The organism is Arthrobacter sp. ES3-54 (assembly GCF_029504395.1).
Lineage (GTDB): Bacteria > Actinomycetota > Actinomycetes > Actinomycetales > Micrococcaceae > Arthrobacter.
The window spans coordinates 283411-341081 of record NZ_JAQFIF010000001.1 but is presented as its reverse complement, the minus strand read 5'-3'; the positions used below and the strand labels follow the sequence as shown (position 1 = coordinate 341081).

At 65.9% G+C, this 57671-nt stretch carries 45 protein-coding genes and 1 other RNA gene (2 of these 46 only partly in view); 10 read left to right on the top strand and 36 right to left on the bottom strand.

Annotation, left to right across the window (positions count from 1 at the left end):
• Positions 1-82, top strand: partial view of an SHOCT domain-containing protein gene (locus M2428_RS01640; protein ID WP_277522981.1) — the 3' portion only. 269 nt of this gene lie to the left of the window's left edge; 82 of the gene's 351 nt are visible here — the last part of the coding sequence; the start codon falls outside the window, past its left edge; it ends in the stop codon at positions 80-82.
• Positions 83-194: 112 nt separating this feature from the next.
• On the opposite strand, the gene M2428_RS01635 is transcribed toward M2428_RS01640, so the two are convergent.
• From M2428_RS01635 to M2428_RS01570, 14 genes are all read right to left on the bottom strand, one after another.
• On the bottom strand, positions 195-2057 hold the full coding sequence (locus tag M2428_RS01635; protein ID WP_277522980.1) for an alpha-amylase family glycosyl hydrolase: 1863 nt from the start codon (positions 2055-2057) through the stop codon (positions 195-197).
• A 200-nt stretch (positions 2058-2257) separates the two neighbouring features.
• Positions 2258-2626: a transfer-messenger RNA gene (gene ssrA, locus M2428_RS01630) on the bottom strand.
• Positions 2627-2726: 100 nt separating this feature from the next.
• On the bottom strand, positions 2727-3197 hold the full coding sequence (gene smpB / locus M2428_RS01625; RefSeq protein ID WP_277522979.1) for an SsrA-binding protein SmpB: 471 nt from the start codon (positions 3195-3197) through the stop codon (positions 2727-2729).
• Positions 3198-3301: 104 nt separating this feature from the next.
• Positions 3302-4705 carry a peptidoglycan DD-metalloendopeptidase family protein gene (locus M2428_RS01620; protein ID WP_277522976.1) on the bottom strand — a complete coding sequence of 468 codons (1404 nt, stop codon included), beginning with the start codon at positions 4703-4705 and terminating at the stop codon, positions 3302-3304.
• Between the two features lie 26 nt (positions 4706-4731).
• The gene (ftsX, locus tag M2428_RS01615; protein WP_277522975.1) at positions 4732-5646 is read right to left on the bottom strand and encodes a permease-like cell division protein FtsX; all 915 of its coding nucleotides are present in this window, start codon (positions 5644-5646) and stop codon (positions 4732-4734) included.
• Positions 5643-6461, bottom strand: coding sequence for a cell division ATP-binding protein FtsE (gene ftsE, locus M2428_RS01610; protein WP_277522973.1), 819 nt, complete (start codon positions 6459-6461; stop codon positions 5643-5645). Before ftsE ends, ftsX begins: the two co-directional genes overlap by 4 nt.
• A gap of 194 nt (positions 6462-6655) precedes the next feature.
• Positions 6656-7771: a peptide chain release factor 2 gene (prfB, locus tag M2428_RS01605; protein WP_277522971.1), complete on the bottom strand. Its 1116-nt coding sequence runs from the start codon at positions 7769-7771 to the stop codon at positions 6656-6658.
• Between the two features lie 140 nt (positions 7772-7911).
• Positions 7912-8325: a pilus assembly protein TadG-related protein gene (locus M2428_RS01600; protein WP_277522969.1), complete on the bottom strand. Its 414-nt coding sequence runs from the start codon at positions 8323-8325 to the stop codon at positions 7912-7914.
• Positions 8326-8411: 86 nt separating this feature from the next.
• Entirely contained in the window at positions 8412-8804 is a 393-nt protein-coding gene (locus M2428_RS01595) for a hypothetical protein (protein ID WP_277522967.1), read from the bottom strand.
• A gap of 88 nt (positions 8805-8892) precedes the next feature.
• Positions 8893-9276, bottom strand: a complete 384-nt coding sequence (locus M2428_RS01590; RefSeq protein ID WP_277523575.1) for a TadE/TadG family type IV pilus assembly protein — start codon at positions 9274-9276, stop codon at positions 8893-8895.
• 45 nt (positions 9277-9321) lie between these two features.
• Complete coding sequence (locus M2428_RS01585) at positions 9322-9573, bottom strand: hypothetical protein (RefSeq protein WP_277522965.1); 252 nt, start codon at positions 9571-9573, stop codon at positions 9322-9324.
• Between the two features lie 95 nt (positions 9574-9668).
• Entirely contained in the window at positions 9669-10610 is a 942-nt protein-coding gene (locus tag M2428_RS01580; RefSeq protein WP_277522963.1) for a type II secretion system F family protein, read from the bottom strand.
• Positions 10607-11461: a type II secretion system F family protein gene (locus M2428_RS01575; RefSeq protein ID WP_277522961.1), complete on the bottom strand. Its 855-nt coding sequence runs from the start codon at positions 11459-11461 to the stop codon at positions 10607-10609. The genes M2428_RS01580 and M2428_RS01575 overlap by 4 nt, the downstream gene beginning before the upstream one ends.
• A complete protein-coding gene (locus M2428_RS01570) occupies positions 11461-12684 on the bottom strand; it encodes an ATPase, T2SS/T4P/T4SS family (RefSeq protein WP_277522959.1) in 1224 nt (407 codons plus the stop codon). Before M2428_RS01570 ends, M2428_RS01575 begins: the two co-directional genes overlap by 1 nt.
• 186 nt (positions 12685-12870) lie before the next feature.
• Here M2428_RS01570 and M2428_RS01565 point away from each other — a divergent pair, with 186 nt between their 5' ends.
• Positions 12871-13743 (top strand): glycosyltransferase family A protein, encoded by an 873-nt coding sequence (locus M2428_RS01565; RefSeq protein WP_277522957.1) that lies wholly within the window; start codon positions 12871-12873, stop codon positions 13741-13743.
• A gap of 131 nt (positions 13744-13874) precedes the next feature.
• On the opposite strand, the gene galE is transcribed toward M2428_RS01565, so the two are convergent.
• Positions 13875-14918 (bottom strand): UDP-glucose 4-epimerase GalE, encoded by a 1044-nt coding sequence (galE, locus tag M2428_RS01560; RefSeq protein ID WP_277522956.1) that lies wholly within the window; start codon positions 14916-14918, stop codon positions 13875-13877.
• A gap of 277 nt (positions 14919-15195) precedes the next feature.
• Here galE and M2428_RS01555 point away from each other — a divergent pair, with 277 nt between their 5' ends.
• Together M2428_RS01555 and M2428_RS01550 are read left to right on the top strand one after the other, a co-directional pair.
• On the top strand, positions 15196-17652 hold the full coding sequence (locus tag M2428_RS01555; protein WP_277522954.1) for a GH25 family lysozyme: 2457 nt from the start codon (positions 15196-15198) through the stop codon (positions 17650-17652).
• Between the two features lie 246 nt (positions 17653-17898).
• Positions 17899-20517 (top strand): GH25 family lysozyme, encoded by a 2619-nt coding sequence (locus M2428_RS01550; protein ID WP_277522951.1) that lies wholly within the window; start codon positions 17899-17901, stop codon positions 20515-20517.
• A gap of 131 nt (positions 20518-20648) precedes the next feature.
• Here the strand turns inward: M2428_RS01550 and M2428_RS01545 are convergent, their stop codons facing one another.
• The 4 genes from M2428_RS01545 to M2428_RS01530 all read right to left on the bottom strand — a co-directional run bounded on the left by M2428_RS01545 (position 20649) and on the right by M2428_RS01530 (position 24005).
• Positions 20649-21794 carry a glycosyltransferase family 1 protein gene (locus M2428_RS01545; RefSeq protein WP_277522950.1) on the bottom strand — a complete coding sequence of 382 codons (1146 nt, stop codon included), beginning with the start codon at positions 21792-21794 and terminating at the stop codon, positions 20649-20651.
• Between the two features lie 81 nt (positions 21795-21875).
• Positions 21876-22967 (bottom strand): acyltransferase family protein, encoded by a 1092-nt coding sequence (locus tag M2428_RS01540; RefSeq protein ID WP_277522948.1) that lies wholly within the window; start codon positions 22965-22967, stop codon positions 21876-21878.
• Complete coding sequence (locus tag M2428_RS01535; protein ID WP_277522945.1) at positions 22964-23362, bottom strand: DUF2304 domain-containing protein; 399 nt, start codon at positions 23360-23362, stop codon at positions 22964-22966. The genes M2428_RS01540 and M2428_RS01535 overlap by 4 nt, the downstream gene beginning before the upstream one ends.
• Before the next feature lie 4 nt (positions 23363-23366).
• A complete protein-coding gene (locus M2428_RS01530; protein WP_277522943.1) occupies positions 23367-24005 on the bottom strand; it encodes a glycosyltransferase family 2 protein in 639 nt (212 codons plus the stop codon).
• A gap of 161 nt (positions 24006-24166) precedes the next feature.
• Here M2428_RS01530 and M2428_RS01525 point away from each other — a divergent pair, with 161 nt between their 5' ends.
• Complete coding sequence (locus M2428_RS01525; protein WP_277522941.1) at positions 24167-26005, top strand: ABC transporter ATP-binding protein; 1839 nt, start codon at positions 24167-24169, stop codon at positions 26003-26005.
• A gap of 74 nt (positions 26006-26079) precedes the next feature.
• Here the strand turns inward: M2428_RS01525 and M2428_RS01520 are convergent, their stop codons facing one another.
• A complete protein-coding gene (locus M2428_RS01520) occupies positions 26080-27078 on the bottom strand; it encodes a glycosyltransferase (protein ID WP_277522940.1) in 999 nt (332 codons plus the stop codon).
• 141 nt (positions 27079-27219) lie between these two features.
• Between M2428_RS01520 and M2428_RS01515 the strand changes: the two genes are divergently transcribed.
• The 3 genes from M2428_RS01515 (at position 27220) to wecB (ending at position 31638) form a co-directional block, all read left to right on the top strand.
• On the top strand, positions 27220-28365 hold the full coding sequence (locus tag M2428_RS01515) for a glycosyltransferase family A protein (RefSeq protein WP_277522938.1): 1146 nt from the start codon (positions 27220-27222) through the stop codon (positions 28363-28365).
• A 109-nt stretch (positions 28366-28474) separates the two neighbouring features.
• On the top strand, positions 28475-30481 hold the full coding sequence (locus M2428_RS01510) for a DUF6541 family protein (RefSeq protein WP_277522937.1): 2007 nt from the start codon (positions 28475-28477) through the stop codon (positions 30479-30481).
• Between the two features lie 80 nt (positions 30482-30561).
• On the top strand, positions 30562-31638 hold the full coding sequence (wecB, locus tag M2428_RS01505) for a UDP-N-acetylglucosamine 2-epimerase (non-hydrolyzing) (RefSeq protein ID WP_277522935.1): 1077 nt from the start codon (positions 30562-30564) through the stop codon (positions 31636-31638).
• Positions 31639-31736: 98 nt separating this feature from the next.
• On the opposite strand, the gene M2428_RS01500 is transcribed toward wecB, so the two are convergent.
• The 11 genes from M2428_RS01500 to glf form a co-directional block, all read right to left on the bottom strand.
• Positions 31737-32837 carry a glycosyltransferase family 2 protein gene (locus M2428_RS01500; RefSeq protein ID WP_277522933.1) on the bottom strand — a complete coding sequence of 367 codons (1101 nt, stop codon included), beginning with the start codon at positions 32835-32837 and terminating at the stop codon, positions 31737-31739.
• A complete protein-coding gene (locus M2428_RS01495) occupies positions 32830-33951 on the bottom strand; it encodes a glycosyltransferase (protein WP_277522932.1) in 1122 nt (373 codons plus the stop codon). The genes M2428_RS01500 and M2428_RS01495 overlap by 8 nt, the downstream gene beginning before the upstream one ends.
• A complete protein-coding gene (locus M2428_RS01490; RefSeq protein WP_277522930.1) occupies positions 33948-35054 on the bottom strand; it encodes a glycosyltransferase family 4 protein in 1107 nt (368 codons plus the stop codon). Before M2428_RS01490 ends, M2428_RS01495 begins: the two co-directional genes overlap by 4 nt.
• A gap of 53 nt (positions 35055-35107) precedes the next feature.
• Positions 35108-36103: a Gfo/Idh/MocA family oxidoreductase gene (locus tag M2428_RS01485; protein ID WP_277522929.1), complete on the bottom strand. Its 996-nt coding sequence runs from the start codon at positions 36101-36103 to the stop codon at positions 35108-35110.
• Position 36104: 1 nt separating this feature from the next.
• The gene (locus tag M2428_RS01480) at positions 36105-37196 is read right to left on the bottom strand and encodes a DegT/DnrJ/EryC1/StrS family aminotransferase (RefSeq protein WP_277522928.1); all 1092 of its coding nucleotides are present in this window, start codon (positions 37194-37196) and stop codon (positions 36105-36107) included.
• Entirely contained in the window at positions 37193-37789 is a 597-nt protein-coding gene (locus M2428_RS01475) for an acyltransferase (protein WP_277522927.1), read from the bottom strand. The genes M2428_RS01480 and M2428_RS01475 overlap by 4 nt, the downstream gene beginning before the upstream one ends.
• Positions 37790-37837: 48 nt before the next feature.
• On the bottom strand, positions 37838-39127 hold the full coding sequence (locus M2428_RS01470; protein ID WP_277522925.1) for a nucleotide sugar dehydrogenase: 1290 nt from the start codon (positions 39125-39127) through the stop codon (positions 37838-37840).
• A gap of 100 nt (positions 39128-39227) precedes the next feature.
• Entirely contained in the window at positions 39228-39953 is a 726-nt protein-coding gene (locus tag M2428_RS01465) for an ABC transporter ATP-binding protein (RefSeq protein ID WP_277522924.1), read from the bottom strand.
• Entirely contained in the window at positions 39954-40835 is an 882-nt protein-coding gene (locus M2428_RS01460) for an ABC transporter permease (protein WP_277522922.1), read from the bottom strand.
• 1 nt (position 40836) lies between these two features.
• The gene (locus M2428_RS01455; RefSeq protein ID WP_277522920.1) at positions 40837-42834 is read right to left on the bottom strand and encodes a glycosyltransferase; all 1998 of its coding nucleotides are present in this window, start codon (positions 42832-42834) and stop codon (positions 40837-40839) included.
• On the bottom strand, positions 42831-44018 hold the full coding sequence (glf, locus tag M2428_RS01450) for a UDP-galactopyranose mutase (protein ID WP_277522918.1): 1188 nt from the start codon (positions 44016-44018) through the stop codon (positions 42831-42833). The genes M2428_RS01455 and glf overlap by 4 nt, the downstream gene beginning before the upstream one ends.
• 262 nt (positions 44019-44280) lie before the next feature.
• On the opposite strand from glf, the gene M2428_RS01445 reads away from it, so the two are divergent.
• Entirely contained in the window at positions 44281-48699 is a 4419-nt protein-coding gene (locus tag M2428_RS01445) for an FtsK/SpoIIIE domain-containing protein (RefSeq protein WP_277522916.1), read from the top strand.
• Here the strand turns inward: M2428_RS01445 and M2428_RS01440 are convergent.
• On the bottom strand, positions 48667-49062 hold the full coding sequence (locus M2428_RS01440) for a hypothetical protein (protein WP_277522914.1): 396 nt from the start codon (positions 49060-49062) through the stop codon (positions 48667-48669). The two genes, M2428_RS01445 and M2428_RS01440, sit on opposite strands and share 33 nt — an antisense overlap.
• Before the next feature lie 369 nt (positions 49063-49431).
• On the opposite strand from M2428_RS01440, the gene M2428_RS01435 reads away from it, so the two are divergent.
• Positions 49432-49680, top strand: coding sequence for a WhiB family transcriptional regulator (locus tag M2428_RS01435; RefSeq protein WP_003804966.1), 249 nt, complete (start codon positions 49432-49434; stop codon positions 49678-49680).
• 115 nt (positions 49681-49795) lie between these two features.
• Here M2428_RS01435 and M2428_RS01430 read toward each other — a convergent pair whose 3' ends face one another.
• The 4 genes in view from M2428_RS01430 to M2428_RS01415 are tightly spaced (at most 57 nt apart) and all read right to left on the bottom strand, a layout consistent with a single transcriptional unit that may run on beyond the window.
• Positions 49796-51265: a PAS domain-containing sensor histidine kinase gene (locus tag M2428_RS01430; protein WP_277522821.1), complete on the bottom strand. Its 1470-nt coding sequence runs from the start codon at positions 51263-51265 to the stop codon at positions 49796-49798.
• Between the two features lie 36 nt (positions 51266-51301).
• Positions 51302-56176 carry an NAD-glutamate dehydrogenase gene (locus tag M2428_RS01425; RefSeq protein ID WP_277522819.1) on the bottom strand — a complete coding sequence of 1625 codons (4875 nt, stop codon included), beginning with the start codon at positions 56174-56176 and terminating at the stop codon, positions 51302-51304.
• Positions 56177-56233: 57 nt separating this feature from the next.
• Entirely contained in the window at positions 56234-57559 is a 1326-nt protein-coding gene (locus tag M2428_RS01420) for a P-loop NTPase (RefSeq protein WP_277522817.1), read from the bottom strand.
• A protein-coding gene (locus tag M2428_RS01415) for a hypothetical protein (protein WP_277522816.1) crosses the window boundary here: on the bottom strand, positions 57556-57671 show its final stretch. The gene runs 529 nt beyond the window's last position; the window shows 116 of its 645 coding nt (coding positions 530-645); its start codon lies beyond the right edge, outside the window — the gene reads right to left on this strand; the stop codon is at positions 57556-57558. The genes M2428_RS01420 and M2428_RS01415 overlap by 4 nt, the downstream gene beginning before the upstream one ends.

The window sequence follows — 57671 nt, the reverse complement described above, 5'->3', positions numbered from 1 at the left end:
GGAGCTCGGAGCGCTGAAGGAGCAGGGAATTCTCACCGAAGAAGAGTTCGTGGCCCAGAAGGCGAAGGTCCTCGGCACATGACGTTCGGGGGTCGGATTAGGAAGGGAAGTGTCTGACGACACTTCCCTTCCCTTTATCACGATCGGTTTAGGGCGCTGGTTCCGAGGGCGCCGGCATTCTAGGTCGCTGGGCTCTAGGGTGCCATGATGACGAAGCCCGCCGGGGGAACGTCGATCCTGATCGCCAAGCCGTTCCGTGGCTCAGCGGCTACCAGTGAGCCCACCTTGTTCTGGTCCGTTGAATAGAGGCACTCGAACTTGTCGCCGGCCGAGTGGAGGCCGGCATCAATGGTCACCCATGCTGTCCTCTGGGCGGCCCAATCAGTGTTGATGGCGCAGACAACCTCTCTGTTCGAAAAAATCCGGCTCCAGGCCACGATTGAGGTCATCCGTCCGGCACCGATGCGTTCCGGGTACCAGAAGGTGACGCCGTCGTCGGAGATGGGACGCAGGTACTGCCTGCCGCGCCGGAGCGCGAGTTCCCTCTTCCGAACGGCCAGGATTTTTCCAAGTTCCTGATAGCTGTCCCGTGACTCATCGAAGAAGTGCCTGTCGCGGCTGCGGAACGATCCGAAGGGGCCGCCGAACATCGCTTCCCTGATGTACCGGTCTGCCTTGAAGTCATCCGTGGGTGCCGGTTTGACCTCCGGCGGAAATTTCCCGTCGAATCGCTGCTCGCTGCCGTAGTAGATGCACGGGATACCGAGCGTGGTGGCGTTCAGGGCAAGGATGGCGAGCTCCAGGGCCCGGCCGTCCTGGTCGGCGGCGAACCGTGCCTTGTAGCTTTTCCCTTGGCGGACCAGGTCGTGGTCATCAAAAGTTGTGACGACATGGTTGCGGAACCACGTGTGGGTCGCTTTATCGACCTGGATCGAGTTGCGGAAGAGATCGAAGTAGCCGGCGGGGTCACCCCACCCCTTGACGGCATCGACCATCCGTCCTTGCACGTCCGCCAAGCCCAGAGCAGCATCGAGCCCGGTCTGGTCCCGGAGCCTGATGGCCTCTTCGCGGCTCCCGGTGATTTCCCCGACGAGAAAAAACGAATCCTTGCCGATGGTCTGGGCGAATTCGTGAATGGCGGAGGCAAAGTATCGCGTGGCGCCGGGGTCCATGTGCTTGACCGTGTCCACGCGGAAGCCGTCGATATCTGCATCCGCGATCCAGTACTCATACGCCTCGACGAGGGTTTGGAAGGCTGGCGAGGGCTGGTACTCGTCCACCGGCCCGGTTCCCTGATGGATATCCTTCAGCCCAAAGAAGTCCCCCTCGGTTGTCTCCTGGGGATCGTCCCAGTGGACGATCTGGCCCTTGCGGGTAAAGGCGCCGTCGGACTGGAGTTCACGCGGCCACACCGCGCTGTCCATGTCTGGCGGACTAACCGGCGCGGGGAACGGCAAGCTGGGAGCGCCGCCAGGGTCCCGCCAACCGGCCACCGGATAGGTGGCGCCGGTCCACACGGGAACATAGGGCTGCCCAGTGGTGGCGTCGACGGTGGCGTACTGGAACACGTCCGCGGAATGGTTGAGGATGACGTCGAGGATGACGTAGAGCCCGGCGTCGTGGGCAGCAGTAACCAGCTCTTTGAAGTCCAGGGCTGTGCCGAAGTGCGGGTCAACTTCGAGGAAGTTCTGTGTGCCATAGCCGTGGTAGTCATCCACGCCGGGCCGTTGTCGCAGTATGGGGCTGATCCAGAGCGCGGTGACTCCGAGCCTTCTCAGGTAACCGAGTTTGGACTGTATCCCCTTCAAGGTGCCGCCGAGCCACTGGGTTCCCGCATTCTCCCACTTCTGTATGTCGGCCGCGGCCTGTACGGCATTGTTCGTGTCCCCAGGCGAAAACAGTGGCGTGCTGCCCTGCACGATCTGCCCGGCGGCGTCCTTGTAGCCGTCCTCCAATTTGTTGGAGAAACGGTCTATCAGCAGGAAGTAGATCACTTGGTCCGACCAGTCGCGCGGTGACGGGTGAAAGTGGTTTTGGTTAATTGGATCCAACTGCATGATTGCCAAGTATGGTGAATTCCTTCGCAAGGCGGAAGGGCCTTCGGGTTTTTCCGGCCTGCCAGCGTGCTGACCGCGCTGCGGGTGTACCGCCCGCTTCAGGAACCGCCCTTAACGCACAGAACTCCCCGCCAACCGAAGTCAGCGGGGAGTTCTGTGAACCCAATACGGGGTGGAGCGCCGTTGCCGGGCTCCTATGTATGTGGAGATGGGGGGAATTGAACCCCCGTCCGATGTCGTGTTGTCAGGGCTTCTCCGGGCGCAGTTTGCGTTGGATTTTCTCGGCCCCAGCCATGCTACAAACAGCTGGCTGATCCGGGCCCAGTCATCTAAGAGTCCCGTTTACCCCGATGACGGAGGTAAACAGCAGTGGCTATCTAAATGACGCCAGGATCCGGGGCAATAGCAACCTCGGGCTGACGGACTGTCTTACTGCTTAGGCAGCGAGAGCGAAGTCAGTGCGTTTTGATTCGGCACTTATTGGTTTGCAGACAGCGTTTACGAGATAATTCTGCATCCTCGGCCCGCTTCACCTGTCGCGACTAACATCGTCGAAACCGATCATCCCCGTATTTTTTTATCAAACCCGGACCGGATACTTTCGTATCCTTCCCGGACTACCAAGCATAACGCACTGCCCCCAGGAAACATTCCCAAGGGCCCGCTGCGTTAGCGGCGGTTGCGTTCGCGCATGACCCGCAGCGCCTCGCGCTTGTCCTGCTGTTCGCGCAGCGTGTGGCGCTTGTCGTATTCCCTCTTGCCGCGGGCGACGCCGATTTCAACTTTCGCGCGTCCGTCAACGAAGTACAGCTGCAGCGGCACAATCGTGAACCCTGATTCACGGATCTTGTGCGAGATCTTCGTGAGCTCTTCGCGGTGCAAGAGCAACTTGCGGCGGCGGCGTGCGGCGTGGTTGGTCCAGCTCCCCTGGTGGTACTCGGGGATATGGATACCCTCCATCCACAGCTCGTCGTTGTAGAACGTGCAGAAGCCGTCCACCATCGAGGCATGGCCCTCGCGCAGGGACTTAACTTCCGTGCCCATCAGCGCAATGCCGGCCTCGTAGGTGTCAAGGATGAGGTAGTCGTGCCGGGCCTTGCGGTTGGTGGCCACTACCTTACGGCCACTTTCTTTGGGCACGGTAGGACTCCTAAGTTTTATTGGTGGTTCACTCCGGCCAGGTGGTGCGGAGTCTTTTCCAGTTTACGGCAGGGCGGCTGCCGCAGCGGATGGCCCGGGCCGGGCTACAGCAGGTTCATCGGGTCCACGGCCCGGCCATTGAGCCAGGTCTCGAAGTGCGAGTGGCAGCCGGTGGAGTTGCCGGTGGTGCCCGAATAGGCGATCAGCTGCCCCCGGTTGACGTGCTGGCCGGCCGAGACCACAACGGAAGTGTTGTGGTAGTAGATCGTGGTCAGCGAGTTGCCCTGGACCACGCCGTGGGAGATCTTCACGTTGTTCCCGCCGCCGTCGTTGGCCCAGCCTGCCGAGAAGACGGTGCCGGCCGCCGCGGCATAGACGGCGGTGCCGCAGGGGGCGCCGAAGTCGATGCCGGTGTGCATGTAGCCGCCCTGGCCGTAGAAGTCGATGGTGCCCGGCGGCGTCGGACGCCAGCCAAATCCCGAGGTGATCGGAATACTTCCCGGGAACGGGTGCTGCAGACCAAAGGCCGACGGCGAGCCCTGGGCCGGCGGGACATACGGCTGAGTGGCCTGTCCCCGCGCGCGGGCGGCGGCCGCCGCGGCCTCAGCGATGCGCCGCTGCTCGGCCAGCCAGGCCTCACGCAGCTTCCGATCGCGTTCGACGATTTCGGCGGCCACGGCGTCCTGCTGCGCCTTGACCTTGGCGAGCTGGCTCTGGATGCCGGGCTTGGCGGCCTGGAGCTGGGCGTCGAGCCGGGTGGTGTCGGCGATGAGCTTGTCCACGGCGGCCTTCTTGGCCTCCGCCTCGTCCCGCGCGGCTTTTTCCCGGGCCAGCGCGGCGTCGGCCTTGGCCTTGAGATCCGTGATTTCAGCCTCCACGGCCGCCAGCCGCGCCTGCGCGTTGACGTTCGTGGCGCTCTGCTGGGTGAGCTTGTCCATCGCGGAGTTCTGGCTGCGCAGGGCCTGGTCCGCGAGGTTGATGGTGTCCGTCAGGCTGCTGCCCTGGTTCGAGCCGAAGAACAACGACAAGTTGGACGGGACGCCGCCGGACTTGTACGCCTGTGTGGCGATCTGCCCTATTAGCTTCCGGGTGTCCGCAATCTTCTGCTTGTCCGAGTCGAGCTGCTGGGTGATTTTTGCCTTGTTCTGCTGTGCCAGGTCCACGCGGGCCGCGAGGGCCTGCACTTCCTGGACCGCTCCGGCCACCCGCCCCTGGGCGTCCAGGAGGGCCTGTTGGGCGCCCGGGAGCTGGCCCTGGTACAGGACCAGGTCCGCCGCTGCCTGGGCGATCTTGCCGTCCACGAATTCGAGGGAATGCTGGACCCGGGCCGCCTCGTCGCGGAGCGCGGCCTGCTGGTCCTCAAGGTCGCCGGCGACTGCCATCGGACTCGAGGCTCCCATGCTCCCGGCCAGGACCAGCGCCAAGGTGGCGCTGATCATCCGGCTGCGGCGTCCCACCAGACGATGCCGGAGCGATTGCCGGAGGGGGCGGCGGGCCAACGGTGTCATAAGCATTCCCTTTTCGTTGCGCAAAGCTAGACCCGCAAGTACCGGCGGAGGGTCAGCAGGGAGGAAGTCCCGGCCAGGACGACGCCCAGGCCAATCAGGGCAGGAGCCAGGATCAGGGTCTGCCCGGGCGAGATGAACGCGGTGTCCGGATACTGCTTGGACAGGACCTCACCGAGGAAGAAGTGGGCCACGGACCACAGGGTGACGGAGGCCAGGGCCGCGCCGATCACCGCTGCGATGACGCCTTCGAGGATGAACGGCAGCTGGATGACCATCTTGGATGCGCCCACCAGGCGCATGATCCCCGTTTCCCGGCGGCGGCTGAACGCGGACAGCCGGATGGTGGTTGCGATCAGCAGGATGGCGCAAATGATCATGACGCCGGCGACGCTCACCGCCACCAGGGACGCCGCGTTCATGGCCGAGAACAGCCGCTCCAGCAGCTGCCGCTGGTCGATCACGGTCTCCACGCCGGCCTGGGAGGAGAAGGTCTCGCTGATGATCTCGTACTTCTCCGGGTCCTTCATGTTGATCCGAAAGGAGGCCGGAAGCTGGTCCGGGGTCACCGAGTCAACGATCGGGGAATTGGAGAACTGTTCTTTGAAGTGCTTGTAGGCGTCGTCTTTGGACTCGTACTGGAAGTCGTTGACGTACTGGGCCACTGCGGGCGACTGCAGCAGCTTGCGCAGGTTGTCCTCCTGCTCCGGCGTCGCCGGGCCGGTGGCGCAGCCGGGCGCCGTCGAACCGTCGCTGCAGAGGAAGATGGCCACCTGGACTTTGTCGTACCAGTAGCCCTTCATCTGGTTGATCTGCAGCTGCAGCATGCCGGCGGCGCCGACGAAGGTCAGCGACACGAAGGTCACCAGGATCACGGAGATCACCATGGACAGGTTGCGGCGCAGGCCGCTGCCGATCTCGCTCAGGACGAATGCAAGCCTCACGCCTGGGCCTCCCCTGCGGTGCGGATCTCGGCGCGGGCTTCGGCGCGTGACCCTGCCCGGGGCGGGATGATTTGCGGCTCGTCCCGGCCGCTGGCGTCGCGCAGGCGGCGCGACTGGCCCACGATGGGAATCATGGAGGTGTAGAGGGCCTTGGCCTCGTCGCGGATCACGACGCCGTTCTTGAGTTCCACCACCCGTTTGCGCATCTCGTTGACGATGTCGTCGTCGTGCGTGGCCATCACCACGGTGGTGCCGTTCTGGTTGATCTTGTCCAGCACGCCCATGATGCCCATGGAGGTGGTGGGGTCCAGGTTTCCGGTGGGCTCGTCGGCCAGCAGGATGCCGGGACGGTTCACGACGGCGCGGGCGATCGCCACGCGCTGCTGCTCGCCGCCGGAGAGCTCGTGCGGGAGTCGGTTTTCCTTGCCTTCAAGGCCCACGGTTTTGAGGACCTCGGGGACTGTGTCGCGGATGACGCTGCGGCTCTTGCCGATGACCTGCATGGCGAAGGCGACGTTGGCGAAGACGGTTTTCTGCGGCAGCAGACGGAAGTCCTGGAAGACGACGCCGATTCCGCGGCGCAGCCGCGGCACGCGCCAGCTGGAGATGTTGGCGACGTTCTGGCCGGCGACGTAGACGGCCCCGGAAGAGGCGCGGTCCTCTTTGAGGACCAGGCGCAGGAACGTGGATTTGCCGGAGCCGGAGGCACCGACGAGGAAGGCGAATTCACCACGGTCGATCTCAAGGTTGATCGAATCCAGCGCCGGCCGCGCCTTCTGGTCATAGACCTTGGTGACATTTTCGAAACGGATCATGGCCCTAAGTACCCTGCAGGGTGGGGCCGCGAGGGCCCGGTTCTGCCGCCGGGGCAAGGGCTTTCGTTTGGGGGAAGTAGAGCTCCGGCCCCTCGACTATACGCACGGGTAACGGCGGAACCGCCGGAACGGCGGGGCGTGTCGCGCGATTGTCAGGGACCTCTCAGCCGGGTGCTGAGTCGAAGCGGCAAAGCCTATTTCTCGGCGTTGCGGTTGTCCGTCCGCCAGCGGATGCCGGCGTCGATGAAATCGTCGATTTCGCCGTCGAACACGGCCGAGGTGTTGCCGACCTCGTACTCGGTGCGGAGGTCCTTGACCATCTGGTAGGGGTTCAGGACGTAGGAGCGCATCTGGTCGCCCCACGAGGCCTTGACGTCACCGGCGAACGCCTTTTTCTCCGCGTTCTCCTGCTCCTTCTTCAGCAGCAGGAGGCGGGACTGCAGCACACGCAGGGCGGCGGCGCGGTTCTGCAGCTGCGACTTCTCGTTTTGCATGGACACCACGGTGCCGGTAGGGATGTGGGTCAGGCGCACGGCGGAGTCCGTGGTGTTGACGGACTGGCCGCCGGGGCCGGAGGAGCGGAACACGTCCACGCGGATCTCGTTATCCGGGATGTCGATGGAGTCCGTCTGCTCGATCAGCGGAATCACTTCCACGGCGGCGAAGGAGGTCTGGCGCCGGCCCTGGTTGTCGAACGGGCTGATCCGGACCAGGCGGTGGGTGCCGGCCTCGACGCTGAGCGTGCCGAAGGCGTACGGCGCCTTGACCTCGAAGGTCGCGGACTTCAGCCCGGCTTCTTCGGCGTAGGAGGTATCCATGATGGTGGTCGGGTAGCCGTGGCGCTCGGCCCAGCGCAGGTACATGCGCAGCAGCATTTCGGCGAAGTCCGCCGCGTCCACCCCGCCCGCGCCGGCGCGGATGGTCACCACGGCTTCGCGCTCGTCGAACTCGCCGGAGAGAAGGGTGACCACCTCGAGCTCGGCGAGTGACTTGCGGACCGACTCGAGTTCCGCGGCTGCCTCGCCCATGGAGTCGGCGTCGTCCTCGTCCTGGCCGAGTTCCACGAGGACCTCGAGGTCGTCGATCCGGGACGCCAGCTTGTTGAGCCGCTCTAGCTCGGTCTGCTTGTGCGAGAGCTTCGAGGTGATGACCTGTGCGGCGGCGGGGTCGTCCCACAGATTGGGTTCACCGGCCCGCTCGCTGAGCTCGGCGATGTCTTCCTTGAGCGCCTCGACGTTCGAGACGTTCTCGATGGACGCATAGGTGGCCCGCAGTGCGCGGATTTCAGCGGGAAAATCAATGTTTGCCATGGTTTTTTAAGCCTACGCTATGTGTCCTAGCCCCCCGACCCGCCCGGTCGCCCTGTAGCCGGTTGCCCTATCACTTTGGGTTGCCAAACGGCCTGGTTGGCAGCATCTACTGATAGGGCAACAGGTGTGGACGGGGCAGTTCAGCGGCTGAGGCGGGACCGCGCCGTCGACGTCGCCTCGATCCGGATGCCGTCCGGCACCAGGAAGTTCACCACCGGCGGGTGGACGGCCGCGCTCAGCACCACGACAGCCGTGGCACCGTCCGGGCTGCCCGTGGACGGCGCCACGGCCAGGCCGCTGAAGCGGCCGAACGCGCCGTTGCGGCCCAGATAGTCGACGGCGGCGCTGCGTACCCTGGCTCCGCTGAGGACGGCCGTCGGTGTGCCGCCGGCGTTGCCAAGCTGGCCGAGGGTGAAGCTGTCCGCGGCGGCCACGGAGGCGCCGTCCGCGAGGGAGAGCAGTTTCTTGTGCTCGAGGTAGACGCTGGAGGCCGCCACCACGACGGTCGCGACCAGCAGGGCAATCAGAATGAAGCCGATGCTCAGCACCAGCACCTGGCCCTCTTGCCGGCGGCCTCGGTGCTGGTGTCGGGGTCCTGGGTGCCGTGGTCCTGGGTGCCGGGATGCGCCGGCAAGGATTGTCACCGGAACCTGCCCACCAGCTGGGTTGCCGATGCGTTGAGCTGGCTCGCGTTCAGATGAAGTGCATCGCTGAAGGGCATAAACGGCAAGGGTACGGTGAGGTGGACGGTGACCGTCACCGCAGAGCCGGGAGCCAGGCAGTCCGCCGGCTCGCAGCGGGTATCGAAACTGGCGTTTTCCGCCGGCTGGCCGTAGTCGGCGAGCGCCAGCAACACCGCTTGCTCGGCCGCGGCCCGGCCGCTTGCCGCGTCCGGTTGGGCAACGTAAACCTTGGCGGCCTGGTCAGCGGCGCCGACCACCGCGAACGAGCCGCCCTGGATCTGGCCCACGGTGATGATGAAGTACACCAGCGGCACCATCAGCAGCGCGGCCAGGAAGACGAACTCGACCACGGCACTCCCCTGTTCCGGCGAACGGCCGGCGCCGTCGGCAACGGTGAGTGCAGGGTCGGGACGGAACGGTGCCCCTGACCGTGACCGTTCAGGGCTGGATGGCCGCATGGCCCTTCACTTCCAAGAGCCCCCGGGGACCGATGAAGCCGATGACCGGCAAGGGTGCGCGGACTGTCACCTCCAGCGTGCGGATGCCCTGGTACGTCGATTCGCTGGTGGCCACGTCCCGCGCGAACTCGGAGTTGAGCGCCGCCGTGATCAGCTGGACCGTCCGGTCCCTGGCATCCCCGTCGTTGCGGTCGGCCAACGTGCCATATCGGGCGCCCGAGGCGGCGGCGTCGATCAGGGTGTTCCGGACGTGAAGGACCAAGGTGAGCTGGACGATCGCCAGGAAGAACAAGGTGAGCAACGCGCCGATCAGCACGAAGTCCACGACCGCGGCGCCGCGCTCAGCGTCTTGGCTGTGCTGCAGCTTCTTGCTGTGGCCCCCGTTTCCCTCGCCCCGGGCTGCCACCGGCTACTGTCCGACCTTGTCCATGGCCTGGTTGAAGAGTCCCTCAAGCGCAGGCCCGGCAAGGGCCAGCAGGGCGGCCACGAGGACTGCCGACATGAGGGTGATCATCACCCAGCCGGGGACGTCCCCCCGCTGGGGATGGTCGGCTCCCCCTTCAGGGTGGTCCCCCAACCGCGGTCGCGACGCAGCAGACCACCAGGTCAACATGCTGAGCGCGCAGGCCACCAACGCCACCCGAGTTCCGAAGTTCTTCACGTGTCCTCTTTCCTGGTTTTTGGTTCATGGTTTTTCTGTTTTCCGGGGTCCTGATTGTTCGGTTCTGATAGTTCGCGACGCTTCACTGCCGGTTCCTAGAGCCCCAGACTGATTGCGGCCAGGCCGGGGAAGACGGCGAAGATGACCGTAAGCGGAAGAACCCCGAAGACGAGCGGCACCATCATGCCGATTTCCTTCTTGCCGGCGGACTCCATGAGCTCCCTCTTGGCCGTGTCCCTGACATCCTGTGCCTGCGCCCGGAGGACGTCGGCGAGGGGCGTTCCGCGCTCGACGGCCACGATCATTCCGTCAACGAAACGGACCAGCGGCCCCTGGTCGGTCCTGGCCGAGAACTCGTGGAGGGCCTCCACGAGGGGCTTGCCGGACCTCGTCTCGGCGAGGACACGAGCAAATTCCTGTGACAGCTCACCCTGGGCGCTGCGGGAGACCCTGTCCAGCGCGCCGGTGGCGCTTTCACCGGCGCTGACAGCCAGGGCCATGAGTTCGGCGATGCTGGGAAACTCCGCCATCATCCGCGTCTCCCGTTTCTTGATGTGCGCGCCCAACAGGTAGTCCCGGAGCAGGAACCCGCCGACGGCGCTCCCCACCACGGCCACGACTGCGACGAACGGGCTGAAGCGGCCGGTCGAGCCGGCGAGCGCCACAACGCCCACGGCGAGGACAAAGCCGCCGGCCGCCCAGAGGAGCTGCTCAGCCCGGAAGTCCACTGCTGTCTTGGCGCTGCCGGCACGCGCCAGCCTGCGGTTCAACGCCGTGGCGCCCAGGTTGATCCGGCCCAGGGACCTGGCACCGTCCTGGATCGCAGGACGGAGGATTCGTTCCAGCGGCCCAAACGGCGTGAGGTTCCTCGGGGCCGCGCGCAGGAGCCGGGATTCCAGGTTGTGGGTTCTCAACTGCGGGCCGATACGTTCGACGAACGTCGTCGGGCGCATGAAGGGAAGCCGGACGAGGAACAGCCAGAGACCGGCCCCGAGCACGGCCCCGCACAGCGTGGCGCCCGCCATCAACCCCGTCATCGGAGGACCCGCTGCTCTTCCGGCAGCGCACCGATTCGCAGCATGACGGCGTAGGACACCAGGGAGACGGCGAGGCCGCCCAGAAGAACCGCAGCGCCAACCGGGGTGTTGTACGCCATCACAGCCTCAGGACGGCTGGCCAGCAACATCAGGACAATCCAGGGCGCAGCGACGGCCAAGCGGGCGGCGTTGACGGTCCAGGATTGCCTTGCCTCCAGTTCACTCCGGGTCCGGGCACTCTCCCGCAGGAACTCCGCGAGGGTGCCCAACAGCCTCCCGAGGTCCGAGCCGCCCACCTCGCGGGTGAGCCGGAGGGCCTCGACGATCCGATCCGCCACGGGATCGGCCAGTCGGTCTTTGAGCCGGGTGAGCGAGGGATCGAATTGGCCTCCCGACCGGTAGTCGGAGCCGAAGTCCACAAAAACGTGGCGAAGCTCCACCGGGCCCTTGTCGCCAAGCTGGATAAGAGCCTCCGGCAGTGACAGGCCGGCCCTGATGGCTGAGCGCAGATGATCAACGACGTCGGGCCAGAGCTGGCGGAGGACGGCCGTGCGCTTTCTCGCACGCCACCGGACCATCGCCATCGGCAGCCAGCCGCCAAACAGGCCAAAGCATCCCGCGATCGGCCAGGAGCCTGTAACTGCGAAGAATGCCAGGGTTGTGAATGTCCCGACCCCAAGGCACGAGGCGAGCAGCCCCGCCGCGCTGACTTTTTCGATGCCCGCCGACCGCAGGAGGTCCTCAAGCCGACTGGTCCGGGACTTGCGCCGCACGCCCGCGGGCTTCTCCCACGCGGACCACCAGATCAGCAGGAGGCCGGCTCCGCCCATCATCCCCAGGAGCGGCGCCATCAGCGCTGCTCCAGCAGCGCCGCGACGTCGTACCCGGAGCGGGCAAACTTTTCCGCGGCGGGCATGGAGTTGGCCTTGGGCAAAAGCTGCCCGTCCGACATCGTGAACACCATAGAGGATTCGATGATCCCGTTTTCCACCCGGCGGCCCAGTGACAGGATCTCGGTGACCTGCCGGCGCCCGTTGGCGTGCCTGCTGCAATGGACCACCAGATCGATGCAGGAAGCGACGGTGGGAACTACGAACGCGCTGGAGATGTTGTCGCCGGCGAGCAATGGCAGCGTACAGATCTTTGTTACTGCGTCGTGGGCGGAGTTGGCATGCACGGTGCACATTCCCGGCATCCCGGAATTCAAAGCAATGAGCATGTCCAGGCTCTCGGCCTCCCGGACCTCCCCGACCACCAGCCGGTCCGGCCGCATCCGCAAGGCCTCCTTGACCAGCCGGCGCAGCGGAATCTGCCCCTGCCCCTCCAGGTTCGGCTGCCGGCACTGTAGACCGACGACGTCGCGAAGCGGCAACTGCAGTTCGAAGATTTCCTCCACGGTGATGACCCGCTCCCGGGTGCCGATGCTCGCGGCGAGGCAGTTGAGCATGGTGGTTTTGCCGGCTTGGGTGGCGCCCGAGACCAGGATGTTGAGGCCGCTCGCGACGGCCGCACCGAGGAACCTGGCCGCCTGCGGGGTCAGCGTTCCCAGCTCCACCAGGTGTTCCAGCCGGCTGGCCTTCACCACGAACTTACGGATATTTATGGCCCAGTGACGCCGGGTGACATCCGGGATCACCACATGGAGGCGGGAACCGTCCGGGAGCGCCGCATCCACGAACGGGGAGGACATGTCCAGCCGCCGGCCGGAGCTCTTGAGCATCCGCTCCACGAGGTCACGGACCTGCCGATCCGTCAGCGACACGGAGGTCAGTTCCGATTCGCCGTTGCGCGCCACGTAGATCTCATTCGGCGCATTGAGCCAGATTTCCTCGATGCCCGGATCATCCAAAAGCGGCTGAAGCGCGCCAAACCCCGCCACTGCGTCAAAGACGAATCTCCGGGCCTGCTCCAGCGGGCCGATGGGCGGAAGCGGTGCGAGCAGCGCCCGCTCGTCGTAGTCGCTGATCGCCTCCTCCACGAGGCGGCGGACTTCGCCGCTCTGCCGCAGCGGATCCAGGCCGCGGCGACGGATCAACTCACGGACCTCGTCTTCGACGATGCGCACAGCTTCCACGGTGCCCCCACATGACCGCTACCCCTCCCCCTGGGGCAGTGCAACTGGGGTTAAAGCTAGAGGAGCCGGGCCGTTCCGACAAGGGCGTCAAACGCCGCTTGTGGATAAGTTCGTGGCAGCGGGCCCGCATCACCCGCCTCAGCCTGCTCGACTAGACTCGGACATTAGCAAACAGAAAGGTCGCAAGTGCCACAGCTGAGCGTGCTGATCCCCGTCAAGGACGGGATGCCCTACCTGAAGTCAACCGTTGCCAGCACCCTGCGCGCGATGCCGCGGGACTCCGAACTGCTTGTTCTGGACGACGGCAGCACCGACGGCACCGAGGCCTTCCTCGCCAGCTTGAGTGACAAGCGGCTCAAGGTCTTCCGCAATGAGCAGTCAGCCGGTGTGGCTGCTGCTTCGACCGCCCTGCTCTCGCACGCAAGCGGCGAACACGTCGCCCGGATCGACGGCGACGACATCTGCCTGCCGTGGAGGTTTGCCGTCCAGCGCCGAGCCCTCGACGGCGTGGACATGGTCTTCTCGCAGGCTCTCATGATCAACGCCAAGAATGTTCCGTTCAGGCCACGCTTCGAGCCGGGCATCTCCGCTGAAGCCATGCCGCTGCATCTGCTGCTGACAAACGTGCTGATGAACCCGACGATGTACGCCTCCCGCGCCGCCCTGGAGTCGCTCGGCGGGTACCAGGCGACCCCGGCAGAGGACTACGACCTGTGGCTTCGTGCCGCGACGGCGGGCCTGCGGATGCGTCGCATCCCGCGGCTGCCAACCATTGCCTACCGCCGTCACCAGACCCAGCTGAGCCAGACCCGGGCCTGGTCGGACGAGAACGGCGACCAGATCCTCGCCGAATCGTTCAGCAAGCTGGCCGCGGACCGGCTCGGGTTCCACGGATCGGCCTCCACCATCCTGTACAACCGGCCGGCGCCGGGAAAGCCGTACCCGGAGGATCCCGACATTGCCGAGTTCGTCCGTTGCATGATGGAGGCGGCCAGCCGGCTTGGCGAGAGCGACCGGCGCGGCGTCGAGGCGCGCCTGACGGCCAGCTACCGCCTCTGACCAGGTTGGCGGCCAGCGCGGCGTCGAGGCGCGGCTGACGGCCAGCTACCGCCTCTGACCAGGTTGGCGGCCAGCGCGGCGTCGAGGCGCGGCGGACGGCCAGCTACCGCCTCTGACCAGGTGGCGGGGCGCTAGTCGGCCTTAACTCCGGCGGTCTCGGCAACCGCGGCATAGCCCTGGGGGTTCCTGCTTTGCCAGCGCCAGTGGTCCTCGCACATTTGTGCCAGGCTGCGGTGCGCGGACCAGCCCAGATCCGCCAAGGCAGCCGAAGGGTCGGCGTAGCTGACGGCGGCGTCGCCGGGACGGCGGGGCGCGAATTCGTAAGGCACCGGGTGCCCGGCCGCCGTGCCGAACGCCTCGATGACTTCGAGCACGGAGGAGCCCCGGCCGGTGCCAAGGTTCCAGCGGAACACCCCTGCTTTGTTGCTGAGGTAGCCCAAGGCGGCCAGGTGGCCGGCGGCGAGGTCCATCACATGGATGTAGTCCCGCACTCCGGTGCCATCCGCCGTCGGGTAGTCGTTGCCGAACACCATCACTTTTTCGCGGCGTCCCACGGCCACCTGGGCCACAAACGGGAGCAGATTGTTGGGGATGCCGGTGGGGTCCTCGCCGATCAGGCCGGACTCGTGGGCGCCCACCGGGTTGAAGTAGCGCAGCAGGGCGATGCTCCAGCGGGGATCGGCGGCAGCCAGGTCAGAGAGGATGTCCTCGATCTGTTCCTTGGTGCGGCCGTAAGGGTTGGTGGCATCCAGCGGCGCCTTCTCGATGAGGGGAACTTCATCCGAGGCGCCGTAGACGGTGGCGGACGAGCTGAAGACGAGGCGGCGTACCCCGGCGGCGTCCATGCTGTGCAACAGGTTAAGGGTGCCCACGACATTGTTCTGGTAGTACATGAGGGGTTTCTCGACGGACTCCCCCACTGCCTTGAGCCCGGCGAAGTGAATCACTGCCTCGAAGCCGCCCTCGGCAAAAACGGCGTCGACGCCGGGACCGTCGAGAAGGTCGACCTTCCGGAAGTCCACGATCTTGCCCGTGAGCTGCTCCACGCGGCGCAGGGACTCCGGGTTTGAATTCATCAGGTTGTCGAGGACCACAACCTCGTGGCCCGCTTCGAGGAGGGAGAGCGTTGTGTGGGACCCGATGTAGCCGGCGCCGCCGGTAACCAATACCTTCATGCATGACAGCTTAGAAGGATCGGGCGGCCACTGCGAACTCGACCCGGGTCTGCCGAGTCAGCGTCCCGCTAGCCGAACGGCTCTCGGAGAGCCTACTAATTTCAGGCCGCGAGTGGTACCTTCGATCCCACTCGCCACATGAGCAACATCAGGACGGTGCTAGGGTGAGCGCGATAAGTCAGACATTCTCATCGTTCGGTGGTTCCCTCTCGGATCCGAACATACCCGAGACAAATATGCAGCGCCCGCGAAGCGCACCATCGTTCCGGAGCAGACCATGAAGCGAACCCACCTTCCCCACAGCAATGATTTCGGCAGACTTGCCGGGAGCGCATTGTTGCTCGTTTCGCTGTTGGCTGGTCCCGGACTGGCAGCGCCCTCCACAGCCGCCGAGCCACCGAGCCCAACAGTCGCGACGCCGACGTCGGCCACTACTTCAACGCCCACGCCAACACCCGCTGCGACAGCCGCAGCGACGCCGAAGGTGAAGGTGACGCCGACGGCGACGGCGACCGCCCCGGCAACGACGCTGACGACTCCCGCTCCCGCACCGACCACCACTGCCCCGACTCCGGATCCGTCCCCACGCACCGGTACACCCGATAACGCCGCAATGGCCGCGGCGATCGGCGCGGGCGGCGCCGAGATGGGACAGCGATCGGCCCGCGTGACGGGGACAGCTGCCGCAGGTCCCGGCACTGCCAGCAAGTCCCTGACCACCGAGGCTCTGGCAACGGAAGGCACCTGGAAGCCGACGTTCGGCATCCAGGGTCTTGATGTCAGCGGCCATCAACCCTCGATCGACTGGCAGCAGCAGTGGGACATGGGGGCTCGTTTCGCCTATGTCAAGGCTACAGAAGGCAACTACTACTCAAGCGAGACCTTCGCCTCCCAGTATCAAGGTTCCCGCAGTATTGGGATGGTCCGCGGCGCCTACCACTTCGCGATTCCGAATTGGTCCTCAGGGGCCGACCAAGCACGCTACTTCGTTAAGAATGGTGGCGGATGGAGTGCTGACGGTTACACACTGCCACCGGTGCTCGATTTTGAATTCAACCCCTATGCCGGCCGGACCATCAATGGCTTCTTCTTTGGAAACAGCTGCTATGACATGTCTCCTGCCCAGCTAACATCCTGGGTGCGGGACTTTGGGAACACCATGCGTGCGCTGACGGGACGCTTGCCCGTGATTTACACCAACACATCATGGTGGAAGCAGTGCACGGCGGATGCACCGGGGTTCGGGGACTACCCGCTATGGGTGGCCTCCTACCCGTTGGCTCCAACGAACAACGTCGGACCCATACCCTCAAGCTGGAGCAACTTCAGCATCTGGCAGTACAGCAGCACGGGGCCTTTTGCAGGTGACTCGAATGTTTGGAACGGAGACTACGCCGGCCTGAAGCGTTACGCGACTGGATACGGCGTCACCGGAGGAATCGCGTCCGCATGGGCTACAGCTGGGAGCGGTGGCGGGAAACTCGGGTACCCAACAAGCAACGAGATCTGCGGCCTGACCGGCGGCGGCTGCTACCAGCGCTTCCAGGGCGGCACCATCCACTGGTCGCCGGCCACCGGTGCCTCCGCCACCTGGGGCGCCATCGGCGCGACTTGGGGGACCCTGGGCTACGAAAACGGCAAGCTCGGCTACCCGGTCACCAACGAGATCTGCGGCCTCACCGGCGGCGGCTGCTACCAGCGCTTCCAGGGCGGGACCATCCACTACTCCCCCGGCACCGGCGCACGCGCCACCGGGGGCGCCATCCGTGCGACCTGGGGCACCTTGGGCTACGAAAACGGCAAACTCGGCTACCCCGTCACGAACGAGATCTGCGGCCTGACCGGCGGCGGCTGCTACCAGCGCTTCCAGGGCGGCACCATCCACTGGTCGCCGGCCACCGGCGCGTCCGCCACCTGGGGCGCCATCCGTGCCACCTGGGCAGGCCTGGGCTCCGAGAAAAGCAAACTCGGCTACCCGACGGGCAAGGAAACCTGCGGCCTGACCGGCGGCGGCTGCTACCAGCGCTTCCAGGGCGGCACCATCCACTGGTCGCCCGCTTCCGGCGCCTTCGCGACCTGGGGTGGCATCCGTGCGACCTGGGCCAGCCTGGGCTCCGAGAAAGGCAAGCTCGGCTATCCGACGGGCAAGGAGACCTGCGGCCTGACCGGCGGCGGCTGCTACCAGACGTTCCGGGGCGGCACCATGCACTGGTCGCCCGCCACCGGTGCCCGCGCCACCTGGGGCGGAATCCGTGTCACCTGGGGCGCCCTGGGCTACGAAAAAGGCAAACTCGGCTACCCCGTCTCTAACGAGATCTGCGGCCTGACCGGGGGCGGCTGTTACCAGACGTTCCGGGGCGGCACCATCCACTGGTCGCCCGCCACCGGTGCCCGCGCCACCTGGGGCGGCATCCGTGCCGCCTGGGGAGCCCTGGGCTACGAAAAAGGCAAACTAGGCTACCCCGTCACCAACGAGATCTGCGGCCTGACCGGCGGCGGTTGCTACCAAGGCTTCCAGGGCGGCACCATCCACTGGTCTCCCACCACCGGCGCCCACGCCACCTGGGGCGCCATCCGTGCCGCCTGGGGAGCCCTGGGCTACGAAAAAGGTAAACTCGGCTACCCCGTCACCAACGAGATCTGCGGGCTCGCTAACGGCGGGTGCGCGCAAAATTTCCACGGCGGCACCATTAGCCGCACAGACGCGGCGGGCACAAAAGTCTCCTACAAGTGAATCTGTCCCAGAAGCCAGGTGCCACCGGGCGAAAGCCGCCGGAGCCGGCCACCGACGGCTGATTCCCACACGCCACTTTCAGATCAGAGACACCACCGGTCACTCTGGTATCACAGTCGAACCGGTGCTATCGTTTCGGCGTCAGGACCCAGCGAATTGACTAATCGGCTTCCGACTCGCGGATGTCCGGTCATGGTGAACTAGGCAGCGTGTTTTCCGGAGCACGTTAGCGCTCCGGAGAGACACATGAAGCCGAACACGACCCTGTCAATACGACGCACTTCGCGGCTCAAGACCGTGGCGGTCGTGGTGGTCACCGCGGTTGCGGCGCTCGGCCTCCCGGCGCAGGCCTGGGCTCTGGAACCGGGGCCTTCGGTTTCACCGACTGCCACGGCCTCCGTGCCCGCAGGCCAAAAACCCACAGCCAGCAGTGTGGCGACGGCTGAATCCACGCCGACACCCAGCCCGGTCCCGACGCCGGCGGCGACGCCGGCAGCAACGGGCACCGCCCCGGGAACCATTGACATGAAGGCGCTCAACGACGCCATTGGAGCAAACGGCGCGTACATGGGCCAGGGTCTGAAATCCCAGCTGGCCGGCTCCCCCCGGTCCGCCGCTCCTTCAGCTGTCGCGGAGTCCCTGCAGATCGAAAGCACCTGGCGGGCCCCCGGCATTCAAGGCCTGGACGTGAGCGGCTACCAGCCAACGGTGAATTGGCCGGCCCAGTACTCCATGGGCGCCCGTTTCGCGTACGTGAAAGCCTCCGAAGGCCTCACCTACCGCAGCCCCGCGTTTGCTTCCCAGTACTCCGGTGCCCTGAACGCCGGCCTCATCCGCGGCGCCTATCACTTCGCGCTTCCCAGCATCTCCACCGGCGCGGCGCAGGCAGACTACTTCGTCAACAGCGGCGGCGGCTGGAGCCCCGACGGGAAAACCCTGCCGCCGCTGCTGGATATCGAATACAACCCGTACAGCACTCTCGGCAACACCTGCTACAACATGAGCGCCGCCGCCATGGTCGGCTGGCTCAAGGACTTCTCCAACCGCATGCTGTCCCGAACCGGCCGCCTGCCCATGATCTACACCACCGCGGGCTGGTGGTCCCAGTGCACCGGCAACTCCGGCGCCTTCGGCAACCAGCCGCTTCACCTGGCGCGCTACTCGACGTACATCGGCAATCTGCCGAACGGGTGGGGAACCTACAGCGTCTGGCAGTACAGCAGCACGGGCCCCTTCGCCGGCGACTCCAACGCCTGGAACGGCACCTACGCCAACTTGCAAAAATTCGCCTCCACCGCTGACGGGGCCGTCCTGAAGCCCTCGGTCATGTCAACCGGCGACCTCGTGGCCGCCGATGCCAGCGGCGCCCTGTGGGACTACCCGGCCACCGGCACAGGCAGTTTTGGTGCCCGGAAGAAGATCGGCCAGGGGTGGACGGGACTACGGTCGATCAACGTGATCGACTGGAACGCCGACGGGGTCCTCGACGTGGTCGCTCAGTGGACATCGGGCCGAGTCAACGTCTACCTCGGTGTCGCTGCCGGCGGCTTCTCGGCAGGACCCGTGCTGGCGGCCTCCGGTTGGGGCGGCTACCAGCTCACCATCGGCTACTGGCTGAGCAACAGTTACTTCCCTCAAGTCCTCACCCGGGACAACGCCGGCAACCTCGCCATCTGGCGCAACAGCTCCGGCGGAGGCGTCGCCGCGGGGAGCAAGATCAGCGGCGGCTGGAGCAACCTGAATCTAACCATGGTCGACTTTGACGGCGACGGCAACCAGGACATCCTCGCCCAAGACTCCGCCGGGACCATGCGCCAATATCGCTCGAACGGAGCAGGTTCCTTTATCGCTGAAGCGCGCCGGACTGTCGGGACCTCATGGAACCAGATGACCAGCGTGACGGTTACATTCTCCTTCAAGGGCTACGCGGCGACCGGCATCATGGCCCGCACCCGCGACGGTTATCTTCGGTACTACCCAGTCCCGGGGAACTCCAGCTGGGGCCCCACCACAGCCATCGGATCATCGTGGGGCAGTTACCTGATCGCCGGCGGCGAAAACATCAACAGCCAGACCCCCGCCACCCCGCCAACCCCGGCACCGGCGGGTAGCCCTTCCATTAAGTCCGCGTCCGACATCGTCCGGGTGGACACCGCGGGCAAGCTGTGGGCGCACCCGGCCAACGGAACCGGCGGCTTGAACGCCCCGTACCAGATCGGCACCGGCTGGTCCACAGCTAAGGCCCTCCACGTCCTCGACTGGAACAAGGACGGTGTGCCCGATGTGCTGGCACAGTGGTCCTCGGGTGCCCTGAGCGTGTACTTCGGCGCCAAGACCGGCGGATTCACTGGCCCGGTCACCCTCGCCAGCACTGGCTTCGCCCAGACGACTCTCGTCGCCGGCCGATGGGTGAAAGCGAGCAGCTATCCGGGACTCGTCGGCTACGGATCGGACGGCGTCCTGTACTACTGGGCCAATGTTTCCGGTCGAGCCCTCAGCGCTCCAGTGAAAATCGGGGTGAGCTGGGGTGGCCTGAAGATTGCCATGACCGACTTCGACAGCGACGGTAATCAAGATCTGCTTGCCGTCAATTCACTCGGCGCCATGCGGCTCTACCGCTCCAATGGCCAGAGCGGCTTCATCTCCGAGACGCGAAAGACTGTTGGCTCGTCATGGCAGTATTTCAGGCAGTTTTCCAGTACGGCTGGCTTTGCGGGCGCCGGCTCCAAGGGTGTCATGGCCCTCCTGACGAACGGCCAACTGGCCTACTACCCCATCGTCTCGGGAAGCACGTGGGGCACCCGCACCACAGCAGGAACGCTACCGACGTCGACCGCGGTCTCTATGGCGACATCCGCCTACTAGGGAGACCAATGCCGCCGGCTGCTTGCTTGGCTCTGTGGTGCGAGGAAAGAGGAAGCGGTCCAAGTTGTTTCCCAACTTGGACCGCTTCCTATTTTTGTTTCCCCTGGTTTTATTTCCTCGGGAGCAACGACTCAGGACACCGCGGAATCGGAGGCAGGCAACAAGGCGCGGATCGCTGCTTCCCAGATCCCGAGCTGGGATTCCGCTGCGAGCGGCTTGGCGGCGCTGTCCGCCGCCCGCTTCCACTCCATGATCTGCTCCGGGTTCAGCGACCGGATCGTTGCGGCCAGCGACGCCGGCGAGAAGTCCGGGGTGACGGAGCCAAAGCCGTACTGGTTGACGATTTCCACCATCGACGGTGAGGGTCCCACAATCACGCCCAGGCGCGCCTGAACGGCCTCGAAGAACTTGTTGGGCAGGGCGTTCTCCATGTTGAAATTCGTCGGGGGAAGGAACACCAGCGAGACGTCATATTCGCTCAAGGTCTGAACCAGTTCGGCATAAGGCACTGGGTCGCGGAATTTCACCGCGGGCACGTCGGCCGCTGCCTGCTTCAGCTCGGCAACGTAATCCGGTTCGTTGGGCATCACGATCATGTCCAGCTCAACCCCGGGCGGCGCGCTGCGCATGGCCTCAATGAGGTTCTCCAGCTTCCGGTAGCGCTGCCCCGCAGCACTGTGGATCAGCCTAATCGTCTCGCCGACAGGCCGGGGTGTACCCTCCGCGAAGGGCGCCGCATTGGTGACCACCTCCGCCGCAACCCCGAAGTCCCGGGTGTACTGCGCCGCGATGCCGGGAGCCACCGTGGTGAGAGACCGGGCCCGGGGCAGGTACGTGCGGCAGAGCCACCGCATGTAGGGTGCGACGAACAGGCGCCACTTGAGGTCGTCGTCCTTTTCCTTCGGCGCGAACTCATGGAGATCGGAGTGGACCCCGTACCTCGGTTCCAGTTCCAGCGCCAAAGGCAGCGTGTTCAGATCATTGGCAAGGATGACATCAACGCGAACGCCTGCCAGCAGCTTCCGCGCCTGCTGGACCGCCGACATCTGGTCGTAGGCGCGCTGGTAGCGACGGCCCAGCAGTCCGATCCTGTCCGAAGGCCAGCCGATCGCATCGGACGACAAGGCAAAATGCTCATCCACTCCATCCGGCGCGGCCCCGTAACCGCACGTGATGAGGTGATACTTGCCGCTGAAGAGACCCACCTGCTTGAGCACGCGCGGGTCAGACCGGATCGGCGAGAAGGAAATGATGAGAAGTCGGGGCAAGGCAGTCATGCCTCCATCATTCCAGACCGGGAGGCCACCCCTTCACGGCAGGCTGGGCCCAGCCAGCTCCGCGGGCGTGAATGTCTGCCGCTAAAAAATGTTCCGCAGAAAGGGAATCCGCGCTGCAAGGACGGAGACGGCAAAGCTTACGGCGAGGGTAGCCGAGAAGCTTGCGAAGGCCGCCGCGATCGACCTGCCCTCGAAGACCGCCGGAACGTTGAGTCTGATGACCTCGAAGACCAGCAGGTGCACGAGGAACACGCCAAACGAAGCTCCGGAAAGGGTGACCAGCATCTGCCCGGTCCGGGGTGAAAGCGTGATGCGGCTGAAAATGGACTTGGCCGAGAGGAATACCGCCGCGGCCAACATCATGACGGACAGCGAGAGGTAGCTGACCGGAGACACCACGTTCAGCAGCCCTGCCTGCGCCTGGTGTCCGTACTGCCACAGACAGAGTGCAGCCAAACCCATTGCGACCACGACGCCGGCGAAAAGGGACCGGCCATTGAGCTTGACGTCCCGCAGCGCGCGGCCAGCCACGAAATAGCCAACATAGGGCAGCCAGTGGGTGAAGATGTTCAGGCTGATCGGCCTGGCGAAGCCCAGAGAGGCCGCGATTCCTGGAGCCATGAAAGCCAGCGCGGTGGCGGCCAACAGGACGGCAGCAAGGGCCTGCGCCCGCCGCGGGCCCCCGCCCTGCAGGAACGCCGTGATGAGCGGAGCAACCAAGTAAAGGCCGAGAATCAGCCACAGGAAATACAGCTGGGTAAACACGGAGCCGTCAAAGAGCAACTGGGCCACCCTGGCCGGCGCCAGGTCTTCCCCGCGCATCAGCCAGCGGACTCCAACCAGATAGATCAAGTGCCACGCGATAAGTGCCGGCAGGAGCCGCACCGCCCGTTTGCGGTAAAACGATCGTGGCGCAAGGACCCGGTTTTCGGGTGCCAGCAGGAGTGCGCCAGAGATCATCACGAAAACGGGCACGACCCAGATGAACGGGATGTCCAGGCCCGCCCCCAGCCACCAGTTGCGGGACCCCCGTTCGGAGTGCCCCACAACGTACCCGAAGAGGTGGATCGCTACGACGCCACAAATACTGAGAATTCTCAGGATGTCCAGAGAATAGTCGCGGGTCGAAGCGACCGCCGCGCTATCTTCCGGGCGTGACCTGAGAACCGTCACTCGGTCTCCCGCATCCGTTCCGAGAACAAGGTCGACGTGGACTGCGGGGCGTCCCTGAGCCAGGGGCGGGGGGTTTCGTCAATGGCGATCCGCCGGGAAAGTTGGGTGAGCGTTGTCTCCATGTGCCGGAAGCGCTGGTAAGTCGTGGCCATGAAAACCATGAAGCTGACGATCAGCCCGTAGAGGACTAGATCTGTGCCACGGCCAATGCCCAGGGAACGGGCGAGCATGGTCAGCAGCTCCGGGAAGAAAATCGACAACGCGGCCACGACCGCGAAAATCACCAGCATGATCCGGCGGATGGCCAGGTGCCGGGCATTTGAACCACCCCGCATGAGCGCGAGGGAGACGACAATGACGGCCAGTACGAGAACGATTTGGACTATGATCTGCAATTTCTCACCTAAACAGAAGGTCAGCGATGATGTTGACGGAGTTCAGCAAGGACTGGCCTTTTGCCTTTGAGTAATCGGTGTAGATGATCTCGACAGGGTGCTCCACCCAGCGCGGGCTGATCTCAGACACCTGGTGGATCAACTCCGAGGCGTGCGCCATCCTGTTCTGGGTGAGATGAATCTGGCGGGCGACCTCCGGCCCAATGGCGCGCAGCCCGTTGTGGGCGTCGGTCAGCGCCATTCCGGTCGCCAGTCGGGACTGGATCGCCGCGGTCCGCAGCACTAGGCGCTTTGCCGGGGAAAGTTTCGTCCGCCCGTCGAGGAACCGTGAGCCCAGAACCAGGTCAGCTTCGCCTGTCCGCACACGGTCAACCATTGCCTTGGCGTCCTCAACCCGGTGCTGACCGTCGGCGTCGAACGTTACGATGCAGTCAAGTTCAGGATCCTGCAGCGCATACTCGAAGCCTGTCTGGAGTGCGGCACCCTGGCCCAGGTTGACCGGGTGCTGGACGACGACCGCGCCGGCCTGCATGGCCACATCCTGCGAGCCATCGCTGCTTCCGTCATCGACGCACACGACGTTCGGAAACTCTTTGCGGATTCCGTCGATAACCCCGCCAACGACGGAGGCCTCGTTGTACATAGGTATGACTATCCAAGTGCGACTCACCCATCAAGTATTCCACAGTCGCCACCGCCGACTTGGGCGTCTCGGCGTTCCGCCCACCGGCGCCGGTCACAGGAGCCCAGACAGGACCCCGCGTAGTATGGAAAGGATTCTTCCCCGCCGCTTTGGAGTATTCCTTGAAACAACTGCGCCGCACGATGCGCGAGCTGCTGCCTCTTCTGCCCGATAACGCCAGGCGGTTCCTTACCCTCTTCGGCGTGCTCTCGGCGGTCCTTTCGCTCCTCGATTCGGCGGCGCTGGGCGTCTTTGCTTTGGTCCTGAACCAAATTCTCAAGGGCGGGACTATGACCCTGCCGGTTATTGGAACCGTCACCCAGGAGTTGAGTCTCGTGATTCTCGTCTCCTCGGCCTTGGTCATGATCCTGAAATCCGTGCTCAGCATCTGGCTTCAGTGGGTGTCCACCCGCAGGTTTGCCGACTATGAACTTGAGATTGGCTCCATTCTGTTCCAGAGCTACATCCGTGCTCCGTGGACGGAGCGGATGAAGCGGTCCACCACCGAGCTTGTCCGGATGATCGACGTCGGAATCGCCAACACCGTATCGGGTGTGCTGTTCCCGGCTGTCACGCTGCCGGCCCAAGCGCTGACTTTCGCATCGGTCCTCGTGGTGCTGGTGGCTGCATCCTGGCAGACCGCTTTGTCCACTGTCCTTTATCTCGGGATCATCGCGGCGTTCCTTTACTTGTGGCTCTCAAAGAAGTCGTATGAGGCAGGAAAGGTGAACCGCGACGCCGCACAGCGCATGTCCACCCTGGTGTCTGAAATGCTCGGGGCCCTCAAGGAAATCACTCTCCGCGACAAGGCGGAAGAAGTAGGCGGCATCGTTCTGCACAGCCGGGAACGTGCCGCCCGCTCACGGTCGAATATTAGGTTCATCAGCTCGGTCCCCAAGTTTGTGATCGACATGGCCCTGATCGGCGGCTTCCTGCTGATTGGTGCGGTGGGCTACATGATCGGCGGCATGGAAACTGCGATGTCATCGGTCGCGATCTTCGGCCTGGCTGGCTTCAAGCTGGTGCCGGCACTGACCACGGTCCAAGGGCAGATAACCCTGATCCAGTCGACTCTTCCCTACACCGAGATTGTGATGCGGGACATCAAGGAAGCGGCCGTCTTCCGGGAAAACGCCGAGAAGCTCGGGAAAACCCCCATCACCAGCGAGCCGAAAATGCTTGAACTGAAGGACGTTGAATTCACCTATCCGGGGGCAGAGGGTCCGGCGGTCACCAATATCAGCCTCAGGCTGCCCATCGGCTCGTCTGTGGGAATCGTGGGTCAATCGGGGGCTGGCAAGTCCACCCTTATCGATATCTTCCTGGGGTTGTTGACCCCGTCGAAAGGCACCATGACCCTCGACGGCGTACCGCTCGAGGATGTGCTGGCCGATTGGCGCAAGCGTGTGGGCTATGTGCCCCAGGACGTGGCGATCTTCGACGGCACAGTCGCCCAGAATGTGGCCCTGAGCTGGGGCGGCGACATTGACGAGGACAAAGTCCGAAGCGCGCTGGAACGCGCCCAACTCCTCGACACCGTCAATACCCGCGCGGGCGGAATCAATGGCCGGGTCGGCGAGCGCGGCCTGGCCCTGTCCGGCGGGCAACGCCAGCGTCTGGGCATCGCACGTGCCCTGTACATGGACCCCCTGATCCTGGTGCTCGACGAGGCCACCAGTGCGCTGGACACGTCCACGGAAGCTGCAGTCGCGAATGCGATCAGCGAACTGCACGGGGAGATCACGGTAATCTCCGTGGCTCACCGTCTCTCCACGATCCGGCACAATGACCAGATCTGCTTCATGAAGGACGGAACTATCGTGTCGCAGGGAATTTTCGACGAGGTCATCCGCATCAATCCGGACTTCGCCCAGCAGGCTGCTCTCGCGGGTCTTCACACCCTGGACGGCGGCGCCCCCGCCGCAGGTGAGGCGGCGCGCCCGGAGGCACGCGCGCTGTAGGCATCCCCGGGCCCGCATTCCCCCGGCGGCTCGTTCGCCACTGGCTGGCGGCCGGTTTCCTGCCGGGCAGTTCCCTACCGGGCAGCGATCCCCCGGTACAGATCTTCCAGACGGTCCACGTACGCCGCCGCGTCGTATCGGGGCAGCGCCCACGTTGACCCGCCCAGCGTGCGCGCGGCAGCCTGCGGGTCCTGGAGCGCTTCGAGGACCTGCGCCACCACTTCGTCCTCCGTTCCCTCCAGAACCGGGGGCGTCGAGCCGTCGTCCGGCCGCGCCAGACGCGTCCCGAGGGCAGCCAGCGGCACGCCCATGCACAGGGCTTCGAACTCGCTGGTGGCAAAATTGTTGGTGGCCTGACCGACGCCGACATGGGCGCCGGACATGACGCGGTGGTATTCCGGTTGCGACATGCGCTCCAGCAACGTCACGCCGGCCTCAGCCGCCCGCCCGGCCCCGGGCCCCCAGTTCAGTCCGAGTATCCGCACCTCCTGACCGGCTGCGCTGCGGAGCCGGCGAGCCAGGCTCAACTGCCGTTCCACCCCCTTGTCCTCGTCCCAGCGCGAGACAAAGAGAATGGTCGGCCGGGCGTCAGGCCGCCAGGCGGGGAGGCTGGCAGCGTCAACCAGAGCAGGCAGGAATTCGGCGTCCGGCCGCGCCGCCAAGGCGTTTTCGGCGGTGTCATTGTTCGCGTAGAAGACGTGCGCGGCACCGTCGATGGCACGCTGGATCTCATCGTGGAAGGCAGGATCGGTCCACTGTTTGCGAATGTCGGTGCCGTGCAGGGTCAGGGCGTAGGGACGCCTCGGCATGCCCCGTTCCCGGAGCAACCGCGCGCTGGTGGCGTAGTGGACATGGACGACGTCCGCCTTCAATAATTTTGCGGCCCTTCGGGCGACATACGGAACAAAGCGCGCCCGGGCCAGGACCGGGTTTGCCGGCGCAGGTGTCAGGGGGCGCACGAGTTCGGGCGGCAAATAGTCCCACGTCTTGCCTGCCCGGCCAGCCGCCCGGACCATGGTCCGGGCCACGAAAGCGCAGTCGTTGAATTGAAGGACACGAGGATCGGCGCTCATCCCTGCAGCCTTGCTACTACGGCTGCGGGGGACGTCCCGTGGAGACATGAGCCACCGCGGACGGAATCCCGAGTTTCGTTTTGCACCCAGTAAGGTTATCGCGGGACTCCCCAAATAACCTCGTTCAGGAGTGCTTAGTCCATGCGCCAAAGCATCGAAGTCGTCATCCCGGTCCATGATCCCGCGCGGCCGGTAGCGCGCGGGATAGCGTCCGTCACTGAGCAGCGCACCGCGCTGGCCACCCGCGGCGTCGACCTGCACGTGACGGTGGTGCTGCACAACCTTCCAGCGGACAGCCTGACCCAGCCCGGGTTCCCTTCCGGCCTCGCCGGTGTCACCTATCTCTCCCACACCGACGGCGTGGCGTCACCGGCCGGCCCCCGCAACTACGCCCTGGGCCGCAGCAGTGCGACCTACCTGAGCTTCCTTGACTCGGACGACTACCTGGAACCCGGCTCGTTGCTGTCGTGGTGGCAAGTGGCCGAGAAGCATGCTGCCGCGGCGGTGATCGCACCGTTAAGGACGCCGTCGGGCATCATTCTCCCGTCCCCACGAATTCGACCGTCAAAGCCCCGGGTCCTCCACCCCCTCCGGGACGGCCTGGCGTACCGCAGTGTGCCCTACGGACTGTTGCGCCGGGAGAACCTGCTCGCTCTGGGGTTTGGCTACACCGAAGGCATCCTGACCGGCGAAGACATCGAGCCGACGCTGCGGCTGTGGTTCCGTTCCGGTCCCATCTGCTATCCGTACGGCGCGACTGCGTACCGTCAGACGGATGACTCCGGACCGGCCCGCGTGACCAGCTCAATCCGGCCGCTATGGCAGGAGTTCGCGTGGCTGGAACACCTGCTTGACACGGACTGGCTGCGGCAGGCGTCGACGCAGGAAAGGCGCGCCATCGCGCACAAGGTTCTGAGGGTGCACGGCATCGGGGCCCTGCTCAGACGCGCTGACGCCCCCGACTCCCCCGGCCATGCCCCGCTGTGGGATCCCGAGGAGAGCCTGTACTGGCGCGGCGTGGCCGGCAGGGTCCTGGCTCTTGCCGGCGGTTCCATTCCAAGTATCAGCCGCCGTGACGCCGAACTCATCGGGGCCGCGGGAACGGCCGGGGAGCTTCGGCAGCTGCACGCCCTGGTCGCAAAGTACCGGGGGTCTGGACGCCGGGGGGCATTGCTCACCCCACGGCTGCAGGATTCACTGTCCCGCGACTCGACGCTCCGCCACTACCTCAACGAAAGACTGCGGGCGGCGGCCGGCGTTTTCACGGCACCGCCCGAAGCACCTTGATAACGGAGCCCGCGCCACCATCGTGGCTGCTGCTGGAGGCTCCCCGGCGCAAGATCATCAGCCTGGCTTGCTAGACTCGAGTCGATAATTCGGACGAGCAGGAGCATTAATGAACTGGTGGCAGGCGTTTCCCGCTATCGCCGTGGCCGCACTCTTGATGTTTCTCCCCGGTTTGGTGCTCGCGAGGGCACTGGGCGCCAAGGGCTTCGCCTCCGCGGCAATGTCCCCGTTGGCTTCCTGCGGACTCATCGGGCTCGCGGGCGTGGTGGGAGGACTGTTCCGGCTGGGCTGGGGACTTTTCAGCTATCTGCTCGTGACAGCCATCTGCACCGGCGTGGCATTCCTGCTACGGCGATTCCTTAGTGGACGGGTTTCCCCTGTCGCCCCAGCCTCGGTGGCGCCCGCCGTCCAATGGGCGGCAATCCTGGGCGGTATGGTGGCGGGCTCCGCCCTCATATTCAACCGCCTGCTGCCGGCCATCGGCCAGCCCGGAAACTTCGCCCAGGTGTACGACAACATGTTTCACCTCAATGCCATCCGGTACATCCTCGAAACCGGCAACGCCTCGTCACTGACGCTGGGCCGGATGCTCAGCCCGGATTCAGGGATTGCCATCTACCCGTCCGTGTGGCATTCGCTGGCGGCGCTCGTTGCCCAGCTGACCAACAACGACGTCTTTGTCAGCGAGAACGCGGTGGTGGTGGCTGTGAGCGCACTCCTGTGGCCCTTCGCCTGCATCATGCTGGTCCGTGGCATCGTCGGGCCCCGCGTCCTGCCGCTGGTGGTTGCCGGTGCCCTGAGCGGCGGTTTCTGGATGTTCCCCTTCCAGTTGCTGCAGTGGGGCCCGCTCTACCCCAACACCCTTGCCTACAGCTTGCTGCCCCTGGCGCTGCTCGTCCTTGTGGGGCTGTTCAGGGTCGGGCGCGAAAGATTCCTGGACGACGTCAGCCTCTGGTCCTTCCTGGTGGGCGCGGTTGCGGCGCTGTTCCTTTCGCAGCCCAACGGTGTCACGGCACTCTTGGCGTTCTCCGTTCCGCTTATTGCCACCGCGTGGTTCTCCCAGATGCGTGCCCGCATCCGCGCCAAGGCCGGCAAGAGGTCCATCGCGCTCACAGTCCTTTGGGGTGTGGCCTCGGCGGCGGCCTTCCTCGTCGTCTGGCAGGCGTTGCTCCTGGACTTTGACAGCTGGAAACCGAGCCGGACCCTGGAGCAGGCTGTGGGCGACGTCGCCACGGGCACACTCCTGGGCGGCGGCGAGACAATGGTCGCCTCGGTGGCGGCCCTGATGGGCATCATCACCATCATCTGGCGGCGGCGAGGTGGCTGGATTATTGCCTGCGCACTCATTGCCGCTGCCCTCTACGTCGTCGCCGTCGTCATGTATCAGGGCCGCTTCCGGCACTTCACGATCGGCAGCTGGTACCAGGACCCGTACCGGCTGGCGGCCTTGGTGCCGTTGTTCATGATTGTCCTTGCCAGCGTGGGCGCGGACGGCCTCGTGTCCGCGGTCAGGGGATGGCTTCGCCGCATCGCCGCGAAACGCTCCGCCGACCGGCGGCCCGGCCTCCCTGAATTCAGGGGATCTGGGCCCCTGTACGCCGTCGCAGCAGCCGCGATCCTTGCGCTCGCACTCTCCACCCTGGTGGATCGCGTCCACAGCCCCGGACTGGCCGCAATATCCACCAAGATCAAGAACTCGTATTCCTTTGTCCCGGGGTGGGCGGTATCCAGTGATGAATTCGCGCTGATGTCCCGGCTCGAGTCGACCGTTCCGAAGGACGCCGTTATCGGCGTCAACCCGTTCAACGGTGGACCGCTGGCCTACGCCATTTCTGGCCGCCACGTCACCCAATACCATATTTCGCCGGGGCCCGACGCCGATCTTCGTAAGATTGCGATGGACCTAACGACGTCGCAAAAGGGAGCTGAAACCTGCCAGCTCGCGGAGAAAGAGCATGTCCGCTACATTCTCGACTTCGGCCGCTTCTACATCCTCAACTTCGTGGAGGCTCAGGCCTACCCCGCGTTCGACAACGTGCTGGCGACCCCGGGCGCCAAGGTCGAACTCGTGGACCACCAGGGCGCGGCCAAGCTGTACAAGGTCAACGCCTGCTGAGCATGCAGTGCCCGGTCTCCACCGGTGCGCTGGATCACAGCCCGCCGTGGCCGGGCACCGCCATCGCCTAAGCTGGGAGCATGCGTATTCTCAGCGTCGTCGGCGCAAGACCACAGTTTGTAAAGCTCGCACCGATCGCGTCAGCCATCTCCGGCCGGGCCGAGCACCTGATTGCCCACACCGGCCAGCACTACGACGAACTCATGAGCGATGTCTTCTTCCGTGACCTGGGTATCCCAGCGCCCGACTTCAACCTCGGCGTGGGGTCCGGCAAGCACGGCGCACAGACCGGGGCGATGCTGGGAGGCCTCGAGGAGATCCTGGAAGAGGCAAAACCAGACTGCGTGCTGGTGTACGGCGACACGAATTCCACCCTGGCCGCTGCGATAGCCTCGGTCAAGATGCACATACCGCTGGCCCATCTTGAGGCGGGGCTGCGTTCCTTTAACCGGCGCATGCCCGAAGAACACAACCGCGTCCTGACCGACCACGCCGCCGACCTGCTGCTGGCCCCCACCCACGTTGCCGTCGACCACCTGGCCAACGAGGGCCTCGCCGCCAAGACGGTCCTCGTCGGCGACGTCATGACCGACGTCCTGTACCAGGTCCGCGCCCTCCTGGAGAGCCGGAAGGAACCGCTGCCCCTCGACGTGTCCCCGCAGGGATACTACGTCAGCACGATCCACCGGCCGGACAATACGGACTCGCCGTCCCGCCTCGGGTCCATCCTTGCGTCCCTGGCCTCCCTGGACCGTCCTGTCCTGCTTCTCGCCCATCCGCGCCTGGTCAGTTTCGCAGACCGTCACGGACTGACGCTGGAGCAGGGAAGCATCCGGGTATGCCCGCCGCTGGCCTATCCGCAACTGGTCAACGCCGTCCTCAATAGTGCAGGCGTCATCACCGACTCGGGAGGCCTGCAGAAGGAGGCCTTCCTGCTGCGGGTGCCGTGCACGACGATCCGTCCCGAGACGGAGTGGGTTGAGACCCTCGAATCGCGGTGGAACGTCCTGGTGAGCGAGGACCTCTCCATCCTGGCCGACACCGTTAAGCGGCCCGCCCCGGAACCCACGGACGCGGCCCCGTACGGCGACGGGCACGCAGCCGAGAAGATCGTGGACGCGCTCCTGAACTTCAACGCGGAGTCCGGCAGAAAGTAAGAGGCGCAGGCGCCTACGCGGGGCGGGAACGGGCGACAAAAGCCCGTTGCCGCCCCTGCTGCTTTAAGACGTTGCCGCCCATGTTGGCAGGGACAGGGCTAGAGCAGCGCGGATGCCGCCATGAACCGCAATGGCGCTTCTGGATGCAGCTGTGCCGCCAGGCTCGACGCGATCAGGGTTTGCGGCCGCCCGAACTTGCGGCGCGCTGCTGCTGCTGCCAGCATCTCAGCCAACGGGCCAGGGGTAAGAATGCTGCGGAGCAGCCGGGCGTCCGCCAGGGACAAGGGCGCATCCGCCCCCGGTGCCGCAGCCAGAAGTGTGCGGGCCACGCGTGCGAGGTCTTCGCGCTCCGCATCCGTCCAGCCGCCTTGGTCCATGCGAGGGAGGATCACGCCAAAGACGTGGACCCGGAGCAACTTGGTGACCAGGGCCTGACGCTGGGCCAGGGGAAGCGCAACGAACCAGGGGTCCGCGACGAGTTCCAGGGCAAAGGCGAACAACTCGCCGATCTCGCGCCGCTGGCCCGTGACCCGGTCCTCCGCGTCGGCGCCGACGACGTATTTGCCCGCCCCCCGGGCGTAGTCGATCCGCCCGCCGCCGAACCATAGTTTGGCAGAGAATATCTGGTCCTCCCCCGTCCGCAGATCAGCGCTGAATTCGAGGCCGAGCCGCTGAATTTCGCTGCGTCGCAGCAGGCCCAGGGGCGCCGTGCGATAGCTCAGGCGGTCCTTGACCGGATCCAGACTGAACCGCCTGCCCACGCGGACCGGCGGAGTCCGGACCGGCGCTCCACCGGCGTGGCGCTGCGGAGCGATGACCATCGCGGAAGAGTGGCTGCGGGCGAGCTCCAGCCACTGGCGAAGGGCGCCGGGCTCGAGATGATCATCGCTGCCGAGGATGCAGACGAACTCGGCAGTAGCCTGCTGCAGCGCATGATTGAAGGGCCCGGCCGGGCTGGGAATCCCGTCGCGGAGTTCCAGGAACCTGGTGGCTGCAGCCAGCCCGGGTGGAACGTTCCTCGAAATCTCGTCCCTGGAAATGTTGTGGCACACCACCGTCACCCGGACGCCGTCGGGGGCGTTCAGCTCCAGGCCGGCCGACGCAATCGAGGAGAGCGCCCTTGCCACCGGTCGGGTGCTGCTGTGCACTGCGATGACGACGTCCACGGCCGGGACCGCCTCCGTTGCGCCGCTATTCACGTCTGCTCCTTCCTGTTGGTCCTGTGCTGGCGAGCACCCGGCCATAGACGTCTTCGAAGAGCCGGCCGACAGTGGTCCGGCTGAACCTGGCCCGGATGGGTTCAGCAATGGTGGAGGGGTCGACGCCCGCGAAGGTCCGGCGGGCCGCCACGACCGCTTCGGCCAGGGACTCCGGCGAAGCGTCGTCCACCAGGACGCCGTTCGCTTCGGTCACGTAGTCAGTGAATCCCCCGACGCGCGGAACCACCACGGGCCGCCCGGCTGAGAGTGCCTCGGCCGCGGACGTGAAGAAGTTCTCGTGCGCCGTCGGGAGGAAGAACAGATGGGCCTGTTCGAAAAACGCGAAGACTTCGGCCGGTGGGACCGCGCCGACCAGAGTAACGTTCCCGCCGAGCTTCAACTCGGCGATCAGTTCTTCGGCCTCGCGGCGAAGGGGTCCGTCCCCCACCCAGCTGAGGTGCACGTCGTGGCCTGATTCCTTGAGCGCTGCGATGGTCCGAATGGCCAGCAGCGGCCTCTTTCCCGGAACCAAGCCGCCAACAGCGGCCAGCAGCAGCCGTTCACGCCCGGGCAGCGGCTGCAGGGGACGGTCGTTGGCGACAACGCAGGGAACCAGCATCGCAGCCTGCGGCCGTGCGAATGCCTGCAGTTTCTCCACTAGTTCTACCGTCACCCCCGTCACGGCGTGCGGAAGCCGCAGAACCCATCGCAACCAGGCGAAACGTGGCCACAGCCCCGCGACATTCCGCGGGTTCGTGACACCGCTCCAATGCTCAGAGTGGACCCAGGGGATCCGTCGCAGCACCGCTGGGAGGGCCGCTACGAGAGCCGAGGAAAACGCCATCGTGTGCAGCACATCCGCCGTCGAGCATTCCCTCAGCAGCAGACGGAGCACGGACAGCGCCGTCCACGGCCGGCGGGGGTCCAGGGAAACCCGGTGCACGGGCAGGCCGGCATATGACTCCGTGGCCGCGGGCAGCCCGCTGCCCAGCCTCACATGCAGCACCCGGACGTCGTGCCGGAATTGGATTGCCTTTGCGTGCTCCAGGTTGAAGGGCGCCTGGGCGGGCGAGCCTTGGCTGGGGAACCACGTAGTGACCACCAGGATCTTCATCGGGAGGTCCTCGCTACCGTGGCAATGACGGCCGCCGCTGCCTGGCCTGCTGCTGCGAGGGAAGCGTGGTCCGCCACCCACTGGGAGCGGAGGCCACGGCCGGTGTCGTCGGTTTCGAGCGCGGCGATCATTGCAGCCGCCACGGCCTGGGGGTCGTGGTCCACGGCGTCGCCGAGTCCGTTCTCAGCCACCACCGCAGCGCCCTCCCCGGTCCCGGCAAATATCACCGGGGTCCCGCATCCTGCGGCCGCATAGATTTTGGTCGGTTTGGCGAAGTCATAGCCTTGACCTGGTTTAATGCTGACGAGTGCGGCTGCGGCTCCCCGAAGCCAGGCCGCAGCCTGCCGGGGCGGAACGACTCCGCCGAAAACCACGCTCCCGGGTGCCACCTCGGCCGCCAGCGCCCGGAGGGCCGGCTCATCCGTGCCCTGCCCGAAAAAGCGGATCTCCGCGTCCGGATATTTCAGCTGCACGGTCGGCAGTGCGCGGACAAAAACATCGGCTCCCTGCCATTCCGAAATGGTTCCGGTATAGGCGAAATACGCCCGCTCACTGGCCGCAGCCTCGCCCTGGGGGTTGAAGACGGAGGTGTCGACCCCGTTAGCCACCACCCGGAGCCGCTCCGCCGGCACGTCGAACTTCGCGACTTGCTCGGCGACGGCATCAGAAATTGCGATGACGCAGGCGGCACGTCGCAGCACGAAGCCTTCGACGCGGCGCATCATGCCGACGACGACGGCGGGCACGTCCGTTGCGGACAGCGCTTCACTCCACACGTCCGCGGCGTAGTACACGAACGGCCGGCGACGCAGCCAGCTGCTGAGGGCCACCACCAGCCCGGTGGTGGGCGGCGGCTCGGAGACGACAACGTCCGCGCCCTGTACCAGCAGGCGGAAGAAGGCCGGTATGTCGAAGCTCAGGTACTGGACATAGCCACGGACGTTGCCGCCCGGGTCCCGCAATACGGGCCAGCGGCTGATTCCGAACGGGACGCTGCCGGCGGAGGCTCCGCCGGGGGCGCGGGTCGTCACGACCTGCACGTCCGCCCCTGCGGCCACCAGACCGTCTACCAGCGCCTGGAGACGAAAGGCAGCGGCTCCCACTTCAGGCGTGAAAAGCCGGGTAGCGACCGCGACCCTCAACCGGTGACGGGCCGTCACGAGGCGGCGACTTTGACCATCTGCCCGGTACGCGCGGACTCCAGCACGGCCTCGGCGACGGCAAGCGTGTCCAGGCCTTCGCGCATGGTCACGACGTCGTTGCGCAGCCCCAGGACGGCGTCGCGGAAGGCCTCGTGCTCGGTGCGCAGCGGTTCTGGCTTAGCGATTGCAAGCCGGGTCATGTTGCCCTCGGATACGCCCCGGAAAGCTGCCATGGACTCCCACTCCGTGGCCACGGTGCCGTTTTCGAAGAACGTCAGGTCCGCCGTGACCGTGTCGGCCACGAAGGCGCCCTTTTCCCCGGTGACGATTGTCAGGCGCTCTTTCATGGGGGAGAGCCAGTTCACCAGGTGGTTGGTGATGACGCCGTTTTCCAACTGCCCGGTCGCCGCCACCATGTCTTCATGCGGACGGCCGCTGCGGGTGGTGACGTGGGCGAAGATTGACTCGAAGCGACTCTGGGCGAGCCAGGCGGTCAAGTCGATATCGTGCGTGCCCAGGTCCTTCACGACCCCGACGTCGGCGATGCGCGAGGGGAAGGGACCCTGCCGGCGGGTGGCGATCTGGTAAACCTCGCCAAGTTCGCCCGCTTCAATCCTCTTCCGCAGCGACTGCAGCGCAGGATTGAAGCGCTCGATGTGACCCACGGCGCCTACGAGGTTCTTGGCCTCGAAAGCATCCACGAGGCGTTGGCCTGCCGCGGCGCTTTCGGCGATCGGCTTCTCCACGAGGGTGTGGACGCCGGCTTCGGCCAGGGCCAGCCCGACTTCCTCATGCATCCCCGTGGGGACGGCGACGACCGCCATGTCCAGGCCTTCGGCAATGAGTTCCGCCACCGAGGACAACACCGTCAGGCCACCGGCCACGCCGTGCGGATCGCCGTAGGCGTCCGCCACAGCGACCAGATCGACGCCGGGCAACTCGCGAAGGACCCGGGCATGGTGCCGGCCCATCATCCCCAGCCCGATCAGGCCTACGCGCAGATTCGCCATCTCAGGCACCGGCCTTGGCCACGGCGTTAACAGCGGCGACGATCCGCTCGAGGTCGTCCTGGCTCAGGGACGGGTGAACCGGCAGGGAGAGCACTTCCTTGGCGGCCGTCTCCGTGTTGGGCAGGTCTTCGGTCCGGTTGAAGGACGGAAGCCGGTGGTTCGGGACCGGGTAGTACACGCCGGTTCCGATGTTGTACTCGTCCCGCAGCGCCTTGGCCAGCCCGTCGCGGTCCTCGGTAACCCGGATTGTGTACTGGTGGTAGACGTGGCCCGCCCCCGCCTTGACCGCCGGGGTCCCGACGTTCTCCAGGTTGGCGTCCAGGAATGCGGCGTTCTGCTGCCGCTGCGCGGTCCAGCCGAGCACCTTGGTGAGCTGGACACGGCCGATGGCGGCGTGCAGGTCGGTCATGCGGGCGTTGAAACCGACGATCTCGTTCTCGTACTGCTTCTCCATGCCCTGGTTGCGCAGCAGCCGAAGCCTGTGCTCGACGGCGGCGTCCGACGTCGTGACCATGCCGCCCTCACCGGAGGTCATGTTCTTGGTCGGGTACAGGCTGAACATGGCGAAGGTGCCGAAGCTGCCCACCTTCTTCCCGTTGAAGCTTGCTCCATGCGCCTGGGCCGCGTCCTCGTAAAGGTCGAGGCCCCGCTCCGCGGCAAGCCTGCCGAGGCCCTCGACGTCGAAGGGGTGGCCGTACAGGTGGACCGGCATGATGCCCTTGGTCTTGTCCGTGATCAGCGAAGCGACGTGGTCTGTGTCCAGGGTGTAGTGGTCCAGCTCGATGTCAGCGAAGACCGGCGTCGCACCGGTCAGTGCCACCGCGTTGCCGGTGGCGGCAAAGGTGAAGGACGGCACGATAACTTCGTCGCCAGGGCCGACGCCGGCGGCGAGCAGACCGAGGTGGAGGCCGGAGGTGCCGGAGTTTACGGCGACGGCTGCGCGGCCGTCGACGAGCACCGAAGAGAACTCGGTTTCAAACTCCGCTACCTGCTTGCCTTGGGCCAGCATTCCGGAGGCGAGTACGGCATCTACGGCCGCCCGCTCGTCATCGCCGATGATCGGCTTTGCTGCGGGGATAAAGTCCAGGCTCATGCGTTGTCCTCTGCCTCTTTCAGGAAATTTTCTTCTTCAACATATTTGGCGCCAGTCTCGGGGCACACCCAGAACCCGTCCGCCTCACGCAGCGGGAAGCCGGCCTTTCCGACCCAACCGAGCCGTTTGGCCGGCACGCCGGCCATCAAGGCGAAGGCGGGTACGTCCTTCGTGACGACGGCGCCCGCGGCGATCGTCGCCCAGCGTCCGATCGTCACCGGCGCCACGCAGACGGCTCGGGCGCCGATGGACGCCCCATCCTCGATTGTGACGCCCACCGGGGTCCAGTCGTGCGCGCTCTTCAACGATCCGTCGGGACTGACGGAGCGGGGGTAGGTGTCGTTCGTGAGGACCACTGCGGGTCCGATGAAGACGCCGTTTCCCAGCTTGGCGGGCTCGTAGACCAGAGCGTAGTTCTGGATCTTGGTGTTGTCGCCGATCTGGACACCGGTGCCTACGTAGGCGCCGCGGCCGACGATGCAGTTTTCTCCCAGGGTGGCGTCCTCGCGCACCTGGGCCAGGTGCCAGATCTTGGTACCGGCTCCCAGCACGGCGCGGTCCGAAACATCAGCGCTCGGGGCAATGTTGTTCATCGTGGATCTCCTGTCAAAGGGAAAAAGCGATCGGCGAATCTACCGGGGTCATGCCTTGCCGATGACACGGTACTGGACGCCGTCCCACGCCTCGGGGCTGCTTACCCTCCGGCCGTCGATGAACACCCGGACGCCCGGAAGGTCCTGCGGCCCCAGCGTGCGGTACTCGGCGTGGTCTGCCTGGACCACGGCCGCGTCCGCCGGCTCCCCCAGGTGGTAGGGCTGGAAGCCCAGCTTCTGGAGTTCCTCGTCGGTGTACAGCGGGTCGTGGACCAGCGCGGTGGCGCCGCGCAGTTCGAGTGCCTTGACGGCGTCGAACACACCGGAAAACGCAGTCTCCTTGACGCCGCCGCGGTACGCAGCGCCGAGTACCACCACGCGGGCGTCGGTCAGGTCGCCATAGGCTCCCTCGAGCAGCCCGATGGTGTAGGCCGGCATGTCGGCGTTGGCCGCGCGGGCTGCGCGCACCACCGTGGCCTCGGGATCGTTCCAGAGGTACAGGCGCGGGTACACGGGGATGCAGTGTCCGCCGACGGCGATTCCCGGTGTGTGGATGTGGCTGTAGGGCTGGGAGTTGGCGGCCTCGATGACCTGGTAGATGTCGATCCCGGCCGTGGCGGCGTAGCGGGCAAACTGGTTGGCGAGGCCGATGTTGACGTCGCGGTAGGTGGTTTCCGCCAGTTTCGCCATCTCCGACGCCTCGGCGGACCCCAGATCCCAGACGCCATTCGGACGCACCAGGTCCGTCCGTTCGTCGAAGTCCAGCACGGCCTGATAAAACTCGACGGCTTTGGCTGCCCCTTCTTCCGACAGGCCGCCCACCAGCTTGGGGTACTTGCGCAGGTCCTCGAACACCCGGCCGGTGAGCACGCGCTCCGGGGAGAAGACCAGGTGGAAGTCCTGCCCCTCGACCAGGCCCGAGGCCGATTCCAGGGCCGGCTTCCACCGGGTCCGGGTGGTGCCGACCGGAAGGGTGGTTTCGTAGGACACCAAGGTGCCAGGTGTCAGGTGCTTCGCCAGTTCGGCGGTCGCCGCATCCATCCAGCCGAAGTCGGGATTCGCGTCCGCGTCGACGAACAGCGGCACAACGAGGACTACAACGTCCGCGTCGGGGACGGCATCCGCGTAGTCGGTCGTTGCCCGGAGCTTCCCTGCCGGCACCAGCGCGGACAGTTGTTCCTGCAGCCGGGCTTCGCCAGGAAATGGCTCCGTTCCGGCGTTGATGAGGTCGACAACCTGCCGGTTGACGTCGACGCCGACGACCTCATGACCCTTGGATGCAAACTGGACGGCCAAGGGCAGGCCGATCTTACCCAACGCAATTACAGCAATCTTCACGATTCTCGTGCCTTTTCTCTCATGCCTGATGGCAGGGCCGAAGGACCTGCCTCCACACTAGCGGCTGCCGCGCCGCGACGGCGGCAGCGGGGTCTGCCGACTAGCTGCGGAGCCTGCTCACCGCATCGCTGATCGGCCCATCGAACAATACATTTCCGTGCTCCAGCAGGACCCCGCGGGCACAGATCCGGGAGACCAGGTCCAGGTCGTGGCTAACGACGACGAGCGTCTTGCCCTTTTCTGCCAGTTCCTGGATCTTGGCTATGCACTTGCGCTGGAACGGTTCATCTCCGACGGCCAGGATTTCGTCGATCAGGAAGACCTCGGGGTCGGTGTGAACTGCTACGGAGAAAGCCAGGCGCAGGTACATGCCGGATGAATAGAACTTGACCTCCGTGTCGATGAATTCGCCAATCTCGGAGAATTCGACGATTGCGTCGAACCGCTCGTTGATCTGCTTCTCGGTCATCCCCAGGATCGCCCCGTTGAGGTACACGTTGTCGCGGCCGGACAGGTCGGGATGAAAGCCCGCTCCGACCTCGATCAGGCCAGCCACCCGGCCGCGCGTGTACACGCTGCCGGAATCCGGGAGCATGACGCCGGAGATGTGCTTCAACAGGGTGGATTTGCCGGACCCGTTGAGGCCCAGCAGGGCCACGGTCTCCCCCGTCTCCACCATCAGGGAGACGTCTTTCAGGGCGTGGAACTTCTTGGAAAGGTCGCCCTTGCGGCCCTTGACCAGCCACACAACCGCCTCCTTGATGGAACGGGTGTGGCGGAGCACGAACTCCTTGCTGATATTGGAAACTTCGATCGCGTTTGCCATTTACAGCTCCTGAGCGAAGCGGCCCTCAAGCCGCCGGAAAGTTAGCTGTCCCAGTGCCAGGACCACGAGCGAAATGGCGAGGCCGACCGGCAGCCACAGGCTGAACAGGTTCGGCGGCATCGCAGCAGAGCCGTCCGTTGTGGGGTACCAGAAAGCGTAATGGAACAACTCGACGCCCACCGTGATGGGGTTGGCCTGATAGAGGGTGAAGAATGCCGGGCCCAGCTTTGACTCCACCATCGTCCACGAGTACATGACCGGCGATGCCCAGGTCGCCACCATCAGCAACATGTCAACGAGGTTCTCCGAATCACGGAAATATACGTTGGCGGCGCCGAAAAGCAGCCCGAGCCCGGTGGCGAGGAAGCCCACAATGGCGAATCCGCCCACCGCGGCCAGCAGTTGGAACGCGTCCGGGTGCCACCCGGCCAAGACGCAACCGATCACGAGGACAACGAGCTGGGGGAAGAAATGCACAGCGGAGACCCAGACCGACGCCACCGGAAACAGTTCCCGGGGAAGATAGATCTTCTTGATCAGGTTGCCGTTATTCACGATCGATCGTGCGGCGTTCCCGAGGGCTTCGGAGAAGAAGTTGATCAGCACGATTCCGGAGAAGAGATACACGGCATAGTTCGAGAGGCCGTCCGGGTTACGTGCACTCTTTTCGAGGCCCAGGAAGACGCCCAGGGCCACGTAGAACACGACAAACTGCACACCGGGCTTCACATAGGACCAGAGGAGGCCCAGGACGGAGCCGCGGTAGCGGACTTTCAGTTCCTTGCGAACCAGGAGCTTAAGCAAAAAACTGGACTGGCGAAGATCCCGAAATCCACCGCCGAGACCCGGGCGGGTCAATTCCCCGGAAATCGTGGTTGTCACGCTATTTCACTTCACTCTGAGTGTGCTCTTCGAAGATTTTCTTCCAGGAATCCAAAGATGTGAGCTCCGGCATCGCTGCCCTGTATTGCTTGCTGAGCGCGTGCCAGTCCTTGAGCAGGGCGGCGTGCAGGCGAGTGCTCTCGGTGAGCATTTCCCGCACGCGCTTGGGGTCCCGCTTGTACCAGGAGGCGCCCGTGCCTTCGGCATTGGAGACGATGGCGCTGTCGAACTGCGCGATCCGCCACCAACGGTTGTCCTGATGCGCAATGCTGGTTTGCGGACGTTCCGCGCTTGTGTGGCCCACGGGGCGGAAAAGCTGCCGTGCGACAGTCTTAGCCGCCCAAGGCAGAAGAGTGATCTTGGACGGCTGCGACACACCGTGCCCACGGCGCGGCGGCTTGTCCATCTTGGGTGTCGGGAACTCGTCCGGATTCGCGCGGAAAATCGAGTCGGAGTAGCCGGCCATCATCTTCCGGATTTCGGGCAGCTTCGACGGAAGCAGTTCCGGCAGGCCGGACGGCCCCTTGAGCACATCTTCGAGCGCCCAGCCGCGGCCGTGCGCGGTCGCGTACTGCATTGACACGAGGTGCTTGATGTCCGCGTACTGTGATTCGCGCACAACGCGGCCGCCGTATTCGTAGGGGCTGTGGAGCAGTGCCGTCACGATCCGGTTGCGCGCGTGGAAGTAAGCCTGCCAGCCGACGAGGTCATCCTTGTCGATCCAGGACACGTGCCACACGGCCGAACCAGGCAGGGAGACTGTCGGGATGCCGTGCGCCTTAGCGCGGAGTCCGTATTCCGAATCGTCCCACTTAATGAAGAGGGGCAGCGAGAGGCCGATTTCCCGAATCGCCGAAGTGGGAATCAGGCACATCCACCAGCCGTTGTAGTCCACGTCGCAGCGGCGGTGCAGCCAGGAGGTCTGGCGCAGGTTCGAGGACAGGAAATCATGTCCGAGGACCATGTCCTCGCTCGGCAAGGACGGCTGGAAGCGGTAGGGGTTGACTACCTCACCGAACGTGTGGAGGACGGTCCGATTGTAGAGGTCGAACATGTGGCCGCCGACGATCGTCGGCGTTTTGCAGCGGTCAGCGAAGGTGAGCAGGCGGATGATGCTTTCAGGCTCAACCACGATGTCGTCGTCCATCAGCAGGACGTAGTCACTGCCGTTTTCGACGGCTTCGAACATGCCCCGGGCAAAGCCGCCGGATCCGCCGAGGTTCGACTGGTTGATGATCCTCAGCTTGCCGCCAAGCGAAGCCCGGACGTCGGCGAAGCCCTCTGCGTCCTCGACCTTTTGTGTGCCCTGGTCGACCAGCAGGATCTCCCGGACATGCCTCAGGGCATCCGGGTTCTCCGCCAGAAGCCGGAGATTATTGAGGCAGAAGTCCGTCTTGTTCAGTGTCGTGATCTGCAAGGTGACCGAACCGGGCGTCTTGTCAGTCGCGACGCCCTGCCACTCGGCGTCGACCATCACCAGCGGCTCGGAGCCGGCCACAAGGTCGAACCAGTACCAGCCGCCGTCGCCGAAGGGCGCCAGGGACAGCTCGAAGGTGTTTTCCGCCGTACCCTCCACACGCCGCGTGTCGACGCGCTGCAGGGACCCGCGGGCGTTCGACTTATAGACGATGACGGATCCTGCGCCCTCGGTGCGCACCTGAAGCCGGACGGAATCTACAGTCGTCCAGCGGCGCCAGTAACTGGCCGGGAAGGCGTTGAAATAGCTGCCGAAGGAAACGCGTTCGCCGGACCTGACCTTGGTGGAGCTCCGCGACAGGAAGTCCTCGACGTGGGCTTCCTTGGCGGCGCTGCTAAACGTCTGCGGCTTGGTCTTTTTTCCTCCGCGGTCACCGACCGTGGGGAGCTGGATGCCGGTTGCGGTGCCCATGTCCATGTACAGGGGAACCGTGTCCATCTGGCTGGCATTGGGCAGGATGACCCGTTGCAGGGTGTCCCACTGCTGGGCGGACTCTACCTGGGTATCGGTTGCGGCGCTCATGCGTCCACTCCCCCGCTTTCAATCTTGGCGCCGCCTTCGAAGTGCGGGCGGATCTTGTTGTCGAACATGGTCAGGGCCGAGCCGATCGCCATGTGCATGTCCAGGTACTTGTAGGTACCGAGACGGCCGCCGAAGAGGACATCCTGCTCGGCCGCCGCCAGGTCGCGGTATTTGAGGAGCCGATCGCGGTCCGTGGGTGTGTTGATCGGGTAGTAGGGTTCGTCACCCTTCTCCGCGGCGCGGGAGAACTCGCGCATGATGACGGTCTTCTCCGTCTGGTAGTCGCGCTCCGGGTGGAAGTGGCGCGGCTCGATAATGCGGGTGTACGCGACGTCTTCGTCGTTGTAGTTCACCACCGACGTGCCCTGGAAGTCCCCGACGTCGATCACCTCTTCTTCGAAGTCGATGGTGCGCCAGGACAGATCGCCTTCGGTGTAGTCGAAGTAGCGGTCGACGGGTCCGGTGTACACGACCGGGATGTTGCCGACTACCTTGCCCTTGCTGTACTCGTGCGACTCATCGAAGAAGTCCGTGTTGAGCCGGACCTCGATGTTGGGGTGCTCGGCCATCTTTTCGATCCACGCGGTGTAGCCGTTGGTCGGAAGGCCCTCGTACTTGTCGTTGAAGTACCGGTTGTCGTAGTTGTAGCGCACCGGAAGGCGGGAGATGATGCTCGCGGGCAGGTCCTTCGGATCCGTCTGCCACTGCTTGCCGGTGTAGTGCTTGATGAACGCCTCGTAGAGCGGGCGGCCGATCAGCTGGATGCCCTTGTCGTTCAGGTTCTGCGGATCGGTGCCGGCCAGTTCGCCGGACTGGTCCTTGATCAGTTCCTGTGCCTGCCCGGGGGTGAGGTTGGCCCGGAAGAATTGGTTGATTGTGGCCAGGTTGATGGGCAGGGAGTAGACCTCGCCCTTGTGGACGCCGTAGACCTTGTGGACGTAGTTCGTGAACGTCGTGAAGCGGTTCACGTACTCCCACACGCGGTCGTTTGACGTGTGGAAGAGGTGGGCACCGTAGCGGTGCACCTCAATGCCGGTCTGCTCTTCCTTTTCGCTGTAGGCGTTGCCGCCAATGTGGTGCCGGCGGTCGATGACGACTACCTTCAAGCCCAGCTCAGTGGCGGCCTGTTCTGCGATTGTCAGGCCGAAAAAGCCCGACCCTACGATGACGAGGTCAGCGGTCACAAACTCTCCTGGTTCGAATGCGGGCAGCGCAATGTTGTGCATTGTCTGCTGGTCTAGCCTACCTGAGACGCGGCTGGTATCAGCGAATCGCGGGTAGCCCCACCGTCCGACGCCGCCCCCGCCACCGGCCCGGGAGCTCCCCATGGCGGGGGTTGCCACCCCGCTCCGAAGCGTTTTCCACATGGCCCAATTTCCCGGGCGCAGCCGGGCCGATGCGCCCCTAACGTGGAACCGGGCCGCCACGCAGGAAAGGATGCCCCGGATGATTTTCCACTGCACTTTAGTACCCAGCACTCTGGTACCCGGCACCCTCATGCAGAGCGCCCCAGCATCAGGTTCGACGCCGGACGGGCAGCTCATTGAGCTCTCCTTCGAGGTCCCGGAACCGTGCCGGGGTGCGGACTTGGAGGCCGCCATCGCCCGGCGCTACGGGACCGGAGGGCTGTCCGTCCGGGGAGTGCCGCTCGCCGCCATGACCGTGGGCGAGCCTCCCCTGGTCCAAGGTGCCGTATTGGTTGAAAGCGCCGTACTGGTTGAAAGCGCCGGGCTGGTCGAAAGAGCAGGGCTGGTTGAAAGAGCCGTGTCGGCTAATAGGTCGGGAACAGCATCCCGCCCCGGTCCCGGCCAGCCGGAAACTCCGACGTTGCTGCTCGCCGTGGACAGCGGTCCCGGCGCGGGTACGCTTGTCGCGCTGCGGAGGGGGCAGTTCCGGATCGGCCGCAGCGGTACCGAGATCGTGATCCCGGATGCCGCCCTGTCGCGGGAGCACGCGCGCCTGGACGTCTCGGACTCGGACGTCACCATCGTGGACCTCGGCAGTGCGAACGGAACCAGCGTCGACGGCCGGAAAGTGCGAATGGTCCCGGTGACCACGGCGTCCTCGATCCGGTGCGGAGACTCCACCATCTCGCTACGGCTCGGGCCGGTGCCCAACGGTGCTGCGGACTCGGTGACGGCGCTTGCAGGCTCCAGCGTTGCCGCACCGCTGGTCGTCCGGGGCAACGCCGCCTCCAGCCACCGGGCCGCCGTGGCACTGGCCGCGGTGCTGCCGCTCCTGGCCGGTGTCGGCCTGGCGCTTCTCACCGGAATGTGGATGTTCCTGGCCTTCACGGCAGTCTCTGGCGTCTCCGTCCTCGTCCCGTATCTGGCGGGCCGCCGGCAGCGCCGCGAGCTCAACGCCGCAGTGGCGGAGGCCGCCTGGCAGGACAGGGAACGACGCCGGCAGGCGGCCCCTTCCGCGGCGGACCTGGCCATCGGTTGTGCGGCCGGGGCGCCCCCGGCGGCCCGTGCAGCCCACGGGGAGTCACCGGAGATCTGCCTGCGGCTCGGGCTGGCGGATCAGAGGGCAAATATCCGGCTGGAACCACCCGACTCCGGCTTCCGGCCACCGCCGCTCGGCCAAGTCCCCCTGACCTTGGACCCGGCACCGACGGTGGTGACCATCCACGGCCCTGCGCCGGCCGTGGCCGGGCTGGTGCGCTCGTTCATCCTGCAGCTGGCGTCCTATCCCCTCGGCGGCAGCACCCGTCTGCTGCTGCATGGCCCGGCGGACACGGTCCCGTTCTCAGCGCGCTTCCTGCCCGGGGTCACAATGTCCGCAAATAACACCACCACCGAGGCCCTGTTGGCTGCCGGTCCCTGCAGTTCCGGCGATCCTGGTAATTCCGGCGGTCCGGGCGATCCGGGCGGGTTGACGGGCGGTCCGCGCGGGTTGACGGGCAGTCCGCGCGGTCCGGGCGGCCCGAGGGAGGGATTCGATCGCGGAGTCCTTATCCTTTGGAGCACTCCCGGGCAGTCAGCGGCCGCGCCCGGGCCGGACACCGCCGGTGCAGGGCCGGCGTTCCGGTCCCTGGCCACGGCACACGGGTGGAGGGTGATCGACTGCACGCCGGCACAGGGTCCCGCAGACCACCCCCGCATTGTCCTCGGCCGGCGCAGCACCCTCATCACCGCCGGGGCCCCGCCGATGGACTTCGTCCCGGATCTGGTCCCGGAGGTGGTCTTTGACCGCTTTTGCCGGGGCTTCATTGCCGCACGGCCCATTGCGGCGACTCCCCCGCCGGCCATCCCCCAGCACTGCAGCCTGGCCGACGTCCTTCCCCTCGCGGCGCCGGACATCTCCCGGCGCTGGTCCCGGACCAGCGCGGAAGCCGGACTGGGTGCGCCAGTCGGCGCGGGGAGCCTGGGGACTCTGAGAATCGATCTGAAGGCGGACGGTCCGCACTTCCTGGTCGCAGGGACCACCGGTTCCGGGAAGTCGGAGCTTTTGCGGACTCTTGCCGCCGGCCTCGCGGCCAGCCATCCGCCGGACCGGGTCACCCTGCTCTTCATAGACTTCAAGGGCGGCTCGGGCCTGGGCCCGCTGACCGGACTCCCGCACTGCGTCGGCATGCTCACGGATTTGGGCGCCGCGCAGGTAGAGCGCACGCTCGTTTCCTTGCGTGCCGAGGTCCGGCGGAGGGAGGAACTGCTCGCCCAAGTGGATGCCCCTGATCTCGCGGCCTACGAGTCATCGGCGATTGCCGGACCGCCGGTCCCCTATCTGGTCATCGTCGTTGACGAGTTCAGGATCCTGGTGGACGAAGTGCCCGGCGCACTCTCCGAACTCATGAGGATTGCCGCCATCGGCCGGTCACTGGGGATCCATCTCATCATGGCCACGCAGCGCCCGCAGGGAGCCCTGAACGCCGATATCAGGGCCAACGTCACCACCTGCATCGCCCTCCGCGTCCAGTCCGGCCCCGAATCGTTCGACATCATGGACTCCGGGCTCGCGGCCGCCATCCCCATCGAACGTCCGGGGCGGGCGTTCCTGATCCGCGGCGCCCAGGCCCCGGAAGAGTTCCAGACGGCCGTCCTGACACCCCGGGCCCCAGCGCGGACAGATGGAGCGGTCACAGTGCGCACCGTCACGGACTTTCTGACGCGGGCACCGGCAGTACCCGGGACCGACGGCTCCCCCAACGGGGGAGCTCACGACCGCGGCGCCGCCCTGACTCCGGCGCAGGGGGCGGCCCTGCTCATCGACGCCACTGTGGGCCTGTGGCAGGAGCGCGGTGGGCGGCCGCCCCGCCGGCCGGTGGCAGATCCCCTGCCGGCGTTGCTGCCCCATCCGGGTTCCGGGCGAGCGGACCGGGACACGGTCAGGCTGGGCCGGGTGGATCTGCCGGAACTCCAACGCGTCTCGGAGCTGGGCTGGAGTCCCGCCCGGCACGGGCATCTGGGCCTCGTCGGCGCCGAGGCGGGCGCCGGCGATGCCGTCTTAGTGCTGGCTGTCGAGCAGCTCCTGACCGGCACGGTGGAGTCACACCTGTACTTACTCGACGCCGCCGGTGTGTTCAGCGCCGTCGCTGCGGCGCCCCGCGTCGGCACGGTGGCGGGCCTGGATGAAGTGCGCCGGGCCGCCAGGGTGCTGCGCCGGATCGCCGAAGAAGCCACGTCGCGGCTGAGCGGGCCCGCGGCCGGGCCGCGGCCCCGGCTGGTCCTGGTGCTCAGCGGCTGGGGTGCCTGGGTTTCGGCATTCCGTTCCGGGCCGCTGGCGTGGGCTGAAGACCTCGTCCATGACATTGTGCGGGACGGTTCCCGGGCAGGGATTACCGTCATCGTCTCTGGCGAACGTGAGCTTATGACCGCGAGGTTTTTCGCCGGCCTGCCCAACCGGATCTTCTTTCCAGCAGGGTCTACCGACGAGGGCCGGCTGGCGTGGCCGCGGCTTCCGGCGTTGGAGCCGGTCGCCGGCCGCGTGGCCGTGTTCGGTGCCTTGGTGCCCGCTCCCTCGGCGACCGGGCACGCGGCCCAGCTGTTCGAACCGCCGGCCGAGGGCGGGCGGTATCCCGCTGGCGAAGCCGTCTCGGTGAGGCCCTTTAGGGTGGAAGCGCTGCCTGTACTGGTGACCGTGGACCAGGTGCTGGCCCAATGCTGCAACCCCGGCCCGGGTCGGAGGATTCCGCCGCCCGGTCCCTTGCCGGGAGCCATGCCGGCCGGCGCGCACATCTCGGTCCCGGCGCCCGCCCTGCTTCTCGGGGTCGGCGGAGACGAACTCCGGCCGCACGGGATTCGGTTTCCGGCCGGCGGCGTCCTCGCGGTCCTCGGCGGCCCCGGTTCCGGAAAGAGCACGCTGCTGGCTGCGCTCCCGGGACTGAACCCAACCTTTGCCTGGCTCTCGCCGCGGCCGGGAACCGATCCCGGTCCGTACTGGTCCGGGCTCCACGCCAGCGCGCTCGCGGGCACCCTCGACCGGACAGCGATAGCGCTCGCAGACGACGCTGACCTGCTCGCACCCGAAGCCAACAGTGCCCTGGCGGCCCTGCACAGTCTTGGCTGGAGGGTGATCCTCACCGCGGGATTTGGCCCGGCCTTTGGGCTACGAGTGGATCTGGCTGCCATCGCGCGCAGCCAAGGGCGGGCGGTCCTGATTTGCCCGCGGGGGCTCATGGAAGGCGAGCCGTTCGGTGTCCGGTTCGAAGCGGAACACAGTCCTCCGCCGGGGCGCGCCGTCGTCATCTCGGAAGGCCGTGCGACGCCGGTCCAGCTGGCTACGCCCTGCTCTTCTGTTCAACTTGGCCCTCCCTCCCAGCTCGCTCCGGTCCGGACTGCCGGCGGGCGGGTCCGGAACTCCCACGCGCAGCACGCCGCTCGGGACGGCCCTTTACAGGGCGGGCGGGGCTCCGGCCGCCCGTGAGGCAAACGCTATGACCCGCTTGTCGAACAGGAGCACGATGGCCGTCACGGCGGGGATCAGCATGGCCAGTCCGGCCACCGGATAGCCACCGGTCAGGGTCGGGAAGCCAATGGTCAGCACGAAGAGCTGGGCCACCAAGGCACCGGCCCGCGGCCAACGGAACCCTCGGAGCAGGAAGCGTGCCACGGCAAAGAGCCATGCGGAGAACGCCAGCAGCAGGCAAAGCGTGAAGACGGCGCCCCAGAAGGAGAGCACCGGCGCTCCTGTCAGGAGCTGCGTCCCGTACCAGCCGGCAGCCACGAGCAGCGCTGCGGCCTCCAGCGCGACCACGACGGCGATGACAATAATTCCCTTTGGCCTCACAGGATTTCCGGCCGCGGCTCCGTCCGGATTCCGGAGCGAGTTTTCGCCGGGATGCCCGCCGTCATTCCCGCGGGGATTTTCAGCGGGGTTTTCACTGGGGTTTTCAGGGTTCACAGGGGGCCTTGACACACTGGCACACTACCGGACATAGTCGTCTAGATGTGAGGACGCCGCCACTGAATGTGACGCATCGCTCACGGTCTCGAGGCATCTCGCCCTCTATTACCCCTTGTTTACACAGCGTTAACATGACACGCTTAATCAAGATGACCGAGGGGGCCCCAATGGGCCCTTTTCTTATGAAGCCTCTAGTGAATAAATTCACAAAGGCATTTAAACGAGTTCCCATGAATGGAGTGACTGATCAGCATGGATTGGCGTAACCGCGCAGCCTGCCTTGACAAGGACCCGGAGCTGTTCTTCCCCGTTGGAAACACGGGCCCTGCCCTCCTGCAGATCGAGGAAGCGAAAAGTGTTTGCCGCCGCTGCCCCGTTGTGGACACCTGCCTGCAATGGGCTTTGGAGTCCGGCCAGGACGCCGGAGTGTGGGGCGGTATGAGCGAGGACGAGCGCCGCGCCCTGAAGCGCCGCGCTGCACGGGCACGCCGCGCTTCCTGATTCTACTGCCAACGCACTGGCAGCTACAGTGCCGGCAGCCACCGCACGAACCTGCAGCAATGGCCGAGGACCCACGGGTCCGCGGCCATTGCCGTTTAAGCCGCCGGGCGCATCGTCACCGTGTCGAGAGGCTCAGGACAATCTGGACGGCGGTTCCCCCGCCGTCCCTGGCCTGCCAGTGGATGGTGCCGCCAAGTTCACTCATGACCAGTGTGCGGACAATCTGCAGGCCGAGGCCCTCGACATACGGCGTGTCCGGCAACCCGACGCCGTCGTCCTCCACCGTCACGGTGAGCAGTTCATCCCCGTCCTCGGTCTCCGAGCGGTCGGCGAGCAGCCAGACAGTACCGGTCCGCCCCTCCAACCCGTGCTCGACGGCGTTCGTGACCAGTTCGTTGATGACCAGGGCCAGCGGGGTGGCGAAGTCGCTCGGCAGATCCCCGAAGAGGCCCGACCGCTGGGTCTTGACCTGCTGCGAGGGCGACGCGACCTCGGCCGAAAGGCGGAACTGGCGGCCGATGAGTTCGTCAAAATCAACGCTCTGGGTCAGGCCCTGCGAGAGTGTCTCATGCACCAGGGCAATGGTCGCCACCCGCCGCATGGCCTGCTCGAGCCCCTGCTTGGCCTCGTCGCTGACCATGCGCCGCGACTGCATCCGCAATAGGGCCGCGACGGTCTGCAGGTTGTTCTTCACGCGGTGATGGATCTCGCGGATGGTGGCGTCCTTCGTGACCAGCTCCATCTCCCGGCGACGCAGCTCCGAGACGTCCCGGCACAGGACCAGGGCACCGAACCGCTGCTGCTCGTCGCGCAGCGGGATCGCACGCAGCGAAAGACTGACACCGCGTGACTCAATTTCACTGCGCCACGGCATGCGGCCCGTGACCACCAGCGGCAGTGTTTCATCGACCATGCGCCGGTCCCGCAAAAGTCCCGCCGTCACCTCGGCGAGGGACCGGCCCTCGAGGGACTCGCCGTCGCCGAGGCGGCGGAATGCTGAGACCCCGTTGGGGCTGGCGTACTGCACGATCCCCTCGGCGTCGAGCCTGATCAGGCCGTCACCCACACGCGGAGCGCCGCGGCGCGAACCTGTGGGCGACGCGAAGTCCGGCCACAGCCCCAGGGTTCCCATGCGCAGCAGATCGTAGGCGCATTGCCGGTAGGTGAGCTCGAGCCGGGAGGGCATCCTTGAACTGGAAAGGTCCATGTGGGACGTCACGATCGCCAGGGTGCGGCCGTTGCGGACCATCGGGACTGCCTCGACCCGCAGCGCCATATCGCTGCTCCAGTTGGTCTCGTTGGAGCGCTCGATCGCGCGGCTCTCCCACGCCTTGTCGACCAGCGGCTGCAGGTCCGACCTGATCCCCTCCCCCACGAAGTCGGCATGGAACACCGTGTGCGTGGTGGAGGGGCGGACGTGGGCGAGTGCCACGTAGCCGAACTCAGGATGCGGAAACCACAGAGCGAGGTCGGCGAACGCGAGGTCGGCGACCATCTGCCAGTCGCCGACCAGGAGGTGCAGCCATTCGGCGTCCCCCGGGCCAAAATCAGCATGTTCCCTGATTGGGTCCGTAAAGATTGCCACAGCACCTCCATTTGCGACACCAGGGACGGCAGCCCCTTAGCGTCGGACGATTGACCTCAAGAGCCTCAATGCTACCGACAGTGAGGCCATGTCATCGGCCTCGAGCGCATTGACCTCGTCAAACATGGACTTCGCGCGGCCCAGCTGCTCCGCGTTCTGGCCCTCCCAGGCCACCAGCCGCTCTTCAGCCGAAGTCCCGGCCGGAGTGCTCTCCAGCACCGCCGTCGTCATGTCCGAGACGGTGGAGTAGAGGTCGTCGCGCAGTGCTGCACGGGCCAGTGCCTGCCAGCGGTCCGCCCTCGGCAGCTTGGTGATGCGTTCGAGGAGGGAATCTGCATGGAAGCGGTTGAAGACCGTGTAGTAGACGTGGGCAATATCGGCTACGGACTCCTTGCTGCCATGGACGATCTTGGCGATATCCAGGAGCACGAAGCTCTCGAACAGTTCCGCCCAGCGGTGTGCCAGGTCTTCCGGAAGGTCCCAGCTGCGCGCCTTCTCCAGCCATTCGGCCACGCGGGCGCGGTCGTCGCCCCGGAGGTAGTCCAGCAGCCGGGCCCGCATGGGATCCATGAGCGGCTTGAATTCGGCCACGATCTCGGCGATGGGACGGGACGCGGAGCCCTGGCCGAGGAGCCACCGGACGGCGCGGTCCAGCAGCCGCCTGATGTCCAGGTGGACGGTGCTCCAGTGTTCGGTCGGGAACGACGCAGGCAGTTCGTTGAGTTCCTTGACCATGATGTCCAGCTCGTAAACCTCGCGGAGTGCCACGAACGCCTTGGCGAGGGCCGCCTCCGTGGCCGAGGTTTCCTCAATGGCGCGGAACGCGAAGGTGATGCCGCCGAGGTTGATCATGTCGTTGGCAACCACGGTCGCGATGATCTCGCGGCGCAGCGGGTGGGTGTCCAGTTCGGCGTCGAACCTCTCCCGCAGCTGCTCCGGGAAGTAGTTCCGCAGCGTCGTGCGGAACCACGGGTCATCGGCGAGGTCGCTGTCACGCAGCGCGCTGGCCAGTTCGATCTTGGCGTAGGCGGCCAGGACCGAAAGCTCCGGCGAGGTCAGCCCCTGGCCCTGTTGCAGGCGCTCCTGCAGCGTGGCCGTGGTGGGCAGCGCCTCGAGGTCCCGCTTGAGGTCCGCCGACTTTTCCAGCCAGTCCATGAGCCGTTCGTAGCTGGGGCTCCATTCGGAGACCCGCATCCGGTCGTTGAGGAGCAGGATGTTCTGGTCGATGTTGTCCTCGAGCACCAGCCGGCCGACCTCGTCGGTCATCGAGGCCAGGAAGTCCGCACGCTCGGCGGGCTCAAGCTTGCCCGCCGCGACCATCCGGTCCACGAAGATCTTGATGTTGACCTCGTGGTCCGAGCAGTCCACACCGGCCGAGTTGTCGATCGCATCCGTGTTGAGGATGACGCCCTGCAGCGCGGCCTCGATGCGTCCGCGCTGGGTCATCCCCAGGTTTCCGCCTTCGCCGACCACCTTGACCCGCAGTTGTCGGCCGTCCACGCGGATGGCGTCGTTGGCCTTGTCGCCAACTTCGGCATTCGTTTCGGTGCTGGCCTTGACGTAGGTGCCGATGCCGCCGTTGTAGAGCAGGTCCGCCGGGGCGAGGAGGATGGCGCGCAGGAGGTCCGGCGGGCTCAGCTCCGTGGTGCCCTCGGGGAGGCCGAGGGCGGCGCGGACCTGCGCGGACACGGGGATCGACTTGGCCTGCCGGGCAAAGACACCGCCGCCTTCGCTGATGAGCGACTTGTTGTAGTCGTCCCAGGAGGACCGGGGCAGTTCGAAGAGCCGCTGGCGCTCGGCGTAGGACGTTGCCTCGTCCGGGGTGGGGTCGAGGAAGATGTGCCGGTGATCGAAGGCTGCCAGCAGGCGGATGTGCTTGGAGAGCAGCATGCCGTTGCCGAACACGTCACCGGACATGTCGCCGACGCCCACCACGGTGAAGGGCTCGGCCTGGGTGTCGAGGTCCAGTTCGCTGAAGTGGCGCTTGACCGATTCCCAGGCGCCGCGGGCGGTGATGCCCATGGCCTTGTGGTCATAGCCGACGGAGCCGCCGGAGGCGAAGGCGTCGCCGAGCCAGAAGCCGTATTCGCCGGCCAGCCCGTTGGCGATGTCGGAGAAGGACGCCGTGCCCTTGTCGGCCGCGACCACCAGGTAGGAGTCGTCGTCGTCATGGCGCACGACGTCGGCCGGCGGCCGGACGGTTTCGCCCTCGGCCGTCACGATCAGGTTGTCCGTGATGTCCAGGAGTCCGCGGATGAACGTCTTGTAGCTCTCGACGCCCTCGGCCATCCAGGCGCTGCGGTCGGCTGCGGGGTCCGGGAGCTGCTTGGCATAGAAGCCGCCCTTGGCGCCCGTCGGGACGATGACAGCGTTCTTGACGGTCTGGGCCTTCACGAGGCCCAGGATTTCGGTGCGGAAGTCCTCGCGCCGGTCCGACCAGCGCAGGCCGCCGCGGGCCACCTTGCCGAAGCGCAGGTGCACGCCCTCGACCCGGGGCGAGTAGACCCAGATTTCGAACATGGGCCGCGGGAACGGCAGGCCCGCGATGCGGGATGGATCCAGCTTGAAGCTCAGGTGGGGCTTGTTCTGGTAATAGTTTGTACGGAGCGTGGCCTCGATCAGGTTCTTGAACGTGCGCAGCAGCCGGTCGGCGTCGAGGGTCGCGACCTGCTCGATCGCTGCGTCCAGTCCGGCGAGGACCTCGACCTCCCGGAGCACGCGCTCCGCGTCGCTGAGTGCCGGGTCAAAGCGTGCCGTGAACAGGGCGCTGAGTCCCCGCGTGACCTCCGGGTTCGCCAGCAGGGTGTCCGCCAGGAATCCGAAGGAGTTGGTGTTGCCCATTTGCCGCATGTATTTGGCATAAGCGCGCAGAACGACCACCTGGCGCCAGTGCATGCCCTCCCGCAGCACCAGCCGGTCGAAGCTGTCGGACTCCACGGCGCCGGTCACGGCAGCGCCGAAGGACTCGCCCAGTAGCTGGCCGGTGGCCTGGGGATCCACGCCGGCGGGGTACTTGAGGCCGAGGTCGTAGAGGAAGAAGTCCCGCTGATCCGCGGTCTCAATCTCGAACGGCCGCTCGTCCAGGACCTCGAGGCCGAGGTTATGGAAGTACGGCAGGATCTGGCTCAGGCTCTTCGGCTCCAGCATGTAGAGCTTGACGCGGGCGTCCTCTTCCAGCGTGGCGCCGGCGCCTTCGGGTAGGTAGACGTGGACGCCGGGCTGCTCCTTGACCCCTTCGCCGGCCCGTTCGGCCGCGGCACCGTACTTTTCGAAGCGGTCGATGTCCTGCAGCGCGTCTTCGATCTCATAGTCCACGCGGTAGCCGGCTGGGAACGCTTCCGCCCAGACGGCTGCCAGTTCCTTGGCGCCGTTCTCCCTGAGGCCCGCGCCCCCGCCGTCGCCGCGGGCGCGCAGAACTTCGGAAATGCCTTCGCCCCACGAGCGGGCGGCCCGGACCAGGCGCTTCTCCAGCTCGTCGCTGTTGACGTTGCTGACGTCGGCGTCCTTGGGCAGCCGGATCCGGAAGAAGAGGCGGGCCAGGGCGGACTCCGTCATGCGCGCCTCGTAGTCGATGGACACGGCGTTGAACGTCTCCCGCAGTTCCTGCTCAATGCGCAGGCGGACGTTGGTGGTGTAGCGGTCGCGCGGCAGGTAGACCACGGCGGACATGAACCGGCCGTAAATGTCGGGCCGGAGGAAGAGCCGCGTCCGGCGGCGTTCCTGCAGCCGCTGGATGCCGGTGGCGATGGCGGCGAGGTCCGGGATTTCGATCTGGAAGAGCTCATCGCGCGGGTAGGTCTCGAGGATGCCCAGCAGGTCCTTGCCCGAGTGCGAGTCCGGCGGGAAGCCGGCGTCGTGGAGGACAGCGGCCACTTTTTCCCGGACCACGGGGATATCACGGACGGAACCGGCGTAGGCGGTGGTGGCGAAGAGGCCGATGAAGCGGCGTTCCCCGTTGACGTTGCCGGCGGCGTCGAAGCTCTTGACGCCGATGTAGTCCAGGTACGCCGGGCGGTGCACGGTGGAGCGCGAGTTCGCCTTGGTGATCACGAGGGCGCGCTTCTCGCGTGCCTTTTTCCTGCCGGCCTCGGTGAGGTGCTGGACCTGGCGGCTGTCCGCGCCGGCGCGGAGCAGGCCGAGGCCGCTTTCCTCGCGCAGTTCCAGCACATCCTCGCCGGACACGTTCACGAGGTCGTATTCGCGGTAGCCGAGGAAAGTGAAGTTCCCGTCATCGAGCCAGCGGAGCAGGTCCTGGGCCTGGCGCAGCTCGGCAATCTGCGCCCGGTTGGCCACCCGGTCCAAATCCGCGGAGATCTCAAGGGCCTTCGTGCGCATCTTCGGCCAGTCTTCGACGGCGGCGCGGACGTCGCCGAGCACCCGGGTGATTCCCTTGACCAGCTCGGCGCGCTTGTCCTCGTCGACGAGGTCGATTTCGACGGCGATCCAGGATTCCATATGCGAGGCGTTGTCGCCCTCGGCGATCAGGTGGGAGAGGTTCGGCATGGCCGCCGTGTCGCCGCTGGAGATGCCCAGGTGGGAGGGTACACGCGCCACCTTAACCAGGTTGCCGGTCTCGCGGTTGCGGGTCACCACGAAAAGCGGGTGCAGCACGAGGTGGATGGGTGCGTTCTGGCGGACCAGTTCGGCGTTGACGGAGTCCACGAGGAAGGGCATGTCATCGGTGACGATGTACAGGACGCTGCAATCGGCCTCGTCACGGACGGCGATGTTCGCGATGCCAGGCTGCCGCGTCGCCGCGATCTGGCGGTGCGTATCCGCCCTTGCCGTCAGGACTTCCTGGGGGTAGGCCCGGAGATCCTCCTCCGCGAGGTGCTCGTAGTAATCCCCGAGGTAGCTTTCGCTACTCCCGGTCGAAACGGGCTGATCCTCCACGCTGGACCCAGACGACATCGAAACGCCTCCATAAAAGAAGTTCACAGCCGCCTCTTTGCGGCCCTTATGTTGACCCTAGCCCTTTGCCCGGCGCTCTGCTGTGGAAGAAAATACAAAGGATTTCTTGTTTCGCTGGGCAGGTGCACAAACCAGTGCGGCGACCGCACGCCGCAGCTCAGATTCGGGCGCGGATTCGAGTAAAAGTGCCCCGGCCAGCAGGGCAGCGTCGCTCGCCGCGGGGTCGGACGGAAGGAACGCCGTCAACGGCACCGAGGGGCCGTACCGCTCCCACGCAGCCCGGAGTTGGCGTTCGGGCGACCGCCCAACGGCGGAGGTCCTGACCTTGTTCATGACCACTTGGGGCGATGCCTGCGGGACGGCCGTCTGGAGCTCGGCCAGGCCGCGGACCAGCCTCGGCACGCCGATGGAGTCGGCCGCCCCGACGGCAAAGACCGTGTCGGCCAGCTCCAGGCTTCTCAGGGTCGCGGCGTTGCGGCGCGGCGCGGCGCTGTCAAAGCCAAGCTCGTCATCGGCTTCGAGGCAGAAGCCGGTGTCCACCACAGTGACATCTGCGATCTCCCGTGCCCGCTCCAGCACCAGCGTGAGCGCCGCAGCGCGCAGTTCCGTCCAGCGGTCCGCTCGCGTGATCCCGGTGAGCACGCGAAACGCCCCGGCCTTGGTCGCCACCGTCGTGGCGATCCTGAGCAGGGCATCGGCGTCGAGCAGTCCCTGGTCTGCCAGCCGGCAGGCCTGGGCCAGCCCGGCAGCCTCGTCGAGCAAACCAAGAAGGGCGGCCACGCTGGCACCGTAACTGTCGGCGTCGACCAGCAGCACCGATTGCCCTTCCGCGGCCAACTCCCCCGCGATGTTGGCGGCCACCAGGGTCCGGCCCGGCGCGCCAGCCGGGCCCCAGACCGCAATGATCCGACCCCTCGCGGCAGAGCCTGGGTTGACTGGGGGCACCCCGGAAGGCCGAGGCACGTGCCCGCCGGCCGTGCCGGCCACGGAGGAAGCATCGTCGGACTCAGCGAGCCGCGGCCGGTGCCCGGGGCCACTGAGCAGCGCCACGGCTGCGGAAATCCGCGCCGCAAGGGCAGCGGCATCAACAGCGCGGGCTTCTGCTGCCACGCCAATGGTCCGCAGACGGGCCGTTTCCTCCGGATTGTCAGTCAGGGCGATGACGACGACGCCGACGGCGGACAGGCGGTCCACCAGCGAGGCCGTCAGCTCCTCGCTGCCAGCCGCGACGACAGCGGCGCGGGCCAGCCCGCTCTGGCAGGCGGCCAGCAGTTCCGCCAGCTCGCCGCACCGCCGGACTACCGAAACTGGTCCGTGCAGACGCTCCAGACCGCCCACCAGGTCATCGCGGGAGTCCCCCACCGTCACCACGGGAATGCTCATCTCGCGGCACCGCCCGGGTTCCACACGACCGCTATCTTTGCCTTGTTGGCCTGGGCTCCCAGCAGCTTCGGCATCTGGGCGTCCGGGACGAGCACCATGACCACCATCGACC

What these genes read in the sequence shown, in the direction of transcription:
- M2428_RS01635 (WP_277522980.1), bottom strand. Translation starts at nt 2,057, where the DNA reads ATGCAGTTGGATCCAATTAACCAAAACCACTTTCACCCGTCACCGCGC.
- M2428_RS01620 (WP_277522976.1), bottom strand. Translation starts at nt 4,705, where the DNA reads ATGACACCGTTGGCCCGCCGCCCCCTCCGGCAATCGCTCCGGCATCGT.
- ftsE (WP_277522973.1), bottom strand. Translation starts at nt 6,461, where the DNA reads ATGATCCGTTTCGAAAATGTCACCAAGGTCTATGACCAGAAGGCGCGG.
- prfB (WP_277522971.1), bottom strand. Translation starts at nt 7,771, where the DNA reads ATGGCAAACATTGATTTTCCCGCTGAAATCCGCGCACTGCGGGCCACC.
- M2428_RS01580 (WP_277522963.1), bottom strand. Translation starts at nt 10,610, where the DNA reads ATGACGGGGTTGATGGCGGGCGCCACGCTGTGCGGGGCCGTGCTCGGG.
- M2428_RS01575 (WP_277522961.1), bottom strand. Translation starts at nt 11,461, where the DNA reads ATGGCGCCGCTCCTGGGGATGATGGGCGGAGCCGGCCTCCTGCTGATC.
- galE (WP_277522956.1), bottom strand. Translation starts at nt 14,918, where the DNA reads ATGAAGGTATTGGTTACCGGCGGCGCCGGCTACATCGGGTCCCACACA.
- M2428_RS01555 (WP_277522954.1), top strand. Translation starts at nt 15,196, where the DNA reads ATGAAGCGAACCCACCTTCCCCACAGCAATGATTTCGGCAGACTTGCC.
- M2428_RS01550 (WP_277522951.1), top strand. Translation starts at nt 17,899, where the DNA reads ATGAAGCCGAACACGACCCTGTCAATACGACGCACTTCGCGGCTCAAG.
- M2428_RS01545 (WP_277522950.1), bottom strand. Translation starts at nt 21,794, where the DNA reads ATGACTGCCTTGCCCCGACTTCTCATCATTTCCTTCTCGCCGATCCGG.
- M2428_RS01530 (WP_277522943.1), bottom strand. Translation starts at nt 24,005, where the DNA reads ATGTACAACGAGGCCTCCGTCGTTGGCGGGGTTATCGACGGAATCCGC.
- M2428_RS01520 (WP_277522940.1), bottom strand. Translation starts at nt 27,078, where the DNA reads ATGAGCGCCGATCCTCGTGTCCTTCAATTCAACGACTGCGCTTTCGTG.
- M2428_RS01515 (WP_277522938.1), top strand. Translation starts at nt 27,220, where the DNA reads ATGCGCCAAAGCATCGAAGTCGTCATCCCGGTCCATGATCCCGCGCGG.
- M2428_RS01510 (WP_277522937.1), top strand. Translation starts at nt 28,475, where the DNA reads ATGAACTGGTGGCAGGCGTTTCCCGCTATCGCCGTGGCCGCACTCTTG.
- wecB (WP_277522935.1), top strand. Translation starts at nt 30,562, where the DNA reads ATGCGTATTCTCAGCGTCGTCGGCGCAAGACCACAGTTTGTAAAGCTC.
- M2428_RS01495 (WP_277522932.1), bottom strand. Translation starts at nt 33,951, where the DNA reads ATGAAGATCCTGGTGGTCACTACGTGGTTCCCCAGCCAAGGCTCGCCC.
- M2428_RS01485 (WP_277522929.1), bottom strand. Translation starts at nt 36,103, where the DNA reads ATGGCGAATCTGCGCGTAGGCCTGATCGGGCTGGGGATGATGGGCCGG.
- M2428_RS01480 (WP_277522928.1), bottom strand. Translation starts at nt 37,196, where the DNA reads ATGAGCCTGGACTTTATCCCCGCAGCAAAGCCGATCATCGGCGATGAC.
- M2428_RS01475 (WP_277522927.1), bottom strand. Translation starts at nt 37,789, where the DNA reads ATGAACAACATTGCCCCGAGCGCTGATGTTTCGGACCGCGCCGTGCTG.
- M2428_RS01465 (WP_277522924.1), bottom strand. Translation starts at nt 39,953, where the DNA reads ATGGCAAACGCGATCGAAGTTTCCAATATCAGCAAGGAGTTCGTGCTC.
- M2428_RS01455 (WP_277522920.1), bottom strand. Translation starts at nt 42,834, where the DNA reads ATGAGCGCCGCAACCGATACCCAGGTAGAGTCCGCCCAGCAGTGGGAC.
- M2428_RS01445 (WP_277522916.1), top strand. Translation starts at nt 44,281, where the DNA reads ATGATTTTCCACTGCACTTTAGTACCCAGCACTCTGGTACCCGGCACC.
- M2428_RS01435 (WP_003804966.1), top strand. Translation starts at nt 49,432, where the DNA reads ATGGATTGGCGTAACCGCGCAGCCTGCCTTGACAAGGACCCGGAGCTG.
- M2428_RS01425 (WP_277522819.1), bottom strand. Translation starts at nt 56,176, where the DNA reads ATGTCGTCTGGGTCCAGCGTGGAGGATCAGCCCGTTTCGACCGGGAGT.
- M2428_RS01420 (WP_277522817.1), bottom strand. Translation starts at nt 57,559, where the DNA reads ATGAGCATTCCCGTGGTGACGGTGGGGGACTCCCGCGATGACCTGGTG.